At 63.3% G+C, this 55,497-nt stretch carries 55 protein-coding genes and 1 pseudogene (1 of these 56 only partly in view); 36 read left to right on the forward strand and 20 right to left on the reverse strand.

Going from position 1 to position 55,497, the window contains the following annotated elements; translation table 11 throughout:
* Positions 1-822 precede the first annotated feature (822 nt).
* Entirely contained in the window at positions 823-1,077 is a 255-nt protein-coding gene (locus HMPREF2698_RS13585) for a hypothetical protein (RefSeq protein ID WP_246819430.1), read from the forward strand.
* Positions 1,078-1,112: 35 nt separating this feature from the next.
* On the opposite strand, the gene HMPREF2698_RS03680 is transcribed toward HMPREF2698_RS13585, so the two are convergent.
* A complete protein-coding gene (locus tag HMPREF2698_RS03680) occupies positions 1,113-2,165 on the reverse strand; it encodes a pseudouridine synthase (RefSeq protein ID WP_083303781.1) in 1,053 nt (350 codons plus the stop codon).
* On the opposite strand from HMPREF2698_RS03680, the gene HMPREF2698_RS13405 reads away from it, so the two are divergent.
* From HMPREF2698_RS13405 to HMPREF2698_RS03695, 4 genes are all read left to right on the forward strand, one after another.
* The gene (locus HMPREF2698_RS13405) at positions 2,101-2,247 is read left to right on the forward strand and encodes a hypothetical protein (protein WP_167595824.1); all 147 of its coding nucleotides are present in this window, start codon (positions 2,101-2,103) and stop codon (positions 2,245-2,247) included. The genes HMPREF2698_RS03680 and HMPREF2698_RS13405 overlap by 65 nt on opposite strands.
* A gap of 40 nt (positions 2,248-2,287) precedes the next feature.
* Complete coding sequence (locus HMPREF2698_RS03685; RefSeq protein WP_070523921.1) at positions 2,288-3,184, forward strand: universal stress protein; 897 nt, start codon at positions 2,288-2,290, stop codon at positions 3,182-3,184.
* 140 nt (positions 3,185-3,324) lie between these two features.
* Complete coding sequence (locus HMPREF2698_RS03690) at positions 3,325-3,585, forward strand: GlsB/YeaQ/YmgE family stress response membrane protein (RefSeq protein ID WP_010188457.1); 261 nt, start codon at positions 3,325-3,327, stop codon at positions 3,583-3,585.
* A gap of 68 nt (positions 3,586-3,653) precedes the next feature.
* Positions 3,654-4,262, forward strand: coding sequence for a TetR/AcrR family transcriptional regulator (locus tag HMPREF2698_RS03695; RefSeq protein ID WP_070523919.1), 609 nt, complete (start codon positions 3,654-3,656; stop codon positions 4,260-4,262).
* On the opposite strand, the gene yidC is transcribed toward HMPREF2698_RS03695, so the two are convergent.
* Positions 4,219-5,205, reverse strand: coding sequence for a membrane protein insertase YidC (yidC, locus tag HMPREF2698_RS03700; protein WP_070532600.1), 987 nt, complete (start codon positions 5,203-5,205; stop codon positions 4,219-4,221). The two genes, HMPREF2698_RS03695 and yidC, sit on opposite strands and share 44 nt — an antisense overlap.
* Positions 5,206-5,270: 65 nt before the next feature.
* Between yidC and HMPREF2698_RS03705 the strand changes: the two genes are divergently transcribed.
* Both HMPREF2698_RS03705 and HMPREF2698_RS13410 read left to right on the forward strand, forming a co-directional pair.
* Positions 5,271-6,029 carry a class E sortase gene (locus HMPREF2698_RS03705; RefSeq protein WP_070562176.1) on the forward strand — a complete coding sequence of 253 codons (759 nt, stop codon included), beginning with the start codon at positions 5,271-5,273 and terminating at the stop codon, positions 6,027-6,029.
* On the forward strand, positions 6,029-6,181 hold the full coding sequence (locus tag HMPREF2698_RS13410; protein WP_168162985.1) for a hypothetical protein: 153 nt from the start codon (positions 6,029-6,031) through the stop codon (positions 6,179-6,181). The genes HMPREF2698_RS03705 and HMPREF2698_RS13410 overlap by 1 nt, the downstream gene beginning before the upstream one ends.
* A 55-nt stretch (positions 6,182-6,236) precedes the next feature.
* Here the strand turns inward: HMPREF2698_RS13410 and HMPREF2698_RS03710 are convergent, their stop codons facing one another.
* Positions 6,237-6,791, reverse strand: a complete 555-nt coding sequence (locus HMPREF2698_RS03710) for a DUF2020 domain-containing protein (RefSeq protein WP_070562178.1) — start codon at positions 6,789-6,791, stop codon at positions 6,237-6,239.
* On the opposite strand from HMPREF2698_RS03710, the gene HMPREF2698_RS03715 reads away from it, so the two are divergent.
* Together HMPREF2698_RS03715 and HMPREF2698_RS03720 are read left to right on the forward strand one after the other, a co-directional pair.
* Positions 6,790-7,962, forward strand: coding sequence for a sensor histidine kinase (locus HMPREF2698_RS03715; protein ID WP_070562181.1), 1,173 nt, complete (start codon positions 6,790-6,792; stop codon positions 7,960-7,962). The two genes, HMPREF2698_RS03710 and HMPREF2698_RS03715, sit on opposite strands and share 2 nt — an antisense overlap.
* Positions 7,963-7,998: 36 nt before the next feature.
* Positions 7,999-8,637 carry a LuxR C-terminal-related transcriptional regulator gene (locus HMPREF2698_RS03720; protein ID WP_010188464.1) on the forward strand — a complete coding sequence of 213 codons (639 nt, stop codon included), beginning with the start codon at positions 7,999-8,001 and terminating at the stop codon, positions 8,635-8,637.
* On the opposite strand, the gene HMPREF2698_RS03725 is transcribed toward HMPREF2698_RS03720, so the two are convergent.
* Both HMPREF2698_RS03725 and HMPREF2698_RS03730 read right to left on the reverse strand, forming a co-directional pair.
* The gene (locus HMPREF2698_RS03725; protein ID WP_070523909.1) at positions 8,634-8,951 is read right to left on the reverse strand and encodes a histone-like nucleoid-structuring protein Lsr2; all 318 of its coding nucleotides are present in this window, start codon (positions 8,949-8,951) and stop codon (positions 8,634-8,636) included. The two genes, HMPREF2698_RS03720 and HMPREF2698_RS03725, sit on opposite strands and share 4 nt — an antisense overlap.
* Before the next feature lie 195 nt (positions 8,952-9,146).
* A complete protein-coding gene (locus HMPREF2698_RS03730; RefSeq protein WP_070523907.1) occupies positions 9,147-9,779 on the reverse strand; it encodes a DUF6474 family protein in 633 nt (210 codons plus the stop codon).
* 75 nt (positions 9,780-9,854) lie between these two features.
* Here HMPREF2698_RS03730 and HMPREF2698_RS03735 point away from each other — a divergent pair, with 75 nt between their 5' ends.
* Positions 9,855-11,291, forward strand: a complete 1,437-nt coding sequence (locus tag HMPREF2698_RS03735) for a TM0106 family RecB-like putative nuclease (protein WP_210386352.1) — start codon at positions 9,855-9,857, stop codon at positions 11,289-11,291.
* Between the two features lie 127 nt (positions 11,292-11,418).
* Here HMPREF2698_RS03735 and HMPREF2698_RS03740 read toward each other — a convergent pair whose 3' ends face one another.
* Together HMPREF2698_RS03740 and HMPREF2698_RS03745 are read right to left on the reverse strand one after the other, a co-directional pair.
* The gene (locus tag HMPREF2698_RS03740; RefSeq protein WP_070562183.1) at positions 11,419-12,711 is read right to left on the reverse strand and encodes a copper oxidase; all 1,293 of its coding nucleotides are present in this window, start codon (positions 12,709-12,711) and stop codon (positions 11,419-11,421) included.
* 11 nt (positions 12,712-12,722) lie between these two features.
* A complete protein-coding gene (locus HMPREF2698_RS03745) occupies positions 12,723-13,874 on the reverse strand; it encodes an MFS transporter (RefSeq protein ID WP_070562185.1) in 1,152 nt (383 codons plus the stop codon).
* A 70-nt stretch (positions 13,875-13,944) separates the two neighbouring features.
* Here HMPREF2698_RS03745 and HMPREF2698_RS03750 point away from each other — a divergent pair, with 70 nt between their 5' ends.
* Complete coding sequence (locus tag HMPREF2698_RS03750) at positions 13,945-14,817, forward strand: LysR family transcriptional regulator (RefSeq protein ID WP_070562188.1); 873 nt, start codon at positions 13,945-13,947, stop codon at positions 14,815-14,817.
* Here HMPREF2698_RS03750 and HMPREF2698_RS03755 read toward each other — a convergent pair.
* The 4 genes from HMPREF2698_RS03755 to HMPREF2698_RS03770 form a co-directional block, all read right to left on the reverse strand.
* Positions 14,814-15,788: an ArsA family ATPase gene (locus HMPREF2698_RS03755; RefSeq protein WP_070562191.1), complete on the reverse strand. Its 975-nt coding sequence runs from the start codon at positions 15,786-15,788 to the stop codon at positions 14,814-14,816. The two genes, HMPREF2698_RS03750 and HMPREF2698_RS03755, sit on opposite strands and share 4 nt — an antisense overlap.
* Positions 15,779-16,036, reverse strand: a complete 258-nt coding sequence (locus HMPREF2698_RS03760; RefSeq protein ID WP_046647629.1) for a cory-CC-star protein — start codon at positions 16,034-16,036, stop codon at positions 15,779-15,781. The genes HMPREF2698_RS03755 and HMPREF2698_RS03760 overlap by 10 nt, the downstream gene beginning before the upstream one ends.
* On the reverse strand, positions 16,026-17,732 hold the full coding sequence (locus tag HMPREF2698_RS03765) for a carbon starvation CstA family protein (protein ID WP_070562194.1): 1,707 nt from the start codon (positions 17,730-17,732) through the stop codon (positions 16,026-16,028). Before HMPREF2698_RS03765 ends, HMPREF2698_RS03760 begins: the two co-directional genes overlap by 11 nt.
* Before the next feature lie 218 nt (positions 17,733-17,950).
* Complete coding sequence (locus tag HMPREF2698_RS03770; RefSeq protein ID WP_070523894.1) at positions 17,951-18,553, reverse strand: superoxide dismutase; 603 nt, start codon at positions 18,551-18,553, stop codon at positions 17,951-17,953.
* A 165-nt stretch (positions 18,554-18,718) separates the two neighbouring features.
* Here HMPREF2698_RS03770 and msrA point away from each other — a divergent pair, with 165 nt between their 5' ends.
* Positions 18,719-19,369, forward strand: coding sequence for a peptide-methionine (S)-S-oxide reductase MsrA (msrA, locus tag HMPREF2698_RS03775; protein WP_070562197.1), 651 nt, complete (start codon positions 18,719-18,721; stop codon positions 19,367-19,369).
* Between the two features lie 16 nt (positions 19,370-19,385).
* Here the strand turns inward: msrA and HMPREF2698_RS03780 are convergent, their stop codons facing one another.
* Positions 19,386-21,227, reverse strand: a complete 1,842-nt coding sequence (locus tag HMPREF2698_RS03780; protein WP_070562199.1) for an alpha/beta-hydrolase family protein — start codon at positions 21,225-21,227, stop codon at positions 19,386-19,388.
* A gap of 140 nt (positions 21,228-21,367) precedes the next feature.
* Between HMPREF2698_RS03780 and HMPREF2698_RS03785 the strand changes: the two genes are divergently transcribed.
* The 3 genes from HMPREF2698_RS03785 to HMPREF2698_RS03795 are packed head-to-tail and all read left to right on the forward strand — an operon-like array spanning position 21,368 to position 23,970.
* Positions 21,368-22,315: an L-lactate dehydrogenase gene (locus HMPREF2698_RS03785; RefSeq protein WP_070523884.1), complete on the forward strand. Its 948-nt coding sequence runs from the start codon at positions 21,368-21,370 to the stop codon at positions 22,313-22,315.
* Complete coding sequence (locus tag HMPREF2698_RS03790; protein ID WP_070523881.1) at positions 22,315-23,019, forward strand: glycerophosphodiester phosphodiesterase family protein; 705 nt, start codon at positions 22,315-22,317, stop codon at positions 23,017-23,019. Before HMPREF2698_RS03785 ends, HMPREF2698_RS03790 begins: the two co-directional genes overlap by 1 nt.
* Positions 23,020-23,040: 21 nt before the next feature.
* Positions 23,041-23,970 (forward strand): DUF5926 family protein, encoded by a 930-nt coding sequence (locus HMPREF2698_RS03795; protein ID WP_070531791.1) that lies wholly within the window; start codon positions 23,041-23,043, stop codon positions 23,968-23,970.
* Between the two features lie 108 nt (positions 23,971-24,078).
* On the opposite strand, the gene HMPREF2698_RS03800 is transcribed toward HMPREF2698_RS03795, so the two are convergent.
* The 3 genes from HMPREF2698_RS03800 to HMPREF2698_RS03810 form a co-directional block, all read right to left on the reverse strand.
* Entirely contained in the window at positions 24,079-25,368 is a 1,290-nt protein-coding gene (locus HMPREF2698_RS03800) for an LCP family protein (RefSeq protein ID WP_070562419.1), read from the reverse strand.
* Between the two features lie 206 nt (positions 25,369-25,574).
* A complete protein-coding gene (locus HMPREF2698_RS03805; RefSeq protein WP_070562202.1) occupies positions 25,575-26,273 on the reverse strand; it encodes a CPBP family intramembrane glutamic endopeptidase in 699 nt (232 codons plus the stop codon).
* Complete coding sequence (locus HMPREF2698_RS03810; protein WP_070562205.1) at positions 26,270-27,415, reverse strand: amidase; 1,146 nt, start codon at positions 27,413-27,415, stop codon at positions 26,270-26,272. The genes HMPREF2698_RS03805 and HMPREF2698_RS03810 overlap by 4 nt, the downstream gene beginning before the upstream one ends.
* 41 nt (positions 27,416-27,456) lie before the next feature.
* Between HMPREF2698_RS03810 and pheA the strand changes: the two genes are divergently transcribed.
* Both pheA and HMPREF2698_RS03820 read left to right on the forward strand, forming a co-directional pair.
* Positions 27,457-28,362, forward strand: coding sequence for a prephenate dehydratase (pheA, locus tag HMPREF2698_RS03815; protein WP_070562208.1), 906 nt, complete (start codon positions 27,457-27,459; stop codon positions 28,360-28,362).
* 11 nt (positions 28,363-28,373) lie between these two features.
* Positions 28,374-29,021 carry a histidine phosphatase family protein gene (locus tag HMPREF2698_RS03820; RefSeq protein ID WP_070562211.1) on the forward strand — a complete coding sequence of 216 codons (648 nt, stop codon included), beginning with the start codon at positions 28,374-28,376 and terminating at the stop codon, positions 29,019-29,021.
* Positions 29,022-29,044: 23 nt separating this feature from the next.
* Here the strand turns inward: HMPREF2698_RS03820 and HMPREF2698_RS03825 are convergent, their stop codons facing one another.
* From HMPREF2698_RS03825 to HMPREF2698_RS03835, 3 genes are all read right to left on the reverse strand, one after another.
* Positions 29,045-29,392, reverse strand: coding sequence for a metallopeptidase family protein (locus HMPREF2698_RS03825; protein ID WP_070531807.1), 348 nt, complete (start codon positions 29,390-29,392; stop codon positions 29,045-29,047).
* Positions 29,393-29,422: 30 nt separating this feature from the next.
* The gene (locus tag HMPREF2698_RS03830; RefSeq protein ID WP_070523861.1) at positions 29,423-30,553 is read right to left on the reverse strand and encodes a septum formation family protein; all 1,131 of its coding nucleotides are present in this window, start codon (positions 30,551-30,553) and stop codon (positions 29,423-29,425) included.
* 72 nt (positions 30,554-30,625) lie between these two features.
* Positions 30,626-31,357 carry a GntR family transcriptional regulator gene (locus HMPREF2698_RS03835; protein ID WP_185963230.1) on the reverse strand — a complete coding sequence of 244 codons (732 nt, stop codon included), beginning with the start codon at positions 31,355-31,357 and terminating at the stop codon, positions 30,626-30,628.
* Between the two features lie 66 nt (positions 31,358-31,423).
* Between HMPREF2698_RS03835 and serS the strand changes: the two genes are divergently transcribed.
* The 7 genes from serS (at position 31,424) to HMPREF2698_RS03870 (ending at position 41,023) form a co-directional block, all read left to right on the forward strand.
* A complete protein-coding gene (gene serS, locus HMPREF2698_RS03840; protein WP_070523855.1) occupies positions 31,424-32,686 on the forward strand; it encodes a serine--tRNA ligase in 1,263 nt (420 codons plus the stop codon).
* Positions 32,687-32,780: 94 nt separating this feature from the next.
* Positions 32,781-34,475, forward strand: coding sequence for a lysophospholipid acyltransferase family protein (locus tag HMPREF2698_RS03845; RefSeq protein ID WP_070562214.1), 1,695 nt, complete (start codon positions 32,781-32,783; stop codon positions 34,473-34,475).
* Positions 34,476-34,807: 332 nt separating this feature from the next.
* A complete protein-coding gene (locus HMPREF2698_RS03850; protein ID WP_070562217.1) occupies positions 34,808-36,532 on the forward strand; it encodes a glycerol-3-phosphate dehydrogenase/oxidase in 1,725 nt (574 codons plus the stop codon).
* Between the two features lie 74 nt (positions 36,533-36,606).
* A complete protein-coding gene (locus tag HMPREF2698_RS03855; protein ID WP_070562219.1) occupies positions 36,607-37,344 on the forward strand; it encodes an MIP/aquaporin family protein in 738 nt (245 codons plus the stop codon).
* A gap of 24 nt (positions 37,345-37,368) precedes the next feature.
* A complete protein-coding gene (gene glpK / locus HMPREF2698_RS03860) occupies positions 37,369-38,916 on the forward strand; it encodes a glycerol kinase GlpK (RefSeq protein ID WP_070523843.1) in 1,548 nt (515 codons plus the stop codon).
* Positions 38,917-39,031: 115 nt separating this feature from the next.
* The gene (locus HMPREF2698_RS03865; protein ID WP_070562222.1) at positions 39,032-39,877 is read left to right on the forward strand and encodes a Cof-type HAD-IIB family hydrolase; all 846 of its coding nucleotides are present in this window, start codon (positions 39,032-39,034) and stop codon (positions 39,875-39,877) included.
* Positions 39,878-39,922: 45 nt separating this feature from the next.
* Positions 39,923-41,023 (forward strand): HNH endonuclease signature motif containing protein, encoded by a 1,101-nt coding sequence (locus HMPREF2698_RS03870; RefSeq protein WP_070562225.1) that lies wholly within the window; start codon positions 39,923-39,925, stop codon positions 41,021-41,023.
* A gap of 89 nt (positions 41,024-41,112) precedes the next feature.
* On the opposite strand, the gene HMPREF2698_RS03875 is transcribed toward HMPREF2698_RS03870, so the two are convergent.
* Positions 41,113-43,044 (reverse strand): N-acetylmuramoyl-L-alanine amidase, encoded by a 1,932-nt coding sequence (locus tag HMPREF2698_RS03875; RefSeq protein ID WP_070562227.1) that lies wholly within the window; start codon positions 43,042-43,044, stop codon positions 41,113-41,115.
* A gap of 169 nt (positions 43,045-43,213) precedes the next feature.
* Here HMPREF2698_RS03875 and glf point away from each other — a divergent pair, with 169 nt between their 5' ends.
* The 3 genes from glf to HMPREF2698_RS03890 all read left to right on the forward strand — a co-directional run bounded on the left by glf (position 43,214) and on the right by HMPREF2698_RS03890 (position 45,380).
* The gene (glf, locus tag HMPREF2698_RS03880; protein WP_070525930.1) at positions 43,214-44,410 is read left to right on the forward strand and encodes a UDP-galactopyranose mutase; all 1,197 of its coding nucleotides are present in this window, start codon (positions 43,214-43,216) and stop codon (positions 44,408-44,410) included.
* 74 nt (positions 44,411-44,484) lie between these two features.
* Complete coding sequence (locus tag HMPREF2698_RS03885; protein ID WP_046647607.1) at positions 44,485-44,721, forward strand: hypothetical protein; 237 nt, start codon at positions 44,485-44,487, stop codon at positions 44,719-44,721.
* A 50-nt stretch (positions 44,722-44,771) separates the two neighbouring features.
* Positions 44,772-45,380, forward strand: a complete 609-nt coding sequence (locus HMPREF2698_RS03890) for a three-helix bundle dimerization domain-containing protein (protein ID WP_046647606.1) — start codon at positions 44,772-44,774, stop codon at positions 45,378-45,380.
* Positions 45,381-45,382: 2 nt separating this feature from the next.
* On the opposite strand, the pseudogene HMPREF2698_RS03895 reads toward HMPREF2698_RS03890, so the two are convergent.
* Positions 45,383-45,769 (reverse strand): annotated as a pseudogene (locus HMPREF2698_RS03895) (IS110 family transposase); the annotation flags it as partial.
* A gap of 627 nt (positions 45,770-46,396) precedes the next feature.
* Between HMPREF2698_RS03895 and HMPREF2698_RS03900 the strand changes: the two are divergent.
* From HMPREF2698_RS03900 to HMPREF2698_RS03940, 9 genes are all read left to right on the forward strand, one after another.
* Positions 46,397-46,900, forward strand: a complete 504-nt coding sequence (locus HMPREF2698_RS03900) for an ECF transporter S component (protein WP_230307979.1) — start codon at positions 46,397-46,399, stop codon at positions 46,898-46,900.
* 107 nt (positions 46,901-47,007) lie between these two features.
* A complete protein-coding gene (locus HMPREF2698_RS03905) occupies positions 47,008-49,254 on the forward strand; it encodes an ATP-binding cassette domain-containing protein (RefSeq protein WP_232770745.1) in 2,247 nt (748 codons plus the stop codon).
* 166 nt (positions 49,255-49,420) lie between these two features.
* Positions 49,421-49,948: a hypothetical protein gene (locus HMPREF2698_RS13590; protein ID WP_232745441.1), complete on the forward strand. Its 528-nt coding sequence runs from the start codon at positions 49,421-49,423 to the stop codon at positions 49,946-49,948.
* The gene (locus HMPREF2698_RS03915) at positions 49,945-50,988 is read left to right on the forward strand and encodes an ABC transporter ATP-binding protein (RefSeq protein ID WP_070562234.1); all 1,044 of its coding nucleotides are present in this window, start codon (positions 49,945-49,947) and stop codon (positions 50,986-50,988) included. The genes HMPREF2698_RS13590 and HMPREF2698_RS03915 overlap by 4 nt, the downstream gene beginning before the upstream one ends.
* Positions 50,985-51,737, forward strand: a complete 753-nt coding sequence (locus HMPREF2698_RS03920) for an ABC transporter permease (protein ID WP_070562236.1) — start codon at positions 50,985-50,987, stop codon at positions 51,735-51,737. Before HMPREF2698_RS03915 ends, HMPREF2698_RS03920 begins: the two co-directional genes overlap by 4 nt.
* Positions 51,734-52,471, forward strand: coding sequence for an ABC transporter permease (locus HMPREF2698_RS03925; protein ID WP_070523826.1), 738 nt, complete (start codon positions 51,734-51,736; stop codon positions 52,469-52,471). Before HMPREF2698_RS03920 ends, HMPREF2698_RS03925 begins: the two co-directional genes overlap by 4 nt.
* A 73-nt stretch (positions 52,472-52,544) precedes the next feature.
* Positions 52,545-53,228 (forward strand): class I SAM-dependent methyltransferase, encoded by a 684-nt coding sequence (locus tag HMPREF2698_RS03930; protein ID WP_070562239.1) that lies wholly within the window; start codon positions 52,545-52,547, stop codon positions 53,226-53,228.
* Positions 53,225-55,003 (forward strand): ABC transporter ATP-binding protein, encoded by a 1,779-nt coding sequence (locus tag HMPREF2698_RS03935; protein WP_070531852.1) that lies wholly within the window; start codon positions 53,225-53,227, stop codon positions 55,001-55,003. Before HMPREF2698_RS03930 ends, HMPREF2698_RS03935 begins: the two co-directional genes overlap by 4 nt.
* Positions 55,000-55,497 carry the beginning of an ABC transporter ATP-binding protein gene (locus HMPREF2698_RS03940; protein ID WP_070517736.1) on the forward strand. The gene runs 1,236 nt beyond the window's last position, so only the first 498 of its 1,734 coding nucleotides appear in the window; its start codon is at positions 55,000-55,002; the stop codon falls past the right edge of the window. The genes HMPREF2698_RS03935 and HMPREF2698_RS03940 overlap by 4 nt, the downstream gene beginning before the upstream one ends.

The raw sequence follows: 55,497 nt of genomic DNA on the forward strand, positions 1-55,497 counted from the left end.
ACCGTTAAAGCACCATCATTGCTTTAACGGTCTCTTTTTCGTTTTGCCAGCACTACCGGCATGCGTTACCACGTCTGCACTTCCAGGTCTGAACAAATAGCTTTTTGTGACCGAGTCATGAGGGCCCTCCTCGGCACCACGTCTGTCGATGCTGGGGTGAAGTTGTTCTGTTCGTCTTCCTTGGCAGGGTCAGTTACAGTAGAGGCTGTGGTTATTGGTGTTGTTCGCGCAGACTGTCAAAGTTGGGGGCGTTGCGTTTGACCGACAAGTTTGACCTGTGGGAACTTCCCTATGAGGGAAAGACCGTCTATGTCCTGCTTGCAGCACGGGGCAAAGCTTCTGCTCTGGCGGACTCAGAAAAGTGCTGAAAGTCTTGCTACCTCGGATGAGATTCAGACGCGGGTTTCGCAGTGTCCTACACCCCGTGGATTGATGGATAAGGTGCCGGCTGCATGTCTGATACGTGAGGGGCAGGTTGTCTCCCGGGTGAAAGATATTGAGCATTCTTTGGTCTTGAGGGAGAGGCCGGCCCCAGGGTGGGAAGAGGACGGTCTGAGCCACTTCTTCGCGGGCAAGACTGTAGATGTCTTTGAGCCCGGTAGTCGTTCAGCGCGTGTAAGACTCTGTGATGGCCTTAAGCGGATCGACTTTCTTCCGGTTGCCAACGAGTCAGCACGGAAGAGGCGCGTTGACTTAGCCACACATCCCCACCGCGCGGGCGCGTGGGAACTCAGTAAGAAGTTCGCATTGGCGGCGCTGTCCTTTGTTCTTTTGCTTTTCGGGCCGGCGATTCGTGACCGACTAGAACCAGTGATTGAACCCGTGGCTAAGCGCGTTTCGGACCTGCATAGCCGGGGTGAGTTTTACGGCATGGTGTTTGAGTTCTTCCAGATTGACCATGTGATTGATTTTGCGGCGTCTCTGTTCAGTCCGATTGGCGATGTCGTCGTTCCGGTCGCTGGCTTGGTGGTGGCCTACGTTGCCGGGTGGAAGGGCGCGCGGGACACGGGCACCTGGTGGGAGGCGGCCGGGCGTCCGCTTGGAAATGAACGCGAGATCCTGGCCTTCGAAAGGTAGGTCGAAGGCCATTGACAATGGTTAAATGTTCCTAATTACGGGCTCAATAAATGGTGGGTTTCAAGCGGTAGTTGAGAGGAGAATTCTCGGGGTCTGGCTGTGAATGGATCAACAAAAGAAATGTGTGTCGCCGTCAGGTGCATGGGAATCCGCATGTCTTCGGCCTCTGCAGGGAAAATGACCGGGTATATGGGGTCACCAATAATAGGGATGCCCGCCTGAAGCATGTGTAGCCGGAGCTGATGAGTCTTGCCGGTCTGTGGCTTGAGAGTGTACTTCGCTATCTCGGGAAGTGAACCGTGGATGGCTTCGTACGGTGCCTTATCTACTGGTTCCACGCCGCCGACCTCGGTGATGGCGTTGACTTCGCCCTCGACGATGCGACCTTGCAATTCCCCTGGGGTCTTCTCCATACGGGAGCGCCAGACGGTGCCGGGGGAGACGTCGGCAAGCGGGGCGATGGCTTCGTAAGTCTTGGTGACGCGGCGCTCGGCGAAGAGCGTTTGGTAGGCGCCCCGAACGGTGCGGTCCTTGGTGAAGACGAGTATGCCCGAGGTAAGCCGGTCCAGGCGATGCGCGGGGGAAAGCTCGTTGTTGCCTGTCATTCGGCGAAGGCGAACGGTGGCAGTCTCCGTGATGTGGCGGGCGCGAGGCATCGTAGCCATGAAGGGCGGCTTGTCGACGACCAAGAGGTGCTCGTCTTCGTGCAGGATTGGGATGTCGTATGGGACGGGTGTTTCGGGAGCCGGCATGCGGTAGAAGTACACCATCGCGTTGGTGGCGAGGGTGCTGTCGGGACTAAGCGGGGTGCCGTCTTGGGATACAACCTCGTTCGCTGTGAAGCGGGCTTGGAGGGCCGAGTCGTTGTCGTCGGGGTGGCGGTGACGTTGGGTCACGATGAGGTCGTGCACAAAGTCCCACGCGGTGATGGGGCCTTCGACAACGCGGGCGTGAGTGGGGTTTAGTCCATCGCGGATAGGAAGTGGTGTTGCGCCACGCCCTTTTTGCGATATTCTTTGTCCCATGGATTTCAACTCTATTCTCGCGCCCGTCATCGATTTCTTCTCTAATGGTATCGGTGCCGTCATTCGTGATATTGCTGTGGCTGCCTACAACATTCTTTTCCCAGCGAATGCTGATGCCGCTACCGCCCCACAGGTCGGCCAGTAGGTATTAGACTGGAGGTGTAAGCACTTCGAAAGGAAAGGTCATGGCAAAGGAAGACATTGTCGTCGTCGCCGTTGATGGTTCGGAAGCGTCGAAGAACGCCGTCCGCTGGGCTGCAAATACTGCGGTGAAGCGGGGTATCCCGCTACGTATCGCATCGAGTTACACGATGCCGCAGTTCCTCTACGCCGAAGGCATGGTCCCGCCGAAGGAGCTTTTTGATGACCTCCAGGCGGAGACCCTAGAGAAGATCGAGGAGGCCCGCGCCGAGGCTCACAAGATTGCCCCGGATCTGAAGATCGGCCACACCGTGGCTGAGGGCTCCCCTATCGACATGCTGCTGGAGATGTCCAAGGACGTCACCATGATTGTCATGGGCTCCCGCGGCATGGGCGGCCTGTCCGGCATGGTCATGGGCTCGGTATCTGCATCTGTGGTCTCCCACGCATCTTGCCCGGTGGTCGTGGTCCGTGAGGATAACCACGTCACCGAATCCACGAAGTACGGTCCCGTTGTTATCGGTGTCGATGGCTCCGAGGTCTCCCAGAAGGCAACGGACTACGCCTTCAAGGAAGCAGATGCCCGCGGCGCAGAGCTGATTGCCGTTCACACTTGGATGGACATGCAGGTTCAGGCTTCCCTGGCCGGCCTCTCGGCAGCCCAGGCTGAATGGGCTGAGGTGGAGAAGGAGCAGGCGGAGCTGCTGACTGAACGCCTCGCGGAGTTCCAGGAGAAGTATCCGGACGTGCAGGTTAAGAAGGTTATCGCCCGTGACCGCCCGGTCCGTGCGCTGTCGGAGGCCTCCGAAGGTGCGCAGCTGCTCGTTGTGGGCTCCCACGGTCGCGGTGGCTTCAAGGGCATGCTCTTGGGCTCTACCTCCCGCGCACTGCTGCAGTCCGCGCCGTGCCCGATGATGGTGGTTCGACCAGACTCGGAGTAACCATCGCATAACCTCGCTATAACGATTCGGGCCCTTTTATTGGATAAGTGGTGTGCCCGAGACGTTTTGGTGTTTTAACGCGTACGGTGGACGGGTACGTAGATAAACGCTATTTACTGTTATTCAAAGGAGTGAGTGTCATGGGACTCGGTCTCGGTTTCTTTGGTTCGATTGTTGTTGGCATCATTGCCGGCTGGCTCGCTGAGAAGATTATGAAGCGTGACCAGGGGCTGTTCACCAACCTCATCGTTGGTGTTATCGGCGGCCTCATCGGTGGCGGATTGCTAGCGCTCTTCAACAAGAGCGTCGGCGATAGCTGGTTCCTGATGATCATTACGGCAACGGTCGGTGCATGTATCTTGCTGTGGATCGTGGGAGCCATTACGGGCCGCAAGAAGTAAAAATTCGCATACATACCGGTTTGTCTATATTGTATAGATGAACCGGTTTTGTCATGTGAGGAGAAGAAATGGCCGAAAAGAAGTCGCGTCGCAACCGCCCGAGCCCGCGGAGCCGACTACTTGAATCCGCCACGCGGCTCTTTACCACCGAGGGCATCCGCGTTATCGGCATTGACCGTATCCTGCGCGAGGCCGACGTGGCGAAGGCGTCGCTCTACTCCCTTTTCGGCTCCAAGGATGCCCTCGTTATCGCCTACGTCGAGGCCCTCGATGAGGAATACCGCGCTGATTGGCAGAGGCGCACCGAGGACGCGACCGATCCGGAGAGCAAGATCCTCGCCTTCTTCGACAAGGCCATCGAGGAACAACCCTCCATGGAGTTCCGGGGCTCGCACTTCCTCAACGCGGCCGGTGAATACCCGCGTCCAGAGACGGATGCCGAGCGGGGCATCGTGGCGGCATGCGTCGATCACCGCACATGGATGCATTCCACGATCACTGCCCTGCTCAACGCCAAGAATGGCTACCCCTCAGAGGAGCAGGCGAGCCAAATCCTCATTTTCCTCGATGGCGGGCTCGCCGGCGCCCGCCTGACCCGCGACGTCGCCCCGCTGGTAACCGCGAAGCAGCTGGCTATTCAGCTTCTCTCGGCGCCTCCTGCTGACTATTCGATTTAACAATTTTGCGTGCCTCCGCCACGATGGCCGAGTGGCGTTTGCGGGCAGCAGCAACCTCCTCTTTGTGGGCAGGGTCTTCCTTAAGGCGCTGTTTAGCGGCTTTCTTCTCTTTCTTCTTTTCCTTAGCCCGCCACCGCCGGATGCTGTCGCGCCGCTGTTCGTGGACGGCCTCCGGTAGGGGATAGCGACGGTGCAGGATCAATTCATATACCAAGGTCTGTAGCAGGGTAAAGAGGTAGGAGCAGCCCCAGTAGAAGATGATGGTCACGGGGATGGGGCCATGCCAAGCCACTTTCCACAGCATCCAGGGGATGAGAACCACCATGAGCGCCATGAACCACAGCAAGCGGCGCGGAATCTTCTGATCGAAGACCGTGGTAAGAAAGCCACGGTAGAGCGTGATGAGCGTGTTGAGGGAGGTGAACACGAGTGCCGCCACGAGCATCGGTAGGACCAAGTCGTGATGCTCGCGCGCGAAATCGGTGAGGGGGACGCCGAAGACGGTGGAGGTGCGGAAGGAGGAGACGTCGCCAAGCGTGAGCATCCCCACCGGTTCATTCGCGGAGCCTGACACCCGAAGAACCACCTGGTAGAGGCCAATGAAAGCCGGGATGATGAGGAAGGCGGGGAAACAACCCACCAGCGGGTTGTGCTGGAAGCGCTCCTTGAGCTCGCGTTGCTGGGTGAGGATGTCGACAGCCTCATCGACCGAATCGGCCTGCGTGAGGTGTTCATTGAGTTCGGTCATCTCCGGGCGCATGAGGGCGCCGATGCGGCCCTGTTTCACGGAGAGCCAATTCAGCGGAGCGATGATGCCGCGGACCGTGAGCACGAGGAAGACGATGGTGAGGATCCACGCCATCGAGCCGTCAAGGAAGGAACCAAAAAGCAAGTGCCACAGTTTCATGATTCCGGAGACCGGGTACATGAAGATGTTGATCATCGCCTACTCCTCTTTCTGCAGGGTGATGGGGCACTTATACGTTACCGGGAGGCTAAGGTATGGGTATGCCCCACCCCACCGCGCGCACTCGGCCGACCGTAGGGACCGTCATCGGTGAGCTTATGCTGACGGCCGGCGTGCTTCTGCTTCTCTTCGCCTTTTATGAGTCCTATTGGACAAATATCGAGTCTGGTCACAAGCAGGACCAAGCCAACGAGACGCTGCAGGAAGAATGGCACAACCCACGCGGAGCGGGCCATGCCCCGAAGCTCGGTGAGGCCTTTGCACGCCTTTATATCCCGGCCTTCGGCTCGGACTTCGCGTTCGCGGTTCTCGAAGGAACCGACGAAGACGATTTGTTGCGCGGGCCGGGGCACTATACCGACACGCAGATGCCTGGTGAGCCGGGCAATTTCGCGGTAGCCGGGCACCGTGTGGGCAAGGGCGCTCCCTTCAATGACCTGGGAAACCTGCAGACCTGCGATGCCATCGTCATCGAAACCGCGACTGACTGGATTACCTACCGCGTGCTGCCTATCGAAGGGGCTGCGGGGGACTGCTTCAGCCCAGAGCAGCAAGCCAAGCCGGAATACCAAGCTGTTCAGGGGCGCCATATCACCCTGCCGGGTGATGTGAGCGTGCTCCAGCCTGTTCCCGGGATGGAAGGGGCTGAGCCCAGCGAATCCCTGCTCACCCTCACCACCTGCCATCCGCAGTTCTCCAACGCAGAGCGCATGATTATCCACGCCATGGAGACTGACCGACAGGCTAAAGCCCCCGGAGCAGATGACAATGAACGCCCCGCCGTCTTGGAGGAGAACTAATGTATCGCGCACTCTGGAACCTGTTGCCCGGCCCCACCGTGGTCAAGGCGGTGTTGGCGCTGGCCCTCGCCGTGGGGGTTTTCTTCCTGCTCATGGAGGTGATTTTCCCCTGGGTAGCGGCGCAGATGCCCTATAATGACGTCGCCGTTTAGGCGTTAGTCGCTGTTTAGACCATTAAATGCTTAGGTCGTTACTGTGCTTAGGTCGTTACAGACCTAAGCGGTTGATTGCTTCCTGCGCTATGAGCTGGGGCTTGAGGGTCTGCAGCTGATTCGACCACACCACCACGGCGTGGTTGTCCTTCTGGACGGCAAAGACCGTGTGATCCTCAAAGACGCCGCGCCCGCCGGACCAACCATCGAATTCGGCGAGCTCCGTATCTTCAACCGGTGCGGCCCAATCCACGACCGCGCGCGCCTCGTCGACGCTGGGCATCTGCCGGGCTAGGACGGTAACCTGTGGTTCCTCGGGGTAGGACCAGAACACGCAGGCGGGGGTGCTAAAGCGCTTGTCGATGCCCCACCGGGTCATCCTCTGCCCATTCGTATCGGCCACCCACTGCGTGTCCAGGTAGGGGCAGTCTTCCCAGTCACTGACCTCGGCGGTAGCGTCCATGGGCAGGCCATCGCCTGAGTTTGTGTCGGACGCGGGGCTGGCGGCCTCGGTGCTGGGGGCGGGGTCGGCTGCATCCGAACACCCCACCGCGGCAAAGCCTATGCCGATCAGGCAGGCGGCGAGTGGGGGAAGTAGGCTGTGGCGCATGACGTCCACACTAGACCAGCGCTCGGTTGAATCGGATGCACTGCGCAACGGTATCCACGTCCTGACGGCGACGCTGCTGGTGGTGGCGATATTTATGACGGTGCGCCTGCCGCTGTGGCAGGGCGTGCTCAACCTTTTGCTGTTGGTCTCCTTCGCGGTGGTGTACTTCGGGGGCTCGGCCTATATGGAGGCCCTGCCGCGCGTCGCGCGCTATGGCTGGATGGTTATCCTCACGGTCTTGTGGTTAGCGGATATAGCGGTGGCGCCCGCGGCCATCTACCTCGTGTTCTCTCTGTACTTTGTCTACCTCTATGTGCTGGAGATGATCCCCGGCATCATCTGCGTGCTCGCGGCCACGGCGGTGACCATCCTGGTGCAAGTACCGGGCGGGCTCTCCTTCGGCGGCATCATGGGCCCGGCGGTATCGGCGCTGGTGACGATTGCCATTACCTATGCCTTCCGGGCGTTGAGCCGCATGAACCAGGAGTTGATGAAGACCCGGTCCCAGCTCGTGGAGTCCGAGCGCACGGCCGGCATGACCGCTGAGCGCCAGCGCATCGCCCACGAAATCCACGACACGCTGGCACAAGGTTTGTCCTCCATTCAGATGCTCCTGCATGCCGCTGACCGCGATCTCGCACAGGAGGATATCCCCAAGGCGCAGGAACGCATCGAACTGGCTCGGCGAACAGCAGCGGATAACCTCCACGAAGCGCGCGCCATGATTGCGGCGTTGCAGCCGGCGGCGTTGTCCGAAACCTCCTTGGGGGCGGCCATGACAAGGATGGCTGAGAATTTTGCGGCGACCGGTGGGCTCGACGTCTCAGTGGACGTAGAAGGCGATGCGCAACAGCTACCCATGAAGGTGGAGGCCGCGTTGCTGCGGATTGCGCAGGGAGCGGTGGGGAACGTCGTCAAGCATGCCCACGCCATGAAGGCTCGGGTGACCGTGACGTATGCGCCGGACGAGGTGCGTGTGGACGTGGTGGATAACGGCCAGGGCTTTGATGTGGAGGCGGTGGAAAATAAACCGGCGGGGCTGGGCCATATTGGTTTATCCGCCATGCGCCGACGTGCGGCGGAACTCGGCGGCGAGGTCGTGGTTGAATCCACGCCGGGAAGTGGCACGGCGGTCTCAGTTAGTGTGCCCTTAAACAACGATGTAGATTAGGAAATTGTCCACACCGTACCAATGAGGAGGAAGCCCGTGATTAGGGTCTTGCTTGCCGACGACCATGAGATCGTGCGCCTAGGTTTACGCTCGGTGCTCGAGGGGGCTGAGGACATCGAGGTTGTGGGCGAAGTCGCTACGGCCGAAGCCGCTGTGTCCGCAGCCCAAGCGGGTGGCATCGATGTTCTCCTCATGGACCTGCGTTTTGGTGCGGGGATCGAGGGCACGCGCGTCATGGGTGGCGCGGAAGCGACCGCCGCTATCCGCTACTCCATGGAGAATCCCCCCAAGGTGCTCGTGGTGACCAATTACGACACCGACGCGGATATCCTCGGCGCAATTGAGGCGGGCGCGGTGGGCTACCTGCTCAAGGACGCGCCGCCGGTAGAGCTGCTCGCGGCGGTGCGCTCGGCGGCGGAAGGTGACTCGGCGCTTTCGCCCGTCGTTGCTGACAAACTGATGACCCGCGTGCGCACGCCGCGCACCTCGCTCACCCCGCGCGAGCTCGAGGTGCTGAAGCTGGTCGCGGCGGGTTCCTCAAACCGTGAGATCGGGGTGGAGCTGATGCTGTCGGAGGCGACGGTGAAGTCTCACCTGGTGCACATCTATGACAAATTGGGCGTGCGCTCCCGCACCTCCGCCGTGGCGGCAGCACGCGAGCAGGGCGTTCTTTAGAGGTTGTTGGCGTCGCGGTACGCCAAGATGACGTCGTTGGGGATCTTGCCGCGCTCGGCCACCTCGTAGCCGTGCTTGGCGGCCCACGCGCGGACATCGGCCGGCTTGTAGCGGCGAGTGTCCTTCTTGACCGGGTGGCGGGCAGCCTTCACGAAAGGCTCCAGGGCGGCGTGGAACTTGTCGGCATTCTCCTGCGAGACGTCGAGGAGGTAATCCTTACCGTCAACGCTGAAGCGGATAACGATCACTTCATCTTCGTTGAGGGGCGAATTATCAATATCGTCAAAAAACTGGGTGATTTCGCGGCGTGCCATGTTTCTCCATTCGAGCTCTAAACTGATTCTCCCGCTATTAACTATAGAACGAAAACAAATTCCGTGACGCCGCTAATGTGGGTTTTCAAAAAGGGGTTTTGAGCGCGAAAGAAAAAGCCTTCGGGCCGCATATCCTCCACCGTCTAAAAGCGGGGAAGGCAGCGGCCCGAAGGCGTAGAGAATCCGTGTGAGCGGCTATGCGCGCAGCTTGGACTGGATCTCGTCGTTGAGCGAGTCGATCTCACCGGAGATGGAGCGGTGCGCGCGCTGGCGCTGCTGATCGGTCATGTACTCGGCATTGTCGATCGCAGAATCAAGCTCGTTGAGGCGCTCCTTGACGTCGCGCTTGAAACCGGCGGGAAGCTGCGCATCCTTCAGCGAATTGCGGATACCGGCGGTGCGGGCCTTGAGCGGTGCGCCGTGGCCGGAGAAGGAGGCCAGCTGCTCGGCGCTGACGCCGGCCTTCTGCGCGCGCTTCTTCTCAACCTCGCGCTGGGCAACGGTGATGCCGCGGTAAAGGAGAGGCAAAAGAAGGGGTGCTGCGGTGCGCAGGGCGCCGGCATAACGCTTGACATTGTTCTTATTAAAGCGGCCTTCCTTAATGCGCTCGAGTTCCTTCTTGGCCATCTTGTATTCGTGCTTGCGGCGCTTCTTTAGGCCCTTTTCCTCGGACTTGATAAGCGCCTTTTCCTGACGGGCCAATAGCTTTTGCTGGCGGTGCTTGGCCTTATCCGCGGCCTTTACCTCTGCCTTTGCGCGGGTTTTGGCAGCCTTGATCTCGGCGCGGGCCTCACGGCGGGCCTTGCGGATCTTCTTCATAATGCCCATTGAAACGTCCTTAAATAATCTATCTTTAGGGTCTCGCTACAACTCTAGCAAGGTGGTCTACTAAGCTCACCTGCTGTGAAGGATGTGCTCGTCGCCACGGACCTCGTGGGCTGCCGTTATCGCTTGGTGCAGCGCCGCGCGCATCCCGAGATCCCACGCACCGCGGTGAGCCAAGCCCGGGCGGAGCGCCACGCCGCGGCTATCGATGCCGCGCTCGCTCGCCTTCCCAAGAAGGGGCCTGGCCGTTTCCGCCGGATTGATCTGGAGGGGGATGATTTCGAGCGGGCGCTTGCCACGCTGGAGGCGCTGGCTCACGGTTACACACACATCACCAACGCCGTCTTTTCCACGTCGGAGTGGATGGTGCGCGTGGAGCTTCTGGTTCGGGATGGTGATAAGTACAGCCCTGTTATCGTCTCCGATCACCGCGTGGCCCGCCCGCACGAGGGTGCGCGAACGCTGGTTGTCCCCACGCATCGCTTGGGGCTGAGTGAGCCGCTGCCGGCGAAATACAAGATTAAGCATCATGCCGTCGATGGTTACCGCTTAGCCCTGGCCGCGCGGGGTTTGGAGGACGTCGGCCTGAATTCTGGCAGAGGTGCGGCGATTGGGCAGGACCGCGGTCAGGCTTTCGTCACGGATACCTCGCGCTTCGGCATCGATGAGGCGCTCGTACAGCCGCTTCCCGCTGGGCCGCGCCGCGTCAAGGAGTGCGCCTCCTGCCGCTTTTGGCCCTTGTGTAAGCAAGAGCTGGAGGCCCGGGATGATATCTCCCTCTTCCTGCCGGGCGACCGCGCTAACCCCTACCGCGAGCGCGGCATCACGACGGTGCAGGGGCTTATCGACGCCTCCCTCGGCGCCCCCTCCGCCCTTGCTGCTGCGTGGCGTGAGGGCGTCCCTTTGCTGCGGCGCGGCCGCATCAGCGTTCCCCGCGCAGATGTGGAAGTCGACGTCGATATGGAGGCCTACCTGGATCAAGGTGCTTACCTGTGGGGCGCGCTCCTGGACGGCGAGTACCACCCCTTTGTGACCTGGGATCCGCTGGGAGGGCGGTCCGAGGCGGAGAATTTCGCCGAGTTTTGGGAGTGGCTCATGGGGGTGCGCGCTGACGCGCATGCGGCGGGCAAGACCTTCGCGGCCTATTGCTACTCCGCCCACGGCGAAAACCATTGGATGCGCAGGTCCGCCCAGCGCTTTTCCTCTCCGAACCTGGAGGAGGTCGAGGAATTCATCTCCTCAGAGGAATGGGTGGACATGTTCGTCCACGTCAAGCGCAGTTTCGCCGGCACTGCGGGCCTGGGGCTGAAAACCGTGGCGCCCGTCGCTGGCTTTGAATGGCCGGAAGAGTTCGATGGCGAGGAATCCGTCAATGCCCGCCGAGCCGCCCTCGCCGGTGACACGGACGCGCGTGCGCAGATTCTGCGCTATAACGCCGGCGATGTGCGCGCGACCCATGCCGTCCGCGAGTGGATGTCTCACGGCGCGCCGGGAGTGCCATCCCTCGAGCCCTAGCTTCTCCCTGCCCTCCCGTGTGCAAGCCCCCAGACCTGAAACCCGCAACCTGCAGGTGGGCGTCGCCAAGCGCTTGCCGACGCCCCACCACCCACCCCAGGAGGTTGCGGGTTTCAGGTCTGGGGATCTACAGGATGAGGCTGAGTCCGCCGAGGATAATGAGCACCGCAAGGGCCACCCACACCTGGTCCCAGTCCGTGGTGGTCGTGGGCGCTGGGCCTTCGGCCTTCTTGAGGAGCACGGCTTTCTGAGCCTTGACCGCGCGAGCGGTGAGTACGGGGATGATGGCCATGGAACCGAGGCAGAGCAGGGAGGCGGCAACCATGGTGAGGGAACTGGAGGTGGCCAGCCACAGGGCAAGCCCGCCGTTGATGAAGACCGAGCGCCCCAGCCCCCAGCGGTTGTATTCGCGCAGGCCAGCCCGCACCGCTGAAGGGCCGCCGCCCATCGTGGTGGGCAGCATATAGCCCATGACGCCGATGAGCAGTTGGGCGCCAAACCCTACGACGAGCGCGAGCATGGGAATCTGTGGCTCGCTGGAGAAGAAATGCTGGGTGGTGTAATACACCAGGCTGCCGAGCAACCAGAAGCAGGAAAAGAGCACAGATAGCGCCGGGAAGGTGATGCGCCCGCGTGGTTCTCGGAACACGGTGAGGGCATTGAGCAGCCAGCTCTGCAGGCTGAGCGCCCAGCCGACGCAGTAGACGATCAGACCCGCTTGCGGTACATTCCACGCGCTGCCGATCACGGTGGTCACCACGCCCAGCGCCAGCAGCGTGAAGCTTAGGCTCATGTGTGGGTTGATTCCCTTGGTGCGCCAGATAGATGGGAACAAGATGGTGAGTGAACCGGCGGCTGCGAGGCCGACGAAACCGCCGATGTTGGCGGCAACGTGTGCAATGAGCAGGCGCGGATGGGAGGGGTGTGTGGCGAGGAATGCGCCAAGAGTAGCGCCCACGGCAAGGAAGAAGGCCGAGGCCACATAAGCTGCGACGACGGGGCGGAATCGTTTGGATTCCGCGCGGCGCCACAAAGCAAAGAGGGCCAACCCATGCCAGGACACCGCAAGAGCGACGAGTGTGGCGCCTATCTGTGTGAGCACCCAGTGGTGGCCCCAATATTCACTGAGGATTTGGCCCACGAGGGTGAGGATAACGCCGGAATTCTGCAGATAAATCCGCGCGAGCTGGCGAGGGCGGGCCGACATCGGAACTTTGAGCTGCACGAACTTTTCGGTGAGGTGCTGGGACCACACCACGATGCTGTTGCTGAGGATGCCCAGGGTGAAGAGATGGATGAGGACCCAGCGGTAGTTTGGGATAAGGGTGTGGGTTGCGCCGGCGAGAAGAAAAACCATCATCCACAGGCTGACCGGGCGGGATGCTTTCCTATGCCATGTGCGCGGCGACCACTTATCCATAAAACACGAGTTTATCCGGTTTTTCTCACAACCCAACTCAATACTGCGATGCCCGCGGCGAGGGCGGTGTAGACGGCGATGAAGCCGGTCCACGACAAGGAATCAAAGAGCACACCGGCCAGCGCGCCCAGGATGGAGCTGCCCAGGTAATAGAAGAAGACGTAGAGGCTGGAGGCCTCCGCGCGGTCGTGAGTAGCGATATGCCCCACCCACCCCGAGGCCGTGGAGTGCGCGGCAAAGAAGCCGATGGTGAATAACACGATGCCGAGCAGGGTGGGGATTAAAGAGCCCATGCATAGCGCGATGCCCACGGCAAAAAGCAGGCACGACAGCAGAAGCGTGTTGGCGTGGCCCACTTGGGTAACCAGCCGGCCGGCGCGCGCCGAGGACCACGTGCCGGTGAGGTAGAAGAGGAAGACCAAGCCGGCCAAACCGGGCGCGAGGTGGAAGTGATTGATGAGCCTAAATGCCAGGAAGTTATAGAGGGACACGAAGGTGCCCATGGCCACGAAGGCCACGATGAATAAGGGGATGAGGCGGGTATCCCGGGCATGGCGGAAGATAGCGCGCAGTTCCGAGCGGAAGTGGATTTCCTTTGGGGTGAAATTCTGCTGGTAGGGCAGCAAGATTGCCGCGATGATGGCGAGGATGAGCGTGACCAGGCTGGAGCCGGCCAGGGCCCAGCGCCAGGAGGTGAGCTCGAGAAGCCCGGTGGGGATGAGGCGGCCGGTCAGCCCGCCGATGGTGGTGCCGGCGATGTACAGCCCCATGGCGCGGGCGACGTAGGAGCTTTCGAGTTCCTCCGAAATCCAGGCCATGGCGGTAGCGGGTGCACCGGCGATGACAGCGCCCTGGAGCGCGCGAGTGGCGATGAGGGTCTCTGGATTGGGGGCCAGCGGCACAAGCATGCCGATGAGCGTGGCCGCGATGGTGGAAACAAGCAGCAGTTTTCCGCGGCCGATGCGCTCGGAGATGATGGACACGGGGATGACACAAATAGCCAGCGCACCGGTGGCCGCGGAGATGGTCATGGCGGCTTCGGTGGGGGACATGCCCATGTCCTCCACCAGGGTGGGCAGCATGGCTTGGGTGGGGTAGAGGCAAGAAAAAATTGCCAGGCCCACGAAGAGCATGGCAATGGTGGCGCGCCGCGTTCTGGTCATGCATCAAGCATGGTCTAGCGCGGATTATGTGTAAAATGTCCGAAAGTTACTTAAAGCATGCGAGGTGTGCATGAACCTGGAGGATGTGCGCGGCGTGGTCGCCGTGGCGGACCATGGACTCGTCGGCGCGGCTGCCGACGCCCTCGGGCTCTCCCAATCCGCGCTGACCCGCCGCGTGCAGCGCATCGAGGCGGAGGTGGGGGCCAGCCTCTTCGAGCGCAGCGGCCGGCGCCTGCGGCTGAATGCCCGCGGCCAGGCATTCGTGGAACACGCTCGGCGGATGTTGATGTCCGAAGCTGCCGCGCGCGATGCCGTGTCCCGCCTCATGGATCCGGAGCGCGGCACCGTGCGCCTCGACTTCATGCATTCCTTGGGCACGTGGATGGTCCCGGAGCTGCTCAAGGCCTACCGCGCCCAGCATCCCCACGTGGATATCCGTCTGCACCAGGGTGCGGCCCGCGAGCTCGTGGAGAGGGTAGCCGCCGGCGAATCCGACTTGGCGCTGGTCGGCCCCCGCCCTACGGCCCCCGGACCGCTAGGGTGGCACCAGCTCAAACTGCAACGCCTCGGTCTAGCGGTTCCGGAAGGTCATTGGGCCGCAGGGCGAGACGGGGTGCGCATGGAAGACTTCCGCGATGAACCCTTCATCGGCATGCTGCCGGGCTATGGAACGCGCATGTTGCTCGACTCCCTAGCGAGCGAGGCCGGCTTCACCCCGCGCCTCGTCTTCGAATCCATGGAGCTCACCACCGTGGCGGGCCTCGTGGCCGCCGGGCTGGGATCGGCTCTGTTGCCACTCGATGACCCCTACCTCAAAGCCCGCAACCCCGTGCCCCTGCAGCCCGCGGCTTACCGCGAGCTGGGCTTGGTGTGGCGCGAAGGCGATGATGCTCCGCCGGTCGAGCACTTTAAGGACTTCGTCGTGGCACGCAGCGCCGACTAGATATCGAAGGGAAGCTCAGCGGCCAGAGCTGCGAGCGCCTCTGGGGTGGAGACCTCGTGGGGCAGCCAGGGGATGGTGTGCACCGGTTGGCCCGGCAGCTTCTCCGCGAGCAGCGCGAGGGCCGCATCCTCCGAGGCGCGGCGCTGCTGAAGAAACTCTTCCGTGCTTTCCGGAGTGCGGCGGTTGACCAGCAGCCCACCGCAGTGCACGCCATGGGAGCTCAGGTCCGTGAAGAACTCGGCGGTTTCCAACACCGGGGTGCGATCCGCGGTGAGGACGAGGAAGAAGGCGGTCGTGGTTTCGTCGGAAAGCACGGAGCGCAAACGCTCGAAGCGGCGGCGGCGCTTGAGCAGCGTGGAACGGATCTCCTGATTACGGCGGTCCACCGGATCCTGCGAGCTGGCGGATACCGCCTTCTCCGCCGAGGTCATGCCGCGCACCACCGCGCCAAACCTATCCGACTTTTCGCGCCGGGCCAGAAGCCCATCGGTATACGCCGCCATGATTTCCGGCAGCGCCATGAGCCGCGAGGTGTGACCGGAAGGAGCGGTATCGACGATGATGTGCTCAAACTCCCCGCTGTCCTGCTGCTCTTCGATGAGTTCCGCTATGCGCTCCAGCATCGCCGCCTCGTGCGTGCCAGGCGAGTGCCGCGCGAGGTCCAGGTGCCGGTCGACCTCGCGGTGCAGACGCTCCGGCATGAAGCGGCGCATCTGCTTGCCGACGCCCCTCAGGTGCTCCTCCGTCGCCCGCGCCGGGTCGATCTCGATGACGTTTAAGTTGGGGCGGACGTTCGTTGGGACGTCGCCAAGCGCGGTGTCAAAGATGTGCCCCAGGTTGTGCGCTGGGTCCGTGGATACCAACAGCACGCGCTTGCCTTGTTGAGCCAGACGCAGCGCGGTGGCGGTGGCCAGCGTGGTTTTACCCACCCCGCCCTTGCCGCCGAAGAACATGATGGGGGCTAACAACATGAGATTCCATTCAAGGGTGAGCGCTCCATGCCCATGCGCGTGTGCCAGGCGTGGAAATCTTCATACATCAGCGGCAGTAACTCCAAGGTGTAATAGCTGGCGGGATTCGGCAGGCCGAGAGCCTCCGAGAGGATAAGCAGCATGAAGAGATCATCTTCCTCCTGCTGTGCCTTGGCAAAGGAACGCCGATAGGGCGCGGAATAGAACTCGTCGAGACCGCGCCCGAAGGCTTTGAGTTTATCGAGCATTGACCGGCAAGGGAGGTTCGATGTCTTCGTCCTTCCACACCACCTGCGGGGCCTTGCGCGCGCGGGAGATGGCGGCGATGGACTCGGCGATAACCCAGATAGCGGCGACGATGATGACGGCATCGATGACGAGGAGGAGCCAGTTTCCGGCCTGGAACAGCGTCTTGAGCTGCAGCACCGCAGCCCACAGGGACATGACGGTGACGAAGACCAGTGGGAGCAGCACCGGCCAGGTCGGGCGGCGCAGCTGGGTGAGGATGACCACGATGATGGACAGCGTGAGGCCGGCCATGAGCTGGTTGGTGGTGCCGAAGAGCGGCCAGATGAGCATGCCGCCGGAGCCGTCGACACCGGTGGAGAAGGTCAGGCCCAATGCGCAGCCGACGGCGATGATGGTGGCCACCAGACCGCTGAGGTTGATGCCCATGAGTTCGGCTGCCTCGGAGACCACCATGCGCTGCAGACGCACGCCGGAGTCCATCGTCGTTGCTGCAAAGAGAACAGCCATGGTGGCCAGGATGGTGGCGGAGAGTGAGGTGGGGATGCCCAAACCTTCGTTCATGAGGGCGCCGCCGCCCTGGACGAAGGCGTCGACGCCGCCGGCATTCCATTCGTTGTAGACGGCCTCCCAATCGGCGGCTGTCTTGAAGCCGGCCGTGGTGGCCACGATGGTGCCGAGTGCGAGGAGGCCTTCGCCGACAGCGCCGAAGTAGCCGACGAAGCGGGCATCAGTTTCCTTATCCAGCTGCTTGGAAGACGTGCCCGAGCTGACCACACCGTGGAAGCCGGAGACAGCGCCGCAGGCGATGGTGACGAAGAGCAGTGGGAAGATTCCAGGCGTGTTGTCCGGGACGTGATCCGAGACGGTGGGCGCAACGATTTCTGGGCGGGTGACGAGGAAGGAACCGTAGAGGATAATGAGGCCCACGAAGAGCTGCAGGCCATTGATGTAGTCACGCGGCTGCAACAGGACCCACACCGGAAGCAGGGAGGCGATAAAGGCGTAGACGAAGAGCAGGATGATCCACACGCCGCGGTCCGGGATGCCCAGGACGGTTTCCGGCAGGGCCAGCGGGACGCGGTCACCGATGATCATCAGCGCGTACAAAGCGGCGACGCCCACGATGGAGACGATGGTCAGGTTCCAGCGAAAACGGTAGATAGCCTGGCCGATGAGCAAAGCGACGAGGATGGCGCCCCACGTGGGGATGACGGCGGTTGGTGTGGAAATCAGCAGGTTGGAGATGACCACGGCGAAGGCCGCGTTGACCATGAGCAGCAGCAGGAAGATGACGACGAGGAAGAGCGCGCGCCCGCGGGCGCCGATATAGCGCCCAGAGAGCGTGCCGATGGACTGTCCGCGGTGGCGCTGGGAAGCCCACAGCGCGCCCAAGTCATGCATGCCGGCGAAGAAGACCGTGCCCAGCGTGACCCAGAGGAAGGCTGGCAGCCAGCCCCAGATCACGGCGACGGCGGGGCCGATGATGGGTGCTGCGCCCGCAACCGAGGTGAAGTGGTGCCCCCACAGCACGTACTTGTTGGTGGGGACGTAGTCGACGCCATCCTCCATGGTGTGGGCCGGCGTGGAAAAGCTATCGGAGAGCTGATACACCTTCGAGGCAAGAAAGCGCGAGTACAGCAGGTAGCCCGCCAGCATCATGGCGAGTCCGATAAAGGCGAGAAGAAGTGAGTTCACAAAACCACCTGAAGAGAGTCAGTTGAGATGTCGCATCCATATGTGCGAGTGGTGTGAATTATGCCATAGCAGTTTTGTGAAAAGGGGGTTTAATTTCTAAATCCCTATAGGGAAGGGCGGAAGGGGAGTGGTCCATAAAACGCGAAACCGCGCTAGGCCCCAACGAAGAGGTCCCAGCGCGGGTTGAAGCTACGTGGCCTTAAAGGAGGCCGTCGTGCTTACTTGGTAGCAGCAGCGTAACGCTCGGCAACGTCGTCCCAGTTGAAGACGTTCCATACGGCCTTAACGTAGTCAGCCTTCACGTTCTTGTACTGGAGGTAGAAGGCGTGCTCCCACATATCCAGCATCAGCAGCGGGGTGAAGTTCACAGAGATGTTGCCCTGCTGATCGGTGAGCTGCTCAATAACCAGGCGACCAGCAACGTGGTCATAGCCCAGAACTGCCCAGCCGGAGCCCTGCAGGCCGGTAGCAACGGCGGAGAAGTGAGCCTTGAACTTCTCGAAAGAACCGAAGTCACGGTTAATAGCCTCAGCCAGCTCGCCGGTGGGCTCGCCGCCGCCGTTCGGGGAGAGGTTCTTCCAGAAGATGGAGTGGTTGGTGTGGCCACCCAGGTTGAAGGCCAGGTTCTTGGACAGAGCGCGGATGGCGTCAGCATTAGCCTCGCCGTTGCGCTGCTCCTCCAGAGCCTCGAGCGCAGCGTTAGCGCCAGCAACGTAGCCAGCGTGGTGCTTGGAGTGGTGCAGCTCCATGATCTCAGCGGAGATGTGCGGCTCCAGGGCATCGTATGCGTAGTCGAGTTCCGGAAGTTCGTAAACAGCCATTTGTTTCATCCTTTCTTTGGGGTACGAGGCCCCATGGTAGGGGCCGGATGAGAATTTGGCCACAATAATTTTTCTATGGGAGCCGCCGTGAACAAAAACCTGGATTGCGGGCAGTGCGGCGGAGTATAAGAGGGAGGACAACGCTAAGTGTAAGGAGAACCCAGCATGTTTCTTTTCAAGCCAGAACCCACGCTGGTGGCAGCTAAGGACGCTCTTCCCGGGCGCGCGGAGCCTGTTCTTGAGAACCCGCAGCCCCACGCGGTCCTGGGCACTCCGATTACCGGACCGTGGAAAGAGGGGCAGAAATCCCTCATCATCGCCATCGGTTGTTTCTGGGGTGCCGAGAAGATGTTCTGGGAGACCGAAGGCGTGGAGGCAACCTCCGTGGGCTATGCGGGCGGCACCACGCCAAACCCGACCTATTACGAGGTCTGCCGCGGGCTGACCAACCACGCGGAGGCTGTGCAGATTACCTATGACCCGCAGCGCGTGAGCCTGCGCGACCTTGTGGTCAAGGCCTTGGAGGCTCACGACCCCACCCAGGGCTTCCGTCAGGGCAACGACGTGGGCACGCAATACCGCTCGGCCTTCTACCCAGAGATCGAGGAGGAACGCGCGGAGATTCAGAAGCTCGTGGATTCCTATGCGGGCAAGCTTGCCGACGCCGGCTTTGGCACCACCACCACCGAAGTCACCCTCCTCAGCGAGACAGACTCAGGCCAGTATTACTTGGCCGAGGACGAACACCAGCAGTACTTGCACAAGGTGCCCAATGGCTACTGCCCGCACCACAGCACCGGTGTGAAGTGCGGCTAGCGCGGTGTGCGCGCGGCTAGAGCTGCTTGCGCACGTGCGTCCGAAAGTCGGAAGGTTTGTTGAGCTGGTCGCGCTCCACGAAGGCCCGCATGCGCTCGGCGAGCTCCGGGGTGAGCTGGGTTCGTGTTTGGGATCCGAGGACAGAATCCCAGTACCAGAAGGTTTCCTCAAAGTAGTTGTGGCCGTGGCCGCCCGGCACGTTGAGGGAGTTGATCTGGTCCAGGGCCACCTGCCAGAAAGTGATGAACGGGTGCCAGTGCAGATTTTTAAAGGTATCCGCGTACAAGGTCTGCGGGGTGGGTTCGTGAATCCAGTTGGGACGGGCGTAGATGAGTTTGCTGTCCCACCACACGATGGCGTCGGAGGCGTGCTGGCCCACCGCCACGCGCGGGCGTTCCCAGGGGCCGTAAGGTTCGCCGAAGGCATCGTGCTCCATGTGGGCGGGAACGGCGGCGAAGCGGAGGTGCCGGCCGCCGTCGATAAGCGGCAGGCGTTCCAGGGAACCGCGTTCACGGTGCAGGCGCCGCATGAAGCTGGTCATCCGCGGAGGTCCGGTGAAGACCGCACCATCGCAGGCGGCGAGGAGTTCCTCGAGCGTCTCAAAGTTCTCCACGATGGCATAGCAGCCTAGGGACTCGCCGCTGAAATACAACTTGGGGCGGTTGTCCTCGGGGAGGAGCTCGAGGCGGTCATGGACGGCCGCGATGAGTTCGCGCGCAAAGATGCGGGAGAGGTTCTTGTCCACCAAGTAGGAAAACATGGAAGGCAAGTAGTCGAATTGCAGGGCCACGGTGGCGCAATTGCCCCGCGTGAGGAATTCGTAGCCGCTGACCGCATAGTTATTGATCCACCCTGAGCCGGAGGGCATTTGCAGCACGATCGTGTCGCGGTGGAACGCACCCGTGCGGTCCATCTCCGCCACTGCGTGGCGTGCGGCGGCGTGCGGGCCGCGACCGCGAATGAGTCCGATATAGATGCGAATTGGCTCGTGGGCGCGCTCGAAGTGCATGACCTCCTTGATGTCCTGGGCGCGCGGGCCGCGGTCAAGAAACGCTCTGCCCTGTGAGCCGACGGCCGTCCAGGGCTCATGGGACCAGGGGCTGCCTGAACGCTCGGGCTCCCACGGCATGGCGGAGCCCGGGTATACCAGCTTGTTGAGCGCCAGGCCTTGGACGGAGGCCTTGCGGAGCAAGCGACGCCACACCATCCGGTCGCTGACCAGGGCTGTGGCGAAGCCGACCGCGCCGCCGGCTAGCGGCCAGGCAATCCACCTGGGCAGCCAGCGCTGGACCTGGAGGGAAAGCTGGGTGACGGTGAGCTGGGCTGCTTCCCCCACAACGAGCAAGGCGCCGTAGCCTGCCGTGCCCACGGCCATGCCCAGTGCTGCGGACTGCGGTCCGCGGTCATTGAGCTTTCCCACGAGCCGGGCTTGCTCCGTCTGATTGCGCAGGGAGCGTATGCCTGCGATGAGCGTGCCAACCCCCAGTGCGTAGTAGGAATAGCGCCGAGTGGTGGGGCCGACGCGGTCCTGGGGGCGGCGGCCAGCGTGGTGCAGCGCGCGCTTGGCAGCGAAGGCCGCGGTGGTCGCGGCGAGGTGTCCAGCGCCTTGGCCGATGGCCACGTTGGCGGCGGTGACCCACCACGGGCGGGGCAAAAGGGAAGGGGAGACGGCTGCCCACGTTGCGACTTCGGCGCCGAAGAGCCCGGGCCACATGTTTTGTGGCAGGCGCCGCCGGCCAGTCATGCGCATGCCGGGCGTGAGATCGCTGATGATCTCCAGGGAAAAGATTGCAGCCTGAAGGCCCGTGCGGGCGGTTCTGAGTGCGATGCGGCGCGCAAGTTGACGCATGCTGGCCATTGAACCAGCTTTAGGTTCGACGTGCAGCGCAGCCTCCATAGATGTCCGATCAGACATAAAAATGTGAGATCGGACTACTGGGTCTGTGAATTCGGGCGCATAACGAGCAAAATTCGGACATTGGGGGCACAATAGGAGGCATGGGAAATCATGTTGGAAACAAAGTAGTACTCATCGGCGCGGGCGACGTTGGAGTTGCTTACGCCTACGCTCTGGTCAACCAGGGAACTGTTGACCACCTGGCCATCATCGACATCGACGAAAAGAAGCTCGAGGGCAACGTCATGGACCTCAACCATGGTGTTGTCTGGGCCCCGTCCCGCACCCGCGTGACCAAGGGCACCTACGAAGACTGCAAGGACGCCTCCATGGTCGTCATCTGCGCCGGCGCCGCTCAGAAGCCCGGCGAGACCCGCCTGCAGCTCGTGGACAAGAACGTCAAGATCATGAACTCCATCGTGGGTGACGTCATGAAGAACGGCTTCGACGGCATCTTCCTGGTCGCCTCCAACCCGGTGGACCTGCTGACCTACGCGGTGTGGAAGGCTTCCGGCTTCCCGCACGAGCGCGTCATCGGCTCCGGCACCGTCCTGGACTCGGCCCGCTACCGCTACATGCTCTCTGAGATGGATGACGTGGCGCCGACCTCCGTCCACGCCTACATCATCGGCGAGCACGGTGACTCCGAGCTGCCGGTCGTCTCCTCCGCCAACATCGCTGGTGTCTCCCTGTCCCACCGTTCTGAGAAGGACCCGGGCTACAACGAGCGCATCGAGAAGATCTTCGAGGACACCCGCGACGCCGCCTACCACATCATCGACGCCAAGGGCTCCACCTCCTACGGCATCGGCATGGCCCTGGCCCGCATCACCCGCGCGGTCATTCAGAACCAGGCTGTCGCACTTCCTGTCTCCGCTTACCTGCAGGGTGAGTACGGCCACGAGGATGTCTTCATCGGCACCCCGGCCATCGTTGACCGCTCCGGCGTCAACCGTGTTATCGAGCTGGCCCTCGATGACCACGAGAAGGAGCGCTTCGAGAACTCCTTCAACACTCTCAACACCATCAAGGAAGAAATCTTCGGCTAGTGAAGATTGTCGCCCACAGGGGATACTCCGGGAAATATCCGGAGCTATCCCCTCTTGCCTTTGAAAAAGCGCTCGAGCTTCCCATTCACGGCATCGAGTGCGATATCCGTCTGAGCAGCGACGGCAAGGTGGTGGTTCACCATGATCCCACCCTGGACCGCACCACGAATGGCTCAGGCCGAGTGTCTCGCATGACATGGGAGGAGCTGCGCCGCCTCAAGATCGGTGGTGGCCAGCGCATGCTGCTTCTCGACGAGCTCCTCGAGATGCTCGGCGATAAGAAGCATCACCTCTACATCGAGACCAAGCATCCCTCGGGGCAGGGCGACATCCTCGAAGAACAGATGGTGCTGCGGTTGCGCTACGCAGGGCTTGTCGACGACCCCCGGATCCACATGATTTCCTTTTCCCACCGGGCCATCCGTCGAATGGCAGCGCTCGCCCCGCATATCGACCGCATATATTTGCGCCGCGATTGGGAGCGCCATTTCAACCGCCCGGACATCCTGTTATCGCAGCCCACGGGCCTAGGCATGTCGCTGCTGCGCGGCAAGCTCCAACCAGGTGCCATCGGCGCGCATGGTCTGCCCACGTATATGTGGACCATCGATAAACCCGAGGATATGAAGTGGGCGTGGGCCAATGGGGTGGATATTCTCGCCACGAACCAGCCGGAAGTGGCCCTGCATGCCATTGAGCTGTAATGAACAGGTAAGTTGTTCAGTATGGCCAAGAAGAAAAAGAAGAACGAACAGCTGCCGGAGGGCATGTCCCGCCGCCAAGCTAAGCTCGCTGCCCGCGCCGCCGAGCGCGCTGCCCTGGAAAAGGACCCCCGCCCCTTCGGTGGGCTCGCCGCTGAGGCTAGCCTCGTCGCCCTGCAGGAATTCGTTCCTTCCGCAACGGCGAAGCTGTCTGTGAAAGGCTTTGACAAGGACGTTTACGTCGCCACCGTGCTGCCCGGTGCTACCGCGGCACTCATCCGTGATGAGGAGTCCGGCGGCGAGGCCTTCGTGGGACTGCAGGTGCAGTCCCACACGCACAATCCGGGCCGCGACCTGGCTTTCGCCCTGAACTGGGTGAAGAACAACGCGCCGGGTTCCACTCTCGAGTCCACCGCTGCTGATGGCTCCCAGCCGGAGCTCAAGGAGCTGCTTGAGGAGGACGCCGAGCTGGAGATCAACGTCTACCAGGACTTCGCGTGGTGGATGCCGGAGGGCGCGCAGGTCCCGCCGCAGATGGCGCAGGCTCTGCAGCGTGCCAACGATTCCGTCATCGAGTCCTACCAGGTAGGCCAGGAGGCCGAGGGCTTTGTGGGCACCGCCTTCTGGGCTAACGCCGGTGGCGGCAAGGCGCACATCCGCTGGGTCCGCCCCTGCGATGACGAGAATGCTTTCCTTAACGCCCTCGCGCGCATCGCGGCTCGCGGTGAGCTCAACCTGGGAGAGAACACCAAATTTGCCGGTGTCTTCCGTACCCACGGCCTCATCGCTCCGGTCTTCGACCTCGACCCAGAGGTTGCGCACGATTCCTACGAGGCAGAGTTGTCTCGCGTGAACAAGGCGCTGGAGGAGGAGATCTCCAACGACGCCAACCTCGATGCCGATGAGCGCAAGCAGCTGCAGAACATCAAGTCCCGCCAGGTGACGCTGCGCTAGTTGCCCCGGCGCCTCCGCCCCCCGAGGCGCGGGTACGAAACGATCAAATAAGGCTCCGAAACCATGTGGTTTTGGAGCCTTATTTGATCGAAACGACTGGCCGAAGCCTTAGCGCATGGAGTCCCAGAGCGCTTGGGCCTCGGCGTCATCCCAGAGGACGACGTTGCCCACGACCGTGTCCTCGAAGCCGCCGATGGGAACCGTCTTTGTTTCCACGCCGGAGGCCATGGATAGCGTCACGCGGGCAAGGTGCCAGACGTGGTCCTTCTCGTTGACGATGAAGGAGTCGGCAGTGTGGTTAACCAGTGAAATTGCCTTGAAGGGGTTGCCGATGGTGGAGAAAGACGTTGCCTTATCCAGCAGTGCGGCGAAGAATTCGCGCTGGCGCTCCACGCGGTCCAAGTCACCCATCGCGGTGGCGCGGGTGCGCACGTAGCCGAGGGCATCTGGCCCGCGGAGCTTCTGGCAGCCTGCTTGGAGGTCGATGCCCGCGAGCGGATCGTTGATGGGCTCCTTAACGCAGATATCCACGCCGTCCACGGAATCCACGACGTTGGCCAAGCCGCCCATGCCGATCTCCGCATAGTGGTCGATGTGGAGGCCGGTGGCTTGCTCCACGGTTTGGGTCAGCAGCTGTGGGCCGCCATACGTAAAGGCCGCGTTGACCTTGTCCATGCCAAAGCCGGGAACGTCGACATAGCTATCGCGCGGAATGGAGACCAACTGGGCCTTTCCGGATGCGGGAATGTGCAGCAGCATGATGGTATCGGTGCGGCCGACGCCCACATCGCCACCGGTGCCTAGCTCCGCCTGCTGCTCTTCAGTGAGCCCCTGGCGCGAGTCCGAACCTACGAGCAGCCAGTTTGTACCAGAGGTCTGCGCCACCTGCTCGGTGGGTAGGGCATCGATGCGCGTTAAACGCGAATCCGTCCACAGGGTAAAGGCCACCATGAAGACGAGGGCGATGACAACGAGCCAGCCCAGGCAACCGAAAGCCTGCTTAGCTGGGTTTACTTTCTTGCGGCGGCTGTGCGGGCGACCTTCGGCACGCCTGCGGGTGGGGGCTTGCGGAGCGTAGCTACGCGGTGGGGCATCCGGGGTGTACCAATTGGTGCGGGCAGCAGGCTGTTGCGAAGGCGCGCTCCGGCGGGGCGCTGGGCGCGCAGGGGAGCGCTGGGCCATGTAGGCGTCGACGTCGAAGCGGGTCTCCTCCGGCCGGGAGCGCCGCGCGCTGGGGCGCTGAGCGCGGGAGGATGAATGCGCAGGATTAGCTTGCTGCGCGGATGGACGGCGGCGCACCGGGCGGCCGTAGCGATCACGCAAGGGCTGTCCGTCGGCACCAAGGACGAACTCGCCAGCGTCATCACCGGCCGCGTGTGAGCCGCGCGGGCTGGCCATGTTCCGGGGGCGGGAAGAGCCTGCAGAGCTAGCGGAGCCCGCGCGGCGAGGTGTGCCGTGGGGCTCGCCGGCACGGCGGGCTTCGCGCTCTGGATCGCGTCCTTGGTAGGTCATGGGGAACACTGTACCGCGAAACAACTTCTGCCCCACCTATCACACAGGGGACGGTAGCTGTCTTTTCGCTGTGGCTTGCCGATAGCTCTTGCTTAAGCGCCGAAGATAAGGGCATAGCCAACGAAAGCGATGGCGTCGATCAGAAAGTGCGCGATGACCAACGGCCACACCTTGCCCGTGCGGTGGAAGTACCAGCCATAGACCACACCCATAACGATATTGCCAAAGCCCGCGGATACTCCCTGGTAGAGGTGATAAGAACCCCGCAGAATGGAGGAAGCCGCCAGCGTTGCGGGCAGGGCCCACCCAGACTGCTTAAGCCTGGTCATGAGCCAATACACCACCACCAGCTCCTCCGCCCAGGCATTAGCAAAGGACTTGATGAGCAGCACGGGGATCTCAATCCACGTATCGAAGGCCCCTGGGACGACCTCCTTGGTCCAACCGAAGTGCAACGCTACGTAATACAGCACCAACCCCGGAAGGCCAATGACTGCCGCTAGCGCTGCGCCGTGCAGGCCGTCCCGCCATTGTGGGCGGGGCGGCAGGGCCAGCAGATACAGGGCAAGCGCTCCCCACGCGAAAAGAACCGCGGCGCTACACAGCTGGAAGGCGAGGTCGAGCAGAGTCGTCGTCGACTGCGAAGCGTTGATGGTGACCGATTGCTCATTGAGCGGCGCCGGGTTGAGCAGGGAATCGGTCAGGCGCAGCGCGGCGCGCACGCCCGAGATACCAAAGGTGATGGTGAGGACGATGAGTATTTCCGCCCGCAGGCGTGAGCGCGCGCTCATGGGTGAAGCACCTGGGCGAGGCCGAGGAGGGAGGACTCGTCAAGCGTGATTGACCCTAAGTGCACGCCCACCGGCGGGTGATCGCGCACCGGCCACGGCACACAGATGGCGGGCAGCTGCGCCACGTTGAACAGCGAGCCCCACGGAGACCACCGCGTTTGCTCTTCGAAGTTGGCCTGGTGATCCAGCGCCAGGAAATGCCCGCGCCGCGGCGGATCGAAAGCCAGCATGGGGCTTAAGATGGCGTCTACTTCCCACTCTTGGGCCAGCATCTCCGGCAGCTGGGCGGCATGGGCGCGGGCCGCGGAAAATTCGGAATCCGTGACTCGGCGGCCCTTCGCGCGAATCCACTCCGCGTAGCCCTCCGCAAAGTCGAGGCCCGCCAATCTCCGGGTGAAGATGTGCTGGAAGGCCTCAAAGGTGCGGGCAGCTTGAGGGTAGGCAGAGATGGCGACGGTTTCGAAGCCGGCGCCTTCAAAGGAGGCGGTGGCCTCCGCGACCGCACGCAGCATGTGCGGGGCCACCTCGGTTTTAGCGAAGAGGGGATCCGTCAGCACGCCGATGCGGGCGCGCCGGGCACGCGGGCGAAGGCCGTGCAGCGTTGCGGTATCGGCGATGCTGCGCGTGATGAACCCCTGCACCGAGAGGTCCTCGCCGCCGGGCTTAAAACCGACGACGCCGCAGGCAGCGGCCGGAACGCGGATGGAACCGCCGCCATCGGAAGCATGCGCGGCGCGCAGCAATCCACGCGCCACCTGGACCGCCGCCCCGCCGGAGGAACCGCCTGGCGTATGGCCGGGGTAGAGAGGATTATCCGGGTGGGGCAGGCCGACAGGTTCGGTGTCGACGCGCAGGCCCAGCTCGGGCGCGGCGGACTTGCCGACGACTCGTGCGCCGGCGTCGATAAGCTCCTGCACGAAAGGATCAGTCTCCTCCGCCACGTAGGCGCGCTCGGCATGGCCGAGCGTGGTGGGCATGCCGGCGACGTCGTTGAGATCCTTGACCGAGAGAATCCACCCGCTCAAGCGCCCGTGTGCCTGTGGGCGGCGCTCGAGATCGAGGTACGTGAAGCCGTGCTCGGCAGGGCTCAGGCCCGCTAGATCCTCGCGCAGCTTGTCCAGTGTGAACTCGGTTCTCTCCATGGCGGCTCAGTCTAGTAGTTGAGTGGGATAAAGTTGCTGCCATGAGCACCACCATCGCATTCCTCGGGCCCGCCGGAACCTTCACAGAAGCGGCGATGCAGCATTTTGCCGCTGACTTTGACTCCCCCGAGGGCCTTCCGGTGAGCTCGCCGGCCGAGGCGCTGGCGGCGGTGCGCTCCGGTGCGGCGGACTATGCCTGCGTGGCCATTGAGAACTCCGTGGACGGACCCGTCACGGCTACTTTTGACGCGCTTGCCGACGGCTCCCGGGTCCAGATCTACCGCGAGGTGGACCTGCCGGTGTCCTTCTCCATTCTGGTGCGCCCCGGCAGTTCCAGCCGCACAACTTTCTCCACGCATCCTGTGGCCTACCAGCAGGTACGCGGTTGGTTGGAGCAGAACCTGCCGGACGTGGAGTATGTCCCGGCGGCGTCGAATGGCGCGGCGGCGCAGGCCGTGGCGCGCGGGGAGGTGGATGTCGCGGCCGCCCCTGCCCGGGCAGCGGAGGTCTTCGGGCTGGACTCGATTGCGGAGAATGTCGCGGACGTTGCCGGGGCCACGACCCGCTTCGTCCTGGTGGGGCCGGCCGGAAAACCGACCGAGCGGACCGGCAACGACAGGACGTCGGTCATCTTCACCCTGCCCAACGAGCCTGGCTCCCTCGTCGGCGCCCTCCAAGAATTCGCGCACCGCGGGGTGGATCTTTCCCGCATCGAATCCCGACCGCTGCGCACCGTCTTCGGTAACTATCGCTTCCACGCCGACCTCATCGGGCACATCGAGGACCAACCGGTGGCGGAGGCTTTGCGGGCGCTGTGGTTGCGCGCGGAGAACGTCGTTTTTGTCGGCTCCTGGCCTTCTGCGGTAAAACTCGGGGAGGGCCCACGGGATTTGGCGCGGCTGAAAGAGGCCGATGACTGGGTAGCGCAGGCGCGCACCGGTCAATAGTGTGGTGAAGCATGACCGGAAGAATCATCCTCCTGCGCCACGGCCAGACCTATTCCAATATTGACCGCATCATGGATACCCGCCCGCCGGGCGCCGAGCTCACCGAGCGCGGCCGCGGCCAGGCGGAAGATGTCGGCCGCGAATTGGCTGAGCTGTGCGCGGGCCGCCGCGTGCGCTTTGTGTGTTCTATTGCCCTGCGCGCCCAGCAGACGGCGATGCTGGCCGCACGCACATATGGCGAGGCAGCCGATGAACGCGGCGTTCCGGTGGAGGTGCGCGTGGGCCTGCACGAGGTCTTTGCCGGCGAACATGAGATGAGCGGCAGCGAGGACACGCACCGCGAATACATGGTGGCGCTGCGCGGCTGGGTCGACGGCGACCCGGAGGCCCGAATGCCGGGCGGTGAAAGCTACGTGGACGTGTTAGGGCGCTACCAGCCTGTGCTGGAGGATCTCGCTGCTGAGCTGGAGGATGATGAAGACATCGTCGTCGTTAGCCACGGCGCCGCCATTCGTGTGGTGACGACGCACGCCTGCGGCGTGGACCCCGATTTTGCCTACACCGGATACATGCCTAACTGCCGCTTTACCCTCATGGAGCCCCAGGGCCAGCCCTTTGGCCAGTGGGTGCTGAGGCGCTGGGCGGATACCGAAGTTTAGTTCATTGCGGCCACGGTAGGTACCTACCCCCAGCCGAGCTCGTGGAGGCGGTCCTCCTCGAAACCAAAGTAGTGCCCGACCTCGTGGAAGACAGTCACCATGACTTCGTGGGCGAGCTCTTCTTCCGAGTTGCTTATCGCCTGCAAAGGCTGCCGGTAGATCGAGATGGTGTCTGGCAGGTGGCCGGTGTGTGAGGCCGTGCGGTGGGTGAGCATCACGCCCTCGTAAAGCCCAAGCAGGTTGGGGCTATCCGGGTGCTCTTCTTCGACGAGGATGACCAGGTTGCGCATCTGATCGACGAAGCGATCCGGGATCTTGTCCAGGGCCTCGCCGACTAATTCCTCGAAGCGTTCCTCGCTGACCTCGTACATGTGCTTACTCCCTGTTGAGCGGACGGGGGTTTATTGGGCCGGTGCCACGGCTTCAGGCGCGGCGGGATCGGCGTTCTGCCCGGCCGGCTGGGCATTCTCGCTGCCCTGCTGGGAGTTCTGCTCGGCTGGCTGGGCATTCGGGTCGCGCAATGGGTTGCGCTTCGGCTGCTCCGTGGGCGGGGCGCCATTGATGCTCAGGGCATCACGGCCGCCCGTGGCAGAGCCGGTGATCTCGGAGAAGTGGCCGTCCTTGATGTGGATCAGCGAGCAATTCACCGAACGGGAGCCTCCCTCCCACGATTCGCGGCTCATCGCGCCCCAGAAAGGCTGCAGCGTGGATTGGTAGAGATTCTCCTCGCCGCCCAGGTAATCCATGGCGTTCTGGGTACACGTTTCGGAGAGGAATTTATCCATCTCTTCATCGCTGGGGTAAGCATCGGGGAACTTCTCTGCCAGGCTGATGACGGACACGGTCTCCATCTGGTGCGGTTCCTGGCACGGCACGGTGCTGACTACCTGTTTGTCATCCACCTTGCGGCATTCGCCGGGCTTGGCGACGATCGCCTGGTCCACCTCGCTGACCTTGCCCGTGGACTCCTGCGGTACGCCGTTGGCGTCGGTAGTCTGCAGGCCGCACAGGAGGGTGCGGTCACCCTGATCCCAGGAACCGGCCGGCGGAAGGATGGAAGCAATGTCGTAGCGTCCGTTGGGATCCCATTTGCCGTTGAGGTAGCTCACCGTGGGGGCCTCGCATAGCTCGTCGCGCAGGGCGTTTTGCCGCGTGACGTCTGGGCGCTTGGCGTTGGGGCCGAACTCGCTGGTGGGGTAGGCGCTGAGATCCTCTCGGGCGGAGACCTCGAAGCGGTGCGGTTTATCGCAGCTGGTCTGCTCAAAACCTGTGGCAGTGCCGTCCGGGGCGATATCCCACGTCACACACGAGCCCGCGGAGGCGGTGGTGAAGGATGCGGCTTCGCCTTCGGAGGAATCAGCGGCCTGGCTACCGTCGGCGCTGGGGGAAGCGGAGTCATGTGCGGCCGAATCGGTGCCAGTTGGCCCGCCGCTGAAGAGACCGTAGAACGCCAAGAAGACGGCCGCGGCCACGGCAGCAACGAGGACGACGCGGATGGCGGAGGCGGAGCGCCACGCAGATGAAGTGCTCATAGAACTCTTCATACTACCCCCTCAACGGCCCAGGCTTCTAGCCCGCCCAAGGCTAAGGCGGCGGGAGAATCACTAGATGCGCGAGCGGGAGACGTGTGTTGTGAGCCGGTAGCGGTCAGTGCGGTAGACCGAGGAACACCATTCAACCGGGCGGTCCCCGGAGCGGGCGAGGCGGGTGATGTGCAGGAGCGGGGTGCCCGGTGAGACGTCGAGAAGCTCGGCGATGTCCTCCTCAGCTGCCACGGCGGTGACGGTTTGTTCGGCCTCGGTGATGGGGACCTTGAAGGTGTTATCCAAAATCGAGTAGACAGAGTTGTAGATGTCATTTTCCAGCAGCGTGGGCGCGAAGGCAGAGTTATACCAGCCATCATCGATGGAATAAGGCTCGCCATCGCCCAAGCGCAGGCGCCGCAGGTGGGTATGGGAAACCGAGGCTTCCGTACCGAAAAAGGCGCAGACTTCACCGGGGGCGGCGCTGCGTTCACCCAGCAGGATGCGCGAGGAGGCCTGTACTTTCTGATAGCCCATCTCATCAGAAAAGGAGGCCAAATGAAGCCGGGAGACTAGAGGGTTGGGGGCCACGAAGGTGCCTTTTCCTCGCACGCGGCGCAGGCGGCCTTCAGCTACTAGGTCACCGATAGCGCGGCGCACGGTGATGCGGGAAACGCCGTAAGTTTCCTCGAGGATGCGCTCGCCCGGAAGGATGTCACCGGGTTTGAGGGTGGTTCGGCAGAGCTCGGAAAGAATATCCCGCAGCTGAGCGTGCTTGGGCACGGGGCCGTCGGTAATGATGTGAGGTGCCATGTTATCCATGATAATCCGCTGGTTATTACCAGCGCAAAGGTATGGCCGTGCGCTAAACTATCCGGCGTGATTGATCTCAAGTTTCTTCGCGAAAATCCCGATGTCGTCCGCGCCTCCCAGGTAACCCGTGGGGAGGACCCCGCCTTGGTGGACCAGCTGCTCGCCGCCGATGAACAGCGCCGCGCGGCCATTGTGAAGGCAGACCAGCTGCGCTCGGAGCAGAAGGCCTTTGGCAAGAAGATTGGCCAGGCCTCCCCGGAGGAGCGCCCCGCGCTGCTGGAGGGCTCTAACGAGCTGAAGGAGAAGGTCAAGGCGGCCGGCGAGGAAGCGGCCGCGGCCGAGGCCAAGGTGACGGAGCTGCAGTACCAGCTCTCCAACGTGGTGGAGGGTGCCCCGGCGGGCGGTGAGGATGACTTCATCGTGCTCGAGGAGGTCGGCGAGAAGCCGCAGTTCGACTTCGAACCGAAGGATCACCTGGAATTGGGTGAAACGCTGGGGCTTATCGACGTCAAGCGGGGCGCCAAAGTCGGCGGCGCACGTTTTTATTACCTCACCGGCGATGGAGCCTTCCTGCAGCTGGGCATGCTGATGTTGGCTGCGCAGAAGGCCCGCGAGGCCGGTTTCCAGCTCATGATCCCGCCGGTGCTCGTGCGCCCGGACGTCATGCAAGGCACCGGCTTCCTGGGCCAGCACTCGGATGAGATCTACTACCTGCCGGCGGATGATCTCTACCTGGTTGGTACCTCCGAGGTGGCTCTGGCCGGCTACCACAAGGAAGAAATCATCGACCTGTCCAAGGGGCCGCTGCAGTATGCGGGCTGGTCCTCTTGCTTCCGCCGCGAGGCGGGTTCTCACGGCAAGGACACCCGCGGAATCCTGCGCGTGCACCAGTTCGACAAGCTGGAGATGTTTGTTTACTGCAAGCCGGAAGACGCCGAGGAGATGCACCAAAAACTCCTGAAGATGGAAAAGGACATGCTCGCGGCGATGGAGCTTCCCTACCGCACCATCGACATCGCAGGTGGGGATCTGGGCTCCTCCGCGGCGCGCAAGTTTGATAACGAAGCGTGGGTGCCGACTCAGGAGACCTACCGCGAGCTCACTTCGACCTCGAACTGCACCACCTTCCAGGCCCGCCGCCTGTCCACGCGCTACCGCGATGAGAACGGCAAGACCCAGTACGCCGCTACGCTCAACGGCACCCTGGCGACCACCCGCTGGCTCGTGGCCATTCTGGAGAACCACCAGCAGGCGGACGGCTCCGTCGTGGTTCCGGAGGCACTGCGCCCATTCGTGGGCAAGGACGTTCTGTACCCCGTAAACTCCTAGAAGAACGCGGCGCGCGGCGGCTCGCGCGCCGCTTACTTTTGTCCCCTCCTTGCTGCCTTCCGCCGGCGGCGAGGTCTTAAGCATTTGGAGCACTATGAGCGCTGTGGCTAACTTCCTCTACCGGCAGATCACGCACATCGGGCGCGGGGTGACTATTGCTCAGGGGCTCAAGATGCGCTTGTCCGGGGAGGAGAATATCCCGGATAAGGGCGGGGCCGTCATCGTGTGCAATCACACCGGCTACATGGACTTTCTCTTTGGGGCTTTCCTGGCGTACCGCAAGCGCCGCTTGGTGCGCTACCTGGCTAAGGCCTCTATCTTTAAGACGCCGGTGGCGGGGCAACTGTTTCGGCTGATGGGCCATGTACCGGTGGATCGTATCGATGGTGGGGCGTCGATTGTGAAGGGCATTGAGCTGGCCAAGAGCGGGGAGCTCGTTGGGGTGTTCGCGGAAGGGACGATTTCCCGCAGCTTCGAGATTCGCAGCATGCGCAATGGCGCAGCGCGGATTGCTCATGGCGCGGGGGTGCCGATTATTCCGCAGGTTATCTTTGGCTCCCAGCGCCTGTGGACGAAGGGGCAGAAGAAGCACCTGGGCCGCACGAAGACGCCTGTGCTGATTAAGGCCTTGGAGCCTTATTACACGACGGGTGACTTTGACGCGGACATCGCTGAGGTGCGCCGCCGGATGCAGGAGGCCCTGGAGGGCCTGTGGGCCGACTACGAGGCGGAGTTTGGTCCGATGCCAGCCGGGGAGTTCTGGGTTCCAGCCCGCAAAGGTGGTGGGGCACCAACGCTGGAGGAGGCAGAGGCCCAGGACTCCGAGGTGGAGAGTGAGCGCTACCGCGTGCGTCGGCTGCGCGATGATCTGACAAGCCTTAAGGACCGCGTCTCCGAGGCCACGGTGGAGCTCATGCGCGACCGGATGGCGCTGATGAAGCCGGGCAGTAACGAGGAAACCGGTACTGCAGAAGCTGGAGCCGATGCCGCAGAGAAGAATCGCCCGCGTACTGCGCCGGAAACCCTCGAGTGGATCAAGGAGAACCTCAACTCGGTGGTTGAGGAAGCCATGCGCGGCGTCGGGGAAGGCCGCGACAAGGTCACGGAGGTCATGGCGCAACTGAAATCCGACGTGATGGAAGCCCAGGCCTCGATGACGGCGAGCAGCAAGGAGATTTTCGCGGGATCCGTGGTGGAGCAGGGCTTGCTGTCTGCGGCGACGCAATCGCGCATCATCGTTTCCCGCCTGCCTCACCGGGTGAAGGCTGAATACTCTGAAGCGCCGCGGGTGATTGCGGCAGATCAGAGTGCGTTGAGTATGGAGAACGGCGAGATTTCGAAGCGGCTCCAGGAGGCGCTTGTACAACTGCACCCGCAGGTTGAGGAAGTGATCGTGATTTCGCCGCAGGGCGAGGTGCTGGACGCTGCGGCTTTTGGGGATCTCCCCCAAACCTGCTGGCGCATTGCCTGCGCGGACGGGGCCGAAGGGGTGCAGTTTAACGATGCCCCTGGCGGCGCAGTGGTGACCGCGTCTTCGCCTGCGGAGGGGTTGGCAGCCGTGGTGAAGAAGATCGGCGCCGAGTCCAAGGATCTCTTGTTCTTTGCCAACGAGCCAGGGGATGAGACCTTTGCGGAGGGTGGGGAAGGCGTCGCTGTGCATATGGTGGCGCTGGAGACCGCCCCCATTGAGGTGATTAAGGCTGCCCGTGCGGTGACGTATTCCTCGGAGCGTTATGGCATGGCTGAGGTGTTGGAGGCGATGGCGCGCCTGCAACGAGAGAAGGAATAGGTCCTTATATCCCTGGACTTGTGGAGAGTTCGTGACGCCCGTTAACACCCCCGGAAGGGGGTGTTATTTTATTTTGTTCACCTATGGAATGCCTTAAAAACGCCAGCTTACGCCACCGGAACCTACGTGTGAGTAGCGTCTCCGGAGAGAAATCCAGGTGATATATAGCATTGGCTTTGGGAGAAAACTTCTTCCTCATCCGCCTCTCGGGCAGGTAGCCGAGGCATCGGTGAGCAGGGCGCTCGTGGTGGATGAGCACATTATGCTGCGCAATCCGTCAACTGGACAGGACTTTCTGACGCCGTGCAGCGAGAGAGGAGACTCAGTCAACAATGACCACGACGAGTATTACAAGCTTCAACCCTGAGTATTTTGAAAAGACCTGGAACGACTACTCCACCGAGGACTATGACGTCGTCATCATCGGCGGAGGTTCCGTAGGCGCCGGCGCCGCCGTGGATGCGGCCACTCGTGGCCTGAAGACGGCTGTGCTCGAGGCCCGCGACTTCGCCGCTGGCACCTCGTCGCGCTCCTCCAAGATGTTCCACGGTGGCCTGCGCTACCTGGCCATGTTTGATTTCCGCCTGGTGGCGGAGTCCCTCAAGGAGCGCGAGCTCAACATGTCCACCCTCGCGCCGCACCTGGTGAAGCCGCTGAAGTTCATCTTCCCGCTGACCCACCGCGGCTGGGAGCGCGTCATGATGTTTGGCGGCTTTACCCTTTATGACCTCATGGGCGGCGCCAAGAGCGTTCCGATGCAGAAGCACCTCACCCGCAAGGGCGTGCTGAAGGTGACCCCGGGCCTCAAGGAGGACGCCGTCGTCGGTGGCGTGCGCTACTACGACACGCTTGTCGACGACGCCCGCCACACCATGACCGTCCTGCGCACCGCCGCCGAATACGGGGCCAACGTGCGTACCGGCACTGAGGTCATTGGCTTTGAGAAGGACGCCCGCGGGCGCGTCACCGCTGCGAAGGTCCGCGACCTGGAAACCGGCCGCGAGGCCACCGTCAAGGGCAAGGTTTTCATCAACGCGACCGGCGTGTGGAACGACAAGATTCAGCAGATGGCAGGCGTCGAAGGAAAATTCACGGTTCATGCCTCCAAGGGTGTGCACATCGTGGTTCCGAAGGATGCCCTCGACGCGGAAGCCGCGCTGTGCTTCGTCACCGAAAAGTCCGTGCTCTTCGTCATCCCGTGGGGCGAATACTGGATCATCGGTACCACCGACACCGATTGGGAAAAGGGCCTATCCCTGCCGGATCCGGCCCCGACCAAGGCGGATATTGACTACATCCTGGACCAGGTCAACCAGCGCGTGCGCAACAAGATCACCCGCGATGACATCGTCGGCGTGTACTCCGGCCTGCGCCCGCTGCTGTCCGGCAAGTCCGATTCCACCACCAACCTCTCCCGCAACCACGCCGTGGCCCGCGTGGCACCCGGCATGGTTTCCGTCGCCGGCGGCAAGTACACCACCTACCGCGTCATTGGTAAGGACGCCGTGGACCTGGCCGTGAAGGAGCTGGGTACTAAGGTGTCCGAGTCCGTTACCGAGCGCACCCCGATTCTGGGCGCGGATGGCTACCACGCGCTGGCCAACCAGGTACCGGCGCTGGCTCGCCGCTATAACCTCAGCGAAGAGCGCATCGAGCACCTGCTCGGCCGCTATGGCTCGCTGATCGGTGAGGTGCTGGCCCCGGCTGCTGAGGGCGCCACGCTGCTGGAGCCGGTTCCAGGCGCGGAGAGCTACATCTGGGCTGAGGTTCGCTACGCCGTAACCCACGAGGGTGCCCTGCACATCGACGATATCGTGACCCGTCGTCTGCGCGTGGCCATCGAGTTCGCCGACCGCGGCGTCGCCGCTGCGCAGCCGATCGCTGAATTCGTTGCCCCGCTGCTGGGCTGGGATCAGGCCGATATTGAGCGCGAAGTCTCCCACTTCACCAAGCACACCGAGGCAGAGCTCGCCGCAGAGGCAGCGCTGACCGACCGTGAGGCAAACGACATCCTCGAGCGCGCAGGCAGCGCACGAGCCACCAAGGAAGAAGCCTAAAAGTCACGGGGCCCAGCGAGCGGTGGATATCCCTCGCTGGGCCCTTGGCCTAGGCAGATAAGAAAGGACATCTAATGACCGGAATGGATGCATTCCTGTGGGAGTTCATCGGCACTGCGCTGCTGCTCCTGCTCGGTAACGGCGTGTGCGCCGTTGTTAACCTTCGAACCTCGGGCGCACGCGGTTCGGATTGGATCGTCATCGCTATGGGCTGGGGCCTCGCGGTGTTCATCGGCGCTAGTGTTGCCGACCCCACCGGTGGCCACCTCAACCCGGCGGTCACCATCATGCTGGCCGTGAATGGTTCTCTCGAATGGAGCCTCGTTCCCTACTACCTGCTGGGGCAGATTCTCGGCGCCATGCTTGGTGCATTCCTTGCCTGGGCCACCTTTAAGCAGCTTTTCGACGCCAACAACCTCGACGAAGCCGGCAACGTCACCGGCGCCAACAAGAACACCGGGGGCATCTTCTTTACCAAGCCTGCGCACCCGAATAATGGGTGGAACGCGGTCACCGAGTTCATCGCTACCTGCGTGCTGCTCATGTTCATCGCCTTCGGCCCAACCGGCGGCGAGCTGGGGCCGCTGAGCTACTTCGGTGTTGCCTTCGTCATCGTCTCTATTGGTCTGTCCCTCGGCACCGCCACCGGCTACGCGATTAACCCGGTCCGTGACCTTGGTCCCCGCATCATGTACGCCTTCTTCCTTCCCATCAAGGACAAGGGAGACGCCAACTGGGGCTATGCATGGGTCCCGGTAGTTGCACCGATGCTGGCGGCCGTCGTCGTTGGCCTGTTGTCCATGGTTCTTTAAACCAACCCCGACAAGGAGAAAACAATGTCTACCAAGAGCTACGTTGCAGCAATTGATCAGGGAACCACGTCTACCCGCTGCATTATTTTCAACCACGACGGCGAACAGGTGTCCGTCGGCCAGCTCGAGCACGAGCAGATCTTCCCGGAGAAGGGCTGGGTCGAGCATGACCCGGAGGAAATCTGGAGCAACACCCGCCGCGCGGTGGGTGAGGCTTTGGCCAACGGCGACATCAATGTCGAAGACATCGCCGCCCTCGGTATTACTAACCAGCGTGAGACCACCGTTGTGTGGGACAAGAACACGGGCAAGCCGGTATACAACGCCATTGTCTGGCAGGACACCCGCACCACCGAGATTTGTAAGGAGCTCGCCGGCGACGAGGGCGCGGACAAGTGGCGCCGCCGCACCGGCCTCATCATCAACTCGTACCCGGCCGGTCCGAAGGTCAAGTGGATCCTCGATAACGTCGAGGGTGCGCGCGAGCGCGCTGAAAAGGGCGAGCTGCTCTTCGGCACCATCGATACCTGGCTGCTGTGGAACCTCACCGGTGGTGCCGACGGTGACAACGGCCAGGAGGCCCTGCACGCCACCGACGTCACCAATGCCTCGCGCACCTTGCTCATGGACATCGAGAAGCTCGAGTGGGATGAGGAACTGTGCAAGGAGATGGGTATCCCGACGTCCATGCTCCCGGAGATCCGCCCGTCCCTGGGTGACTTCCGAACCGTGCGCGAGCGCGGCTCGCTGGCCGGCGTGCCGATTCGCGCCATTTTAGGTGACCAGCAGGCCGCCATGTTCGGCCAGGGCTGCTTCCGCCCGGGTTCCGCCAAGAATACCTACGGTACCGGCCTGTTCCTCCTGCTCAACACCGGTACGACCCCGAAGTTCTCCGAGAACGGCCTGCTCACCACCGTGTGCTTCCAGCGCGAGGGCGAGCGCCCTGTCTATGCGCTCGAAGGGTCCGTGTCCATGGGCGGTTCCTTGGTGCAATGGCTGCGCGATAACCTGCAGATCATCCCGAACTCTGCCTCCATCGAGAACATGGCCCGTGAGGTTAAGGACAACGGTGGCGTCTACATCGTTCCTGCCTTCTCTGGTCTGTTCGCCCCGTACTGGCGCCCGGATGCCCGCGGCGTCATCGTGGGCCTGACCCGCTTTGCCAACCGCAAACACCTGGCCCGCGCGGTCCTCGAGTCCACGGCGTACCAGACTCGCGACGTCGCCGATGCCATGGTGGCGGACTCCGGCGTGGAGATCACCGAGCTGCGCGTCGACGGCGGCATGACGATGAACGAGCTGCTCATGCAGTTCCAAGCAGACATGCTTGGTGTGGAGGTGCACCGGCCGAAGAATGTGGAGACCACCGCAACCGGTGCGGCCTTCGCTGCGGGCCTTGACTCCGGCTTCTGGGATGACCTCAGCGTGCTGAGCTCCCAGCAGGGTGACTTCAAGGTGTGGAAGCCGCAACGCGAAAAGGAAGAAGTCGAGGCTCTCTACCGTGATTGGAAGCGCGCCATCAAGCGTTCCCTGAACTGGGAAGACGTGGACGATGACGACGTGATTGCCTAAGACCTGAACGACGCACGAAGGCGCGGCCGTGACGAGTAATCTCGTGGCGGCCGCTTTCGTCGTTGGGCGCTTATCCGTGCCGTCGCGTGTCTCAACCTGACGTAGACTCGGGGCTATGGCCAATGAAGTATTCTCGGACCACGCTCCGCGCCTCATCATCAGTGATATCGACGGTACTTTGTTGGACCGAAACCACCGGGTGCCCAAGCGAAACCGCGAAGCTGTGGCCCGTGCGGTCGCTGCGGGCAGCGAGTTTGCGCTGGCAACTGGGCGCCCCTTCCGGTGGATCATGCCCGTGCTCGAGCAGCTGACCGTGCGCCCAGTCTGCGTGACATCAAATGGTGCGGTGATTTATGACTCGGCGGAGGACCGCGTTCTCTCCGCCCACGAGCTTTCGCCTGAGGCTCTCGCAGAAACCGTGAAGGTCGCTGCAAAGGTGCTCGAGCCGCATGGCGGGGTTGGCTTCGGGGCGGAGCGCGCGGGAGGCTCGGTCTTGGACCCAGTTGAGGAACTCTTCGTGGTGGAATCGCACTATTCAGAGAACGCGCTCTTTGAGGGCTTCGGGCTGGTGACCGTGGGGGAGTTGGTGTCTCGACCGGCGGTCAAGCTGTTGATTCGTAATACCGCGTTCTCGGCGCCGGAACTCTACGAACTCATCGCGCCGCACATTGATTCCGAGCTTGCTCACGTGACCTACTCGATGTCCGAGGGCGTTCTAGAGGTTGCGGCCCCCAACGTGACGAAGCGCCGCGGAGTGAAGTGGCTGGCCGAGCATCACGGTATCGCCCGCGAAGACATCATCGCCTTTGGTGATATGCCCAACGATATCGAGATGCTTGAGTGGGCCGGGTGCGGTGTTGCCATGGAGAATGCGCATCCGGATGTCGTGGCCGCTGCAGATGCAGTGACGCTGCCGCACCATCAAGCAGGTGTGGCAAAGGTCCTCGAGCGCTGGTTCTGATATCTCCGGTTGCGGGGTGTGTGGTGGTGTTTTAGTCTTTGTCGCATGGGGGATTTGGAGACTTATTTCTCCTACCGCAGTTCGGGGTTGGATCTTGTGGGGCTTGCGGTAGGCAGTGTGGATGATTTACGCGCGCGTGGCGCTTCATTGGCTGATGCGGTGGAGTTGGCTGGGCTGCATCGTGTGTATTTTGGGTCGACGCGTTTTACGGGCAAGCAGCGCCAAGCGCGTGCGGCTGCGGTTGCCCAAGGACATGATGTGGCGTCGTTGAGCTTGATTGAGGCGTATACCGCCAAGGTGAAAAAGGAGTTGGATGCGTGGAATCTGCGTGTCAGGTTGGCAGGGACTCCAGCACACCAAATCCCAAAGGTAGCGAAGGAACGCTTGAAGCAGTTGCGGCCGCGGCGGGTGCCTGAACCTGGGGTGCGCTTGACGTACCGGAAGGTGGGGCCGCATTCGTTGACGATTACTGATTCAGCCTTGCGCATTAGTGAGATGCGTGGGACTTTGGAGTCGATTAATCCGGCTGATTTGTTGGATGCGGCAGGTCAGGTGTTCTTTAACCAGGCGCATGGGGGTTCGAAGCCTGCGGTGGCGACCAATGTGGTGGTTACGTTGGATGAGTTGGACCAGATTGTGCGGGATGAGGGCGATGATATTGAGCTCGTGCTTACCAACGGTGGGCGGATGACGGGCCGGGAGTTTGTGACCTATAAGTTTGCTGAGGTTGGGTATGTGACTTTGGTGCATCCGACTATAGGGCCGGTGTGGTTGCATCGTGTGCGGCGTTTGGCTGGGTTTGAGCAGCGGTTAATGGCGAGTGCGGAGCATCCGACGTGTGCGCGTGAGGGGTGTAATAAGCCGGCGGATTATTGCCAGGTGCATCATTTAGTGCCGTGGCAGGCGGGTGGGGCGACGGATCCGCCGAATCTGACGATGTTGTGTGCTTATCACAATGGCATCAATGATGATGACCCGGATAAGCCGACTGGTGCCGGCTATGTCTTTAGGTTGCGGGGCGGGGTGGGGTATGTACCACCCTGGGCGGAGCCGATTACTTCGCAGCCGGCATACCAAGCGGCACAGGCAGCATTGAAGCAGCAGACCACAGGGGACTTTTTAGGTTCAGCCCTCCCGGATACCTAAACCCCAAGCCCAAATAAATGCCGAAGCGGAAGCCATCAGGTGGCTCCCGCTACATCGGCGATCCCGCTTAGACTTGGGGTGCTTTGGGGTTAGTCCGTGAACACCTGAATCTGCTCAGTCTCCGGGTTGTAGACAATGGAACCGCCCTGGAACTGCACGCGGACTTCCTTGCCGAGGCCGGTGGGGACTTCGTTGGACGTCGGCAAGCCGAGCGTCGCCGCGTTGTCGCCGGACGCCCATTCCTTGGCGATGCGTCCCACGAGTGCGTGCGTACCAGTGTCCTCAGAGCCTAGGACGATGCCGTTCTGAAAGAGCTGGTAGATGATGCCGGCCGACTCATCCGGCCCGCCCACAGCCAATCCCAGCGCTGGGCCGAAGGCGTTAAGGACCGCCGTCCACGTTTCCTTCAAGCCCTCGTTCTTGCTCAAGGACAGCACCTTGGTCACGATGCCCGGGATCTGCTCCACCGGCAGCCCGTTGACGGTCTGGTCCGTGTCAATCTGCTGGTCCGAGCGGGCATACATGATGGCGAAGAGCGTGCCGGCCAGGCCTACCAGTGCTGTTACGGTGCTCATCGGGATTTCAGTATCGCCCAGCGAGGATGTTGCCTCCTGGGCCGGTGCGGGGGCAGACGGCGCAGCCGTGCTCGGCGTGGAGTCAGGGGTGTCTGGTGTGGTCGTATCCTCGCTGTCCCAGTCCGTCGACGTCGAACCAGACGCGCCCGACTTGATGGCCAGGTACTTCTTGTGCGCCGCCGCGCGGATCTTCGGCCATTGGGCAATGGTGTATTGCCCCGGGCACGCGGTGTAGTGCACATCGCTGTGGCCGAAGAGGCCATAGACGGGGGCTGAAGCGCCCGCCGGGTAGCGCGAGCCGCCGTAGCCCTCCGAGCGGAGTGAAACGCGGGAGGACGGATCGACGCCGGAAATCGCGCCCTTCCAGCCGGCGAGGTCGGTGACAGATTCCAAGAGGGCTTCCGTCGGCTGCGCAGTCTCGTAGTTGCCGATCATGGAGATACCCCACGTGTTCTTGTTAAAACCGCCGATGTGCGCACCCTGCACAGCTTTAGCGAGCCCGCCGTAGCGGCCCTCGTAGATGGTGCCGTACTTATCCACCAGCGCGTTGTATCCGATATCGCACCAACCTAAATTCTGGGCGTGGTACTGGTAAGCAGCGCGCACCTGCGCGGCTGCTTGCGCGCGGGTGTAGTTATTGGAACCCGCGGTGTGGTGCAGCGCGATGGCCTTCACACCGTCGTCGTAGTCGGCGCCCTTGCAGCGGATATTCTCATTCGCGCCCCAGCCGGCGCGCGAAACCACGCGCGGCATGCCATCGGTCTCAGCGGTTGGCTCAATGCCCTCGCCCTCCTGGGCGTTGCCGTCCATGAAGACAGCCTCGAGGCCTTCGACGTCGCTGTTGGCCGGAAGCTCTTCGGTCTCGGCAACGGGGGCGATATCGCCGACGTTGAAGGGGGCGTCGTCAAGCGCGGCGTCCTCAACGGGGGACTCGGTGAGTTTCTCATCCAAGTTCGACCCGGTCACCAGGTCCACGTTGTTGATGGAGACCTGCACGTCGTTGGTATCGCCCACGAAGATGAGCTCGGTGCCGTTCGTGGCATTGGGGTCATCGTTGTTGTAGGACATCGAGTCCATGTCGTACCACTCGGACCAGGACCCGTCCGGTTGCTTCGCGCGGACGAAGGCCGCGACATCGCGCGTGCCCTTCCACGTGACGGCGAAGGAGGAGAAGGTCTCATCGCGGTGGAATTGCTTGACGGCGCGCGGACCTTCGCCCTCGCCCTGGGCTGCGATGGCCGGGTCATCCACGACGACCGTTTCGCCAGAGCCGAAGGTTTCGGAGGCCGAGCTCACTTCGATGGGGCCGCTGCCCGCTTCCTGGGTCTGGATGAGGGGTTGGCCGCCCACGGCTGCGGCAGCGACCACAGCGATCGAGGTGACCGTGGCGATAACCGGCGTTGACCACGTCGATTTCGCGGGAACAAGACGACGTTTGAGGTGCACTGTTACTCCCTAGGATGGTGGCGCCACAAGGTTAAGAGAAGCGCAAAAAGTTAACTAACGGGACAGATGTTACGTCAGGTGTTGGAGTGAAAGAAGGTGTGACACGCGAGTTTCCTCGCTTGGGTGTCACCCGCCGTTTTGCACGTGTTGCTGCCTTAAGCTGGTGGCCATGACTGCATATGACCTCATCGTTGTTGGATCTGGATTCTTTGGCCTGACCGTGGCCGAGCGCGCAGCCTCCCAGCTGGGCAAGAAGGTGCTCATCGTCGAGCGCCGCGAGCACCTGGGCGGCAACGCCTACTCGGAGGCCGAGCCGGAGACCGGCATCGAGGTCCACAAGTACGGCGCGCACCTCTTCCACACCTCGAACAAGCGCGTGTGGGAGTACTGCAACCAGTTCACCGACTTCACCGACTACCAGCACCGCGTCTTCGCCATGCACGACGGCACGGCCTACCAGTTCCCCATGGGCCTGGGCCTGATTAACCAGTTCTTCGGCCGCTACTACTCCCCGGATGAGGCGCGCGAGCTCATCAAGGAGCAGGCCGGCGAGTTCGCCGTAGATGAGGCGCAGAACCTGGAGGAAAAGGCCATCGCGCTCATTGGCCGCCCGCTCTACGAGGCATTCATCCGCGATTACACCGCAAAGCAGTGGCAGACCGATCCGAAGGAGCTGCCGGCCGGCAACATCACGCGCCTGCCGGTGCGCTATACCTTCAACAACCGCTACTTCAACGACACCTACGAGGGCCTGCCCGTCGACGGCTACGCGGCCTGGCTGGAGAAGATGGCGGAGCACGAGCTTATCGACGTCCGTCTGGGCACCGACTGGTTCGACGTGCGCGAGGAAGTGCGGGGGGCGTCGCCAAGCGCGCCGGTGGTCTACACCGGCCCACTGGATCGCTACTTCGACTTCGCCGAGGGTGAGCTGGGCTGGCGCACGCTCGACTTTGACCTGGAGGTGCTGGAGACCGGTGACTTCCAGGGCACCCCGGTGATGAACTACAACGATGCGGACGTGGACTACACCCGCATCCACGAGTTCCGCCACTTCCATCCGGAGCGCGCCGATAAGTACCCCAAGGGCAAGACGGTGATTATGAAGGAGTACTCGCGCTTTGCCGAGAAGGGCGATGAGCCGTACTACCCGATTAACACCCCGGAGGACCGCTCCAAGCTGGAGGCCTACCGCAAGCTCGCCGCCGCTGAGGCCCGCGAGAACCAGGTTCTTTTTGGTGGCCGCCTGGGCACCTACCAGTACCTGGACATGCACATGGCCATCGCGTCCGCGCTGAGCATGTTCGATAACAAGCTGGCCCCGTTCTGGAATGAGGGCAAGGCCCTGGAGCAGGAGCGCGGCCACTAAGCCGCGTGCGGCCTGTACGGGTTAGTCCCCGTGGCGCGCTATGCTGAGACACCTCGATGGAAGGAGGTGACGGCATGGCCCAGCGCAAGAAGAAGCGTGCAGACCGCAGCATGTGGAAGATGTCCCCGGAGCGGCTCGAGGAACACCTCAAGCTGCGCAGTCGCGCAACGCGCATTCCCGATAAGAAGAAGGAACAATCCAGGAAGGCCTGCCGGAACACCCGGCAGGCCTTTGGCCTTTCTTTGGGAGGTTTCGCCAGCGCACGGGGCCGGGACGCCGCACATAAAACTTGTCGGACGCTCAACGATTGATTAAAGTTAACAGCAGGTTAACAATAGGCGAACAGAAAGTGAGTTTAGAGATGACTTCCCCGAATGCCCGCCGTTTCGATACGTTGCGCCAAGACTTGCACGCAGATTATGGCCACGAGTACACCGCGCAGGAGATTGATTCCTTCCTCGACGCCACCATTGAGCGCCACGAGGCCGGCGCAACCTTAGAAGAGTTCATCCCCGTGATGGTGGAGCGCGAGGTCCGCGAGCACTTCGGCACCCACCGCATCCACGTGCGTTTCGCCGCAGGAGCTGACCACGCGCTGGCGCAGGCTGCCGTAGCGCTGACGAAGAAGTACGCCGGCGAGGCCCTGCTTGTCGACGCCGCCGTAGCCCACCCCGAAAACGACCCCGACTCCCACATGGCCCACGTGCTCCAAGAGCGCGGCATGGCGGAGCACCCGGACCGCTACCTCGAGGACCTGCGTCTGGTGACCATCCCGGATTACATCGTGTACTTGGGCCGCGAGATCCCGCGCGACGAGGCCGGCAAGGACATCAAGATTTGGGACATCGCCACCGCCGAGACCGTGGAGGAGACCCGCGAGCTGGCCGATGACCTCGGCGCCCGCGTGCTCTACATGCTCAACCGCCTGGGAATCGAGCCCATCTCGGAGGATGCCGCTGTCACGGCCTAAATCAGCTGGATAAAGACTTCCTCAACGCGGTCGACACTGCGCAGGGAATCTGGAAGGTTAAGGCCGGCATGGGCGATGACGTAGGCGTCGCGTACATCGGTCTTGGAGTTGCCGACGTGGATGCGAGAGAGCTGTCGCATCGCAAGCCCTGGTAGATAGCGAACATCTGCCCCCATGTCTTGGGCGACTGCGACGGTCAACCGGCCGATGTTGTTGGGAATAACAAGGACCGAGGCGTTGTCGGCGAGGAATTGGCCGAAGAGCTTGCGTAGCGAGCCTTCATGCTGATTGATGCGTTTGGACAGGACTTGCCTGCCTTGGGGATCGAGGACGCAGGCGTGGTGGAAGTATTTGCCGACGTCTACGCCAATGACGAAGTCATAGGCCATGGGTGTATGCCTCCTAGCGATGAATGAGAAGTTGGACTATTTAAGCTTCATCGCTGGGGTTGTCGGACATGCTTGCGCTGGCATCCACATTACTGTGAGACCTCATACCACCTGGGCTGGGTCGGGTTCCTATTAGCAGTTTGAGGATGTCACTGTCTTCGGCGGCATCACCCCCGGATCATTTTCAGACAGGGGCGGGAACAAGCCATACCGAAGCCAGCGACTAGTTCCACTGTCCTTTCAGACGGAGGGACCGGAAATAAACATAACCAGCCCAATCGGGTGGACAGGCTATGAATCTTCGGTGCCCTGAGGTGGAACTGCTAACAACGTAATGGGGGGAAGCGGGGGCAAAGTCAATAATTCGAGTCTGGCATAAGTTGATAAGGATTGCCTAACCTAATACTGTTTCAAGTTATGTTCCGATCGGGAATCGGCAACGGAAGCGAGGCGGCGACGATGAACAGAAAACGTGGATCGACCAGAGAACCCCTCTCCGGAGGGGGAGTCGGGGACGCGGGCCCGGACGGGACGGGCGACGGCGACGCGGTGGCGTCGCAGACGGACGACGGGCGGTTGGTACACGTCGCACCGGTCGCAGCGGGTGGCCGACCATCCACCCGCGATATGCTCGTCGCCGCCGCGATCGGCGTCGCGGGGTCTCTCGTCGTCGTGCCCCTGACCTACCTGCAGGTGTTCGCCGGCATCGCCCACGTTTATCTCGTCGCGGCGACGCTCGGGTTGTGGTTCCTGCAGTGCGTCGTTCCCCTCATCGTCGTCCGCAAGCCTGGCGCGAGCCTCATTGCGTGCCTTGCCATGGGCGTCGTGTCCGCGGCGACCACCCCGTTCGGCGTCGCCGCGATCGGGGCGCTGATCATGGAAGGATTGCTCATCGAGCTTCCATTCATGGTCACCCTGTACCGGCGGTGGACGCGTACCCAGTTCGTGGCGTCGGCGATGTTGTTCTCCGCGCTGATGGGAACGATGGCCCCGCGCGCAGTTGGCGTCGACTCGCCGACCACGCCCATGACCCTGATCAGCTTCGCCGTAGCCTTGGCCTCGAGCTTGGTGTTTTTGGTCCTGGGCTTTGCCGTCGCAAAGGGGCTTCGCAGCCGCGGGGTCACCCGGTGACCGGCGGAGCACCCGCGTGCGCCGGTGCGACACGCGGGACGGCCCCGGCCCGGTTACGGGTTAGGGGCGCGGGCGTGCGGCACGCCGATGGGCGATGGGCACCCGACATGGTGGATCTCTCCTTCGATTTCGGCACGATCAACGCCATCACGGGACCCGTGGGATGCGGAAAGACAAGCCTGGCCCACCTCATCGCTGGACTGATTCCCTCGCACATCCCCATCGACCATGCCGGATTCGTGCACATCGTCGATGCCGACGGCACCGAACGCCCCGTGGACGGGGACCGGGTCACCTTCGTCGGGCAAGACCCGGCGACGCAGGTGCTCACGCTCCGAGTCGTCGATGACGTGGCCATGGCCCTCGAGTTTTCCCTCGTGGAAGCCGGTATCGTCGCCAAGCGATCAGCCGAGGCTCTATCGGAGCTCGGGCTGTCAGAGCTCGCGGAGAAGGATCCGTGGGCTTTGTCGGGCGGGCAACGCCAGCGGATGGCCATCGCTGGTGCGGTGGCCAGGGCGCCGGAGGTCATGATCTTCGACGAGCCCGCCGCCCACGTCGACGAGGACGGTCGGCGGGCGCTGTTCGCCGCCATCCGTGATTTGCGGGCCCCGGGGCGCGTCATCCTGCTCATCGAGCACGACCTCCGTCCGTTCGACGGGTGGGTCGACACGGTGACAATCCTCGATGCGGACGGGAGCGTCGCCGCGCACGGAGCGCCGGAGGGTATCGCGGTGAAGGGCATTGCGACGTCGGCCGCGACCGCCGGAGCGCCGGACGCCAGTACGCCGGGCACGGGGGCACCGGACCGTCTCAGTCCGGACCGGCGGCGAAGGCCCCGGGGAGCCGGGGATGGCGCCGATCCGGAATCGGAGGCGGACGCCGTTCCACTGCTGGCCTTGACCGGAGCCCATGTGGCCCGGGGCAGGGAGCGGATCCTGAACGGGGCCGATCTGACACTGGAACGGGGCGAGATTCATGCCCTAGTCGGTGCCAACGGAGTCGGTAAGTCCACCTTGCTGGCGGTGCTGTCGGGCCAGATGAAGGCGGGAGCGGACCTCCGGATTGACGGCGCGTCCGCCCGGCGCGTCCCCGACGCCTTCGCGTCGTTGGCGTTCCAGAACCCCGAGCACCAGTTCACCCGCGCGACCGTCGCCGCGGAAATCGACTCCGCGCTGGCCGGCACGGACCCGCACGGACCACTCGGCGCCGATGAGCTGTGGAAACTGCGGGAAGCCTTGTGCCCCCGGGCACTTGACCCCGTCTCGCCGTTCGTCCTGTCGGGCGGACAGAAAAGACGGCTGGGCATCTTCCTGGCGGTGGCGGCCAATCGCCGTTTGCTGCTTCTCGACGAGCCGTTGGCGCATCTGGATTCGCCGAGCTCGCGCATCGTACTGGATGCCCTAGCGGAATACGCAGGGGCCGGCGGAACCGTTGTGTTCACGTGCCACGACCGCCGTGCTGCGCGAACGTGGGCGGATCGGGCGAGCATCGTCGCCGAAGGGAAGGTCGCCTGGTCCGGTCCCGCAGCCGACGTGCCGGCTTCCCCGGAGTCGTCCCGGCGGGATCGCGCACTGCCCGCGGCCGGCGCACGGACGTCCTTGGACGAAAGCCCCTGGACCAGTGGATCCGCCGCTCGAAGGCGCGCGGGGTTGAACGCCATCACGATTGTCGCGGCGGTGATGCTCGTCCTCGTCGCCGGGCTGCTCTCCGGCGGAGACGCCGTTCTCGCTCTGACGGGGGTCGCGTTCCTCGCGCTCGCTGCGATCGCGGAACGCGACGTTCGGGCGACGGCGGGGAAGGTCCTCCTCGTCCTGTTGATCGGGGTGTTCTTCGGCCTGCTCGGGTGGCGCTCCGAGTTCTACGGCAGTGGGGATCCGGCGGAGGCTGTCCGCCACGGCATCCATCACGGACTGCTACTGACGGCCGTGTTTGCGGGGACGGTCCTGGTCTCCGCGTGTATGCGCGTCGAGGAGCTTTTCGACGCCATGGTGCAACGCCTCCGGGTGCCCTACACATGGTGCACCATAGCGATTTCCGGGGTGAGCATCGCGGCGTTCCTGCGCAGCGAAATCCCCCAGCTGACATGGGCGATTAGATTGCGCTCGATGCGACCGGGGCAGTCTTTCCGCTCCGGCTTCATTCGCGCGACGACGCCCGCGCGCATCGCCTTTCCCCTGTTCGTCAGCGCCGTGCGCTGCGCCGAAAAGCTGTCCCTGACCCTGGTGATGCGCAACTTCGGCCGCCATCCGCGACGTACCTTCCGCACCGATCACCCCTGGCGAGTGCGTGACGGTTTCGCGGCTGCAGCGTCCGCCGCGGCCTTCGTTGCCGCCCTGGTGTCCGCAGTGACTTGACGGGCACCCGGAACCGGCGGGCCCCGAGCCCGCGAGCGTTTCCGAGCCTGTACGGAGACGCGCCCCACCCAGTTGCTTCAACCCTTCAGACACATCCTCCGGGTCGCGCCATGCGGGCCCGGTCCGCCCGGCACCGGCATGGCGCCGGCAACCGAAAGAGGTACCAGTGAACACGATCCGGACCATCAGCGACGTGCTTCGGGACAAGGCCGATGAGACGAAGAAGGGGATCACCTTCGTCGAGAATCGGCGGGACGTCCTCGTCCCGTACGGCCGGGTCCATGCGGAGGCGGTGGCGGCTGCGACTCGGTTGGCTGAAGCCGGCATCGGCCCCGGCGATCGCGTGATCTTCCAAGTTTCGGAGAACCGCGGGCTCATCCGGGCGTTCTGGGGCTGCGTCTACGCCGGCGCGGGCGATGCGGGGCCGGCGGCCGAGACGACCGTAGTCCGGGCGACCGGCCCAGGTTCCTACAAAATGACCGCGGCGATTGCTGCCGCCACCGTTGCGTCGGTCGCGGGGAAGCCGGTCGCGCCGGGGTGCCGGGATCTCGTCGGCCACCCCCGGCTCCTCGAACCGGTCCTCGCCTTCGCCCGCGATGCGGGCATCCATATCGAAACGCCGCATGACAACCCGACCACGGGGCCACTGCCGGCAGCGGCCCACTGCGACACCAAAGAAAAGGAGAAACGATGACAGATCAAGCTGAACGGGGTGCGGCGATCGTCGTCCGCGACCTCACGAAGAGCTACCCGATTGCGGGCAAAGCCGGCACCGCGCCCGAAGGCGGGGCAGGTGCTCCGCCGGACGGCGGGCGCAAGGGAAAGCGCGGCGCCCGGATGCGCAAGCATGTGCTCGACGGCGTGAGTTTCACCGTGCCCGCCGGGTCGATCGTGTCGTTCCTCGGCCACAACGGCGCAGGCAAGACCACCCTCATCCGAATCCTGTCGACGCTCATTACCGCAGACTCCGGCGAGGTGAGCATCTTCTCGCGCGATGTGAAAGAGGACCCGGCGGGCGTGCGCGCCGACATTGCCACCACCGGCCAATTCGCGGCGATCGACGAGAACCTCACCGGCTGGGAGAACCTGGAGTTCTTCGGGCGGCTGCGCGGACTCGACCGCGCCGACGCGGCCGCCCGCGCGACGGAACTGCTCGCGCAATTCTCGCTCGCAGACAGTGCTTCGACGTTGGCGTCGGCCTATTCGGGTGGCATGCGGCGCCGTCTCGACATCGCCGCGTCGCTGTGCGTCGTGCCCAGGCTGCTGTTCCTCGACGAACCCACGACGGGGCTGGACCCGGTCAGCCGCGAAGAGCTGTGGGGCTTCATCCGGCAACTGCGGGACGACGGAATGACCCTGGTGCTGACCACCCAGTACCTGGAAGAGGCGGAGGCGCTGGCAGACCACGTCCATCTGCTCAAGGACCGCCGCATCGTCGCCAGCGGAACGCCGGAGGAATTGCGCCGCGACTTCGGGTCGCACGTGCTCCGCGTGTCCTTTGCCACCACCGCCGAGGCGGAGGCGTTCGCCCGCTGCCTCGGACGAACGTGCCTGGACGGCGTCCGCGTCGCGGGGAAGTCGGTGTCCCTCGACGTCGACCCCGGACCGCAGGTCCTCGAGGCGGTGGCGCAGGCGATGGAGGCCTCGGAAGCGTCGCCGGATTCGCTGAGCGTGTCGCCGCCCACCCTCAACGAGGTGTTCATATCGATGAACGCAGGGGGTGCGGCGCGATGAGTGCGACGTCGGTCGCGGCGTTTCTCCGTCGGGATTTGCTGCTGTTGCGACGCAACACCGCGTCGCTGATCTCCATGTTCGTAGTTCCGACCCTCTTCCTGCTGTGCCTGTACGCGGTGTTTGGGTACTCGGCGGGACAATCCGGCTTCGGGTACCTGCGTTTCGTGCTCGGCGGCTGCCTGTTCCAGGCGGCGATGTTCACTGCCGCGGCGTCGGCGATGGCGGTGGGACAGGACGTCGAATCCGGGCTCGTTGACCGCGTGCGCGTGCTGCCCGGGGCCACAGGCGGCTATGTCGCCGGCAGGCTCGCCACCGATGTGCTGCGGATGTCCGCGTCGATCGCGGCGCTGCTGGTCGTCGCGTGGTCCTGCGGCCTCGACATGGCTCTCGGTGACGTCGCGTGGACAGTCCTGTGGTCACTGCTCGCCGCCGCGGTCCTGTCCCTGGTCACGGACGGGGTGATCCTGATGGTGCCCGCCCCGGTGTCGACAGCCTCATCGATCCAGGCGCTGGAAATGCTGCTGCTCATGTTCTCCACCGCGTTCATTCCGGCGACCGCTTTGGACGGCTCCCTGCGCGACGTCGTGCGCCACATGCCGTTTTCGCCGATCATCGAGGTGATCAGGGCGGCGTCCCCGGATGCCTTCCCGGATAGTGCCGGGGAAGAGGCAGCCCTGTGGCTCGGTGTCGCGGCGGTCGCCGGAATCGTCTTGTTCATCCGCCGGTTCACCTCGAGGAGCGAATCATGATCGGCCCCATCTTCGTGCATCTGCGGCGCATTGCCCACATTTGGCTGCGGCGCCCCGACTTCTGGTTCATGACGTTCATTGCTCCGCTCGTGTACCTGTTCATCGTCAACCGCATGTTCGGTAGCCTGGTCAGGCAGCTCACCGGAGAGTTCGAACTCCCGAACGCGGTCATCCTGGTCGTGACGACGTGGGCGTTCATCTTGGCCATCACGGGATCGTCCACTGTGTTCGTTGAACGCAGCAATGGCCTCCACGAGCGGTTGATCACCATGCCGGCGCCGTACGCGGCCGTGCCGGTCGCACGGATCATCGCTGAGTTCATCCGGATCATGGCGATGTCGGTCGTCGTCGCGGCGGTGGCCGCCTTGCTTTCCGACAGCCCCCCTGAGGCGTCCTGGTGGTGGAGGATCGCGGTGACCGGCGCGATGGTTGCCGCGGCGGCCGCATGCACCGGCACGTACATCGCGTTCTCCATCACCAGCCCCCAGGGCTCCGTGGCCCTCATCCCGTTAATCATCGTTGCGATGTTCGTCAACACGGTGCTCATGCCCGCCGACCACTTCCGTCCCCTCCTGCGCGGAATCGCCGGGCACACCCCCGTATCCGCGGCCGGCGAGGCCGTCAACGGCACCGGGGCTGCGGGTCTGGTGGTCTGCGCGGCCTGGTTCTTTGGTATCGCCGTGCTCGCGGCGTGGGGCATCGCCGTGAAAACGAGGCCGGGGGAGTCTGCATGACGGCCCGCGAATCCGAGCATCTAACCCGAAACCGCCGCGTGGACGCGGCCCACACACCCGGAGACAGAACCAGATGAAGTCGATCGCCCAGATCGTCCAGAACAACCGCAGGCTCCTCGCGGCCTACGAGGACAAGGTCCAGCCGAGGTTCCTAAGCCGCTATGCGCGCGAACCGATGGACGTCGCTGCCGTGTACCGGAAGCTCCGTGCGCTGGATCCCGGGCCGGATACGCCGGCCCGGGTCCTCGACCTCGGTTGCGGAACCGGGTGGCTCGCCCGCACGCTCGCCGCTGAGTCTCGCTATCGCAGGGCGAACATCGTCGGCTACGACCTGTCGCCCAATGCGATCCGCATCGCCCGCGAACGCGCCGCCGCCGACGGGCTCGGGGCCCGGACGGAATTCCACGTTGCCGACATCCTCACGCCGCTCGCGGGAGAGCCCGGCGGGGCCTGTGAAATCTGGGTGTGCGGCGCGCTCCACCAAATGAAGGATGCGGGAGCCGCGCTCGGCAGGGTCTCCGGGCTGCTCGCCGACGGCGGCATCGCTTACGTGCAGACGTTCGTCGAGGATCCCGACGTGAACGAGCGGGTCGACATGGCCGTCATGGCGAAGATGGGCCACCGGGTGTTCCGGGGCAGCGAGCTCGAGGACCTCGCCGAAGCCAACGGGCTGAAGCTGGACGGAGCCTCACGCGCCGGCATGGTGTATTTCTGCACTCTCGCGAAGAAAAGCGTGATCGGGGAGGCGGGGAAGTGAGCGCCGTGGACGGGACCGTCGGCCCGTGGTCGCTGCTCGCCCCGATCCGGACCCGGATGCGTGCGGTGGTCGCGTTGTCCGTCCTGTCGTCGGTGGCTACCGTCGCTTCGCTGGTCGGCATCATCGACATCGCGATGACGTACCCGGAGGCCCCGGTGCATCGGACGTGGTTGGCCGTGGCTGTCATCGTCGTCGCCGCGACGGTGCGAATGGCTGCAGACGGCGCCGCCGGCATGCTCTCGCACCGGGCGGATAACGACCTGCAGCTCCACCTCCGGCGCCGGTTGGTTGCCCATATCCGGAAGCTGCCGCTGGGCTGGCTGGACGCCCGGCGCTCGTCGGGGATCATCGGGTCGGTTGAGAAGGACGTCGCGGCCGTCCACCAGCTCATGGGCCACACCGTCGGCGAGACCGTGGTGGCGGTGCTGGTTCCCCTGCTTTCCCTCATCGCGCTCGTCGCGGTCGATTGGCGGATCGCGGCGGTGGCGGTCGTCCCAGTGCTGGTCACCTTCGCCCTGATGGGCATGATGATTTCGCGCGGAGCCGATCTTCAGCGCGACTACGAGCGAGCCTCTGAAAAAGTGACGGCTGCGGTCATCGAGTTGGTGCGCGGCATCCCTGTGATGAAGTCCTTCGGACGCGCCAACCAGGGCGCGGGCCGCTACGATGCCGCGGCGTCGTCGTTCGTCCGCGCGTGGTCCGCCTGGTCCCGGCAGTCGAACATCTATCTCGGGCTCATCGACGTGGTGACGTCCCCGATCACGGTCCTCGCAGTGGTGTGCGGCGCCGGCCTCGCTTTGAGGGACACCGCGGGCGGCAAACCCGAGGGTCTCGTCGCCGGGCTGGTTCTCGGCCTTGGACTCTCCGCGGCGATCGTGCGGGTGGCCATGAACTCCGAACCCATCATCGCGGGGCTCGCCGCTCTGAAGTCCATTGCGAAGGTGCTGAGCACGCCGCCGATCGCCGAGCCCGCCGATCCGGTGCCCGCGCGCGGGGGCGCGCTCGAGGTTCGGAACCTGGTCTTCTCCTACGGGGATGGGCCGCGGGTCCTCGACGGGATGTCCGCGACGTTCGAACCGGGGACCCTCACGGCGCTGGTGGGGTCCTCCGGTTCCGGAAAGTCCACCGTCGCCCGGCTGTTGGCACGTTTCCACGACCCTGTCGAAGGCTCGGTGCTGCTGGGCGGCGACGATCTTCGCGACATCGCCGTGCGCGACGTGCACCGTTCGGTGTCGGTGGTGTTCCAGGATCCGCAGTTGCTCACGCTGCCCTTGCGGGAGAACATCCGGCTGGCCAGGAGAGACGCCACCGACGGCGAAATCATGGCGGCCGCGAAGCTCGCGAACCTCGATACGGTCATCGCGGCGCTGCCGAAGGGCCTGGATTCGGTGGTCAACGTCGACGTGACCTTTTCCGGTGGTGAGGCGCAGCGCGTGGCCATCGCGAGGTCGATTGTCACGGACGCGCCGGTGCTCATCTTCGACGAGGCAACCGCTTACGCGGATCCGGCTTCCGAGGCCCTCATTCAGTCCGCAATCGAGCGTTTGGCTCGTTCGCGGACGGTGATCGTGATTGCGCACAGATTGAGCACGATCCGCAACGCCGACCGCATCCTCGTTCTCGATGGGGGAGCGGTCGCGGAGGCGGGCACCCACGACGAGTTGCTTGCGCGCGGTGGCCGCTACCGGGATCTGTGGCGCGCGTTCGCGCTCGACGACGAACCATCCGCCCCGCGGGGCACTGAAGCAGACGATGAAAAGGCAGGGAACCGATGATCCGGGACTTGTGGTCGATGACGGATCGGCGCTCGAAGATGACGCTGGCGTGGCTCATTGCGTTGGCCGCGCTTGCCGCGCTGGCACAGGGTGCGGCGTTCGTCGCGCTGCTGCCGCTGCTGTCGGCTCTGGCCGTGGGAGATGATGCGACGGCGTGGCGTTTCACCGGCGTCATCGCCGGCCTCGCGGCCGCCCATGCGGTGCTGTCCCTCGCCGCGGGGACGGTCGGCAGGGCGAATTCCGCAGCGGTGCTGTCGTCCCTGCTGCGTTCCCTGGGCGAACGCGTGCTGACGTTGCCACTCGGGTACGTCACCAAGTCCACGGCCGGCCGCTTTTCGGAGATGGCGTCTTCGGGCATGGCGTTCGCGGCGTCCGTGCCGCACGTGATCCTGAGGCCCGTCATCGCTGCTGTGGTTGCGCCGACCGTCATCGCTCTCGGAATTCTGGCGGTGGATTGGCGCGTCGGGTTGGTTCTCGTCGCGTCGGCGCCGGTG

Source organism: Corynebacterium sp. HMSC072A02 (genome assembly GCF_001810085.1).
In the GTDB taxonomy this organism is placed as follows: Bacteria; Actinomycetota; Actinomycetes; order Mycobacteriales; family Mycobacteriaceae; genus Corynebacterium; species Corynebacterium hesseae.

Coding starts and splice junctions, on each gene's coding strand:
- HMPREF2698_RS13405 (WP_167595824.1), top strand. CDS start 2,101: ATGGATTTCAACTCTATTCTCGCGCCCGTCATCGATTTCTTCTCTAAT.
- HMPREF2698_RS03680 (WP_083303781.1), bottom strand. CDS start 2,165: ATGACGGCACCGATACCATTAGAGAAGAAATCGATGACGGGCGCGAGA.
- HMPREF2698_RS03685 (WP_070523921.1), top strand. CDS start 2,288: ATGGCAAAGGAAGACATTGTCGTCGTCGCCGTTGATGGTTCGGAAGCG.
- HMPREF2698_RS03690 (WP_010188457.1), top strand. CDS start 3,325: ATGGGACTCGGTCTCGGTTTCTTTGGTTCGATTGTTGTTGGCATCATT.
- HMPREF2698_RS03695 (WP_070523919.1), top strand. CDS start 3,654: ATGGCCGAAAAGAAGTCGCGTCGCAACCGCCCGAGCCCGCGGAGCCGA.
- yidC (WP_070532600.1), bottom strand. CDS start 5,205: ATGATCAACATCTTCATGTACCCGGTCTCCGGAATCATGAAACTGTGG.
- HMPREF2698_RS03705 (WP_070562176.1), top strand. CDS start 5,271: ATGCCCCACCCCACCGCGCGCACTCGGCCGACCGTAGGGACCGTCATC.
- HMPREF2698_RS13410 (WP_168162985.1), top strand. CDS start 6,029: ATGTATCGCGCACTCTGGAACCTGTTGCCCGGCCCCACCGTGGTCAAG.
- HMPREF2698_RS03715 (WP_070562181.1), top strand. CDS start 6,790: ATGACGTCCACACTAGACCAGCGCTCGGTTGAATCGGATGCACTGCGC.
- HMPREF2698_RS03710 (WP_070562178.1), bottom strand. CDS start 6,791: ATGCGCCACAGCCTACTTCCCCCACTCGCCGCCTGCCTGATCGGCATA.
- HMPREF2698_RS03725 (WP_070523909.1), bottom strand. CDS start 8,951: ATGGCACGCCGCGAAATCACCCAGTTTTTTGACGATATTGATAATTCG.
- HMPREF2698_RS03730 (WP_070523907.1), bottom strand. CDS start 9,779: ATGGGCATTATGAAGAAGATCCGCAAGGCCCGCCGTGAGGCCCGCGCC.
- HMPREF2698_RS03740 (WP_070562183.1), bottom strand. CDS start 12,711: ATGGATAAGTGGTCGCCGCGCACATGGCATAGGAAAGCATCCCGCCCG.
- HMPREF2698_RS03745 (WP_070562185.1), bottom strand. CDS start 13,874: ATGACCAGAACGCGGCGCGCCACCATTGCCATGCTCTTCGTGGGCCTG.
- HMPREF2698_RS03750 (WP_070562188.1), top strand. CDS start 13,945: ATGAACCTGGAGGATGTGCGCGGCGTGGTCGCCGTGGCGGACCATGGA.
- HMPREF2698_RS03755 (WP_070562191.1), bottom strand. CDS start 15,788: ATGTTGTTAGCCCCCATCATGTTCTTCGGCGGCAAGGGCGGGGTGGGT.
- HMPREF2698_RS03760 (WP_046647629.1), bottom strand. CDS start 16,036: ATGCTCGATAAACTCAAAGCCTTCGGGCGCGGTCTCGACGAGTTCTAT.
- HMPREF2698_RS03770 (WP_070523894.1), bottom strand. CDS start 18,553: ATGGCTGTTTACGAACTTCCGGAACTCGACTACGCATACGATGCCCTG.
- msrA (WP_070562197.1), top strand. CDS start 18,719: ATGTTTCTTTTCAAGCCAGAACCCACGCTGGTGGCAGCTAAGGACGCT.
- HMPREF2698_RS03780 (WP_070562199.1), bottom strand. CDS start 21,227: ATGGCCAGCATGCGTCAACTTGCGCGCCGCATCGCACTCAGAACCGCC.
- HMPREF2698_RS03785 (WP_070523884.1), top strand. CDS start 21,368: ATGGGAAATCATGTTGGAAACAAAGTAGTACTCATCGGCGCGGGCGAC.
- HMPREF2698_RS03795 (WP_070531791.1), top strand. CDS start 23,041: ATGGCCAAGAAGAAAAAGAAGAACGAACAGCTGCCGGAGGGCATGTCC.
- HMPREF2698_RS03800 (WP_070562419.1), bottom strand. CDS start 25,368: ATGGCCAGCCCGCGCGGCTCACACGCGGCCGGTGATGACGCTGGCGAG.
- HMPREF2698_RS03805 (WP_070562202.1), bottom strand. CDS start 26,273: ATGAGCGCGCGCTCACGCCTGCGGGCGGAAATACTCATCGTCCTCACC.
- HMPREF2698_RS03810 (WP_070562205.1), bottom strand. CDS start 27,415: ATGGAGAGAACCGAGTTCACACTGGACAAGCTGCGCGAGGATCTAGCG.
- pheA (WP_070562208.1), top strand. CDS start 27,457: ATGAGCACCACCATCGCATTCCTCGGGCCCGCCGGAACCTTCACAGAA.
- HMPREF2698_RS03820 (WP_070562211.1), top strand. CDS start 28,374: ATGACCGGAAGAATCATCCTCCTGCGCCACGGCCAGACCTATTCCAAT.
- HMPREF2698_RS03825 (WP_070531807.1), bottom strand. CDS start 29,392: ATGTACGAGGTCAGCGAGGAACGCTTCGAGGAATTAGTCGGCGAGGCC.
- HMPREF2698_RS03830 (WP_070523861.1), bottom strand. CDS start 30,553: ATGAGCACTTCATCTGCGTGGCGCTCCGCCTCCGCCATCCGCGTCGTC.
- HMPREF2698_RS03835 (WP_185963230.1), bottom strand. CDS start 31,357: ATGGCACCTCACATCATTACCGACGGCCCCGTGCCCAAGCACGCTCAG.
- HMPREF2698_RS03845 (WP_070562214.1), top strand. CDS start 32,781: ATGAGCGCTGTGGCTAACTTCCTCTACCGGCAGATCACGCACATCGGG.
- HMPREF2698_RS03850 (WP_070562217.1), top strand. CDS start 34,808: ATGACCACGACGAGTATTACAAGCTTCAACCCTGAGTATTTTGAAAAG.
- HMPREF2698_RS03855 (WP_070562219.1), top strand. CDS start 36,607: ATGACCGGAATGGATGCATTCCTGTGGGAGTTCATCGGCACTGCGCTG.
- glpK (WP_070523843.1), top strand. CDS start 37,369: ATGTCTACCAAGAGCTACGTTGCAGCAATTGATCAGGGAACCACGTCT.
- HMPREF2698_RS03865 (WP_070562222.1), top strand. CDS start 39,032: ATGGCCAATGAAGTATTCTCGGACCACGCTCCGCGCCTCATCATCAGT.
- HMPREF2698_RS03870 (WP_070562225.1), top strand. CDS start 39,923: ATGGGGGATTTGGAGACTTATTTCTCCTACCGCAGTTCGGGGTTGGAT.
- glf (WP_070525930.1), top strand. CDS start 43,214: ATGACTGCATATGACCTCATCGTTGTTGGATCTGGATTCTTTGGCCTG.
- HMPREF2698_RS03885 (WP_046647607.1), top strand. CDS start 44,485: ATGGCCCAGCGCAAGAAGAAGCGTGCAGACCGCAGCATGTGGAAGATG.
- HMPREF2698_RS03890 (WP_046647606.1), top strand. CDS start 44,772: ATGACTTCCCCGAATGCCCGCCGTTTCGATACGTTGCGCCAAGACTTG.
- HMPREF2698_RS03900 (WP_230307979.1), top strand. CDS start 46,397: ATGCTCGTCGCCGCCGCGATCGGCGTCGCGGGGTCTCTCGTCGTCGTG.
- HMPREF2698_RS03905 (WP_232770745.1), top strand. CDS start 47,008: ATGGTGGATCTCTCCTTCGATTTCGGCACGATCAACGCCATCACGGGA.
- HMPREF2698_RS03915 (WP_070562234.1), top strand. CDS start 49,945: ATGACAGATCAAGCTGAACGGGGTGCGGCGATCGTCGTCCGCGACCTC.
- HMPREF2698_RS03920 (WP_070562236.1), top strand. CDS start 50,985: ATGAGTGCGACGTCGGTCGCGGCGTTTCTCCGTCGGGATTTGCTGCTG.
- HMPREF2698_RS03925 (WP_070523826.1), top strand. CDS start 51,734: ATGATCGGCCCCATCTTCGTGCATCTGCGGCGCATTGCCCACATTTGG.
- HMPREF2698_RS03930 (WP_070562239.1), top strand. CDS start 52,545: ATGAAGTCGATCGCCCAGATCGTCCAGAACAACCGCAGGCTCCTCGCG.